This is a genomic window from Algibacter sp. (genome assembly GCF_029245835.1).
In the GTDB taxonomy this organism is placed as follows: Bacteria; Bacteroidota; Bacteroidia; order Flavobacteriales; family Flavobacteriaceae; genus Algibacter_B.
In genome coordinates, this window is record NZ_JAQWOO010000009.1 from 1 (window position 1) to 57,671 (window position 57,671).

A 57,671-nucleotide genomic window follows, 5' to 3' on the forward strand; every position below is an offset into this window, starting at 1 on the left:
TTAACCCTATTACAATCAAAAAACATGGCAGAAAAGCTAAAAGTATTTTTAAACATGGGCTCTCTTTCTTAGCTAGTGTATTGTTAAACACTGAAAATCAAATGAATACTAATATATTCCATTTTTTGTCATGTACTTAGGGGATATTTATAAAAACTAACTAGTTCTAAATCATTTGTGTTTGTTATGAAGTTCCCAACTTCATTTTCAGCTTGAGCTAAGTATGAAATTTCAGAGCTGTTTCCTGGGTGCTCAGAAAGGGTAAATACAATATTATTTTGATTTAGATTAATATTTGTTATTGTAGAAGTTCCCGCATTGGTCAATTCAAAATTTTCTGCAACGGTATCCATTTCAAGATTAATAGCGTCTGTCTCAACAATTAAGGTGGTGTTATTTTGAAGATAAGCATCAGTAATCATTGGAGGGGTTACTTCGTCTGAAGTTGTTGTACCATATAGGTCTCTGTTAATTAAAGCAAATATACGATCAGCAAATGATTCATATCCACCTGCGAATAGAAAATGACAGTAATCGCTCCTGTATAATAATGAGGCAGTAGACATAATTGAAATATCTGAATTTTCATATGCCAATTGCCTTTGAGCTTCTTTTACTTGCATTAAATTCACAAAGGGGTCAGAACCAGAGAAATTTATAAGGCTGTAGCAACCATTCTTAGTTTGAAAAATATAAAAATGCTCAATATTTGGATAATCTGTTAGCCATGAATTTTTCAAATCAATAAATTCATTTTTGTATTCAGCAGTTGAAGTAGCAACTTTGGCGTTATGTTCACCCTGGGACCAAAGGACAGATCTAACATAATTTTTAAGACCTGTTTTAGTAAGGCGGTAGTACATTTTACCATAATTAGAGCTTTGTGAAGTTTGGTAGTCACTAGGGGCTTTAAAAAAGTCAATTTCCTTTCCGCCAACTGCTCCATTAAATATTGCAACAGGTATATTTGTTGTGTTTACTATGGAGTTAGCAAGTTTTAATCCCCATTGTCCGGTATTGCCATCCGAATCTCTCGATCCATCACCTTGCCCAATATACCATTCGTCATTACTTAATAAGTTTGATGTAGTATTTGTACCATTTGCATATACACGTATAAAAGGATCAATAAAACCATTTGCACTTGCTACTCCAGATAATTTTCTTGCTTCTGCATTAGATTGGCCTTGTATAATGTAAACGTCACCAGCCACTATATCATCAATTTCTTTTTCAAGGATTAAAGAACTGTTGATTTCACTAAATATTTTTACAGAATAATTTACAAGTTCTGCATCAATTTTAATATCAAAATTGAAAGAGGCAATATTTGAAGTAAAATTTAATGTATGAGAAGAGGTATTATATAAGATATTATCTCTATAAACTTCTACTTGAATGGAATTGTAATTTGATGCTGATTTATTTACCTCGCCTTCAATAATAATACTACCCTTGTTTGTAATTAAGTCCCTACCTAAAAGTTGCTTGTCAAGCGGAATAGTATTAAATGTAACTTGGCCATAAGATAAACTAAATAGCAATAATAATAATAAGAGTGTTATAATATGTTTCATGGTTGGTAATGATTAACTAATAGCAATAATACTTAAAACATTATACCACAATACTTGAGGGAAGTTTGTAGATTTTGGGTGTGCTATAAGTTCTCGGAAGTCCTTAATCTAAAAAATAGAATTATATCTGAAACTTAGATAACAACATCAAATACAGATATCTGAGTATATTTAGATTAAATTAATACTTTTTTTTAACAAATATTTATTCTAGTTATAAATACTAGAAAACAAATAAAAATTATAATTAGAAATATCAATTAATAGCAGCGGAAAATTACAATTTTTCACATAGTATGCGTCTAAAAAAATTAAAAAACGTCCATCTTTTCGTTCAAAAACAAATTTTTAGGGTGTAAGTAATAACGGAATCACGACATGCTATAAATTCATGTATAATTAATGATTTAAAAAGTAGTTAATAAATTGTGAGTTCAAGTAATAAGTGCAACCCGAATATTTAAAACTACTGGATTTTACACCAGTATTTTTGAGATCAATATTTATATTCGTTCCGTTTTAACTTTTAAAATATTAAAAAGTTAAGATAGGCTTTTGTTGATATTTTTTTAGTTAACAATGATATCATATTCCATAAATGCTTTGCTTAAAACAATTATGTGTAGGTAAAAACTGTTTGTAGCGTCTTTAATCATAAAATAAATCGATAAAACGATTGTTTTTAACGTTTAATTACATAGATTTGTTTTTTAAACCCTTAAATCTACAACATGAAAGTTAAGATTATTTTATTTAGTTTAGGCCTTTTCTTTTTTACTAGTATTGGTTTTGCTCAAAAAAACAAAGGACCAAAAAGTTTTATTAGCGAAAAAGTTACTATAAATAAATACCATAATAAAGGTGAGTTGGAGCGTATGCAAAAAGGTCAATTAATAACTCTTTATTCTGAAAGAATTCAAGTACTTGCTAGGACGTTGCCTTATGTTGCTTTTGCAACAAAACCAGGTATAACAATGGCTACTTTGGGGATTCCAACTAATAATGATAATAAAAAAGCACTAGATAATCAATTTGAATCTACTGATGATTATTTGGAAAAGGCTAATGAATTCCATAGGGAGTACTTACCATATTCTGATACTGGAAATTTAATTGCTGGAATATTGTTTTATGAGGAAATAATGAAATCGCTTCATCAGTACGATGATTTTCGTTAAACAATATTTTTTAATAGTATTTACCTTTTTTGTAGTAAGTATAGATTGATTTTTGTTTTTTGAATTTTCCTCTTTTATAATATAGAGAAATTTAAAAAGTTAGTGTCAATTTTTGGTTTAAAGTCTTTCGCTTCGACATCATATTTTTTTAAAAATCAAACACTTTTCTTTATATTCGATTGCATTTAATCGATTGTTTTTCTGATAATAATTACATAAAATATGTATTTTGACGAAAAAATTGGTATTTCATGGATTTTTTTTTATTTTTGAATATTAATTATTAAAAAATTATTTTTAGTTTTAAACTAAAATATTTAACTATGAAAAACTATACCCAAATCATTTTCATATTTCTTTTTTTAGTTGCAAATAGTTTTGCGCAACAAGAAAAAGGAATAATAGGCAGTAACAATTGGTTGGATAATTGGACAGATTTTAAACCTCAATTAAAAGATTACGACGAACCAACTAAAATATTAGCAGGTAATATTACTGAAAATACAACCCTTTATAAAAAGGAAGTGTACTTATTGCTAGGAAGTGTTTTTGTTACCAATAATGCAACACTTACTATTGAACCGGGAACATTGATACTTGGTGATTTTCAAACTAATGGATCACTAACCATATCAAGAGGTTCAACTATTTTTGCTGAAGGTACAGAAACCGACCCAATAGTTTTTACTTCAAACCGAAGTGTAAAAAGACCAGGTGACTGGGGAGGTATCGTTATATTAGGAAATGCTCCAATAAATAGGTTTGGTTCTGGATCTGCAGCCATGTTTTATCCAGATTTAAAAGCATATGATTACGTTAACGCTAATTATGGAGGTAATGATGCTATGTCTAGCTCAGGAGTAATAAGGCATACCAGAATTGAGTTTGCTGGTAAAAGAATTTCTGAGGATGTTTACTTTAATGGTTTGTTTTTAGCAAGTGTAGGAAAGAAAACAAAAATAGGCAGTATTATGGTAAGTCATTCAGCTGGTAATGGTTTTGAAGTTTGGGGCGGTAAATTGGCAATGTATAGATTGGTATCCTTTAATTGTCATGGTAGCGATTTTAAATTTAATTATGGTTCAAGATCAATATTGCAAAATTCTTTAGCAGTAAGATCGCCTTATGCTTCAAATGGTGGACGGTCGAGATGTTTGGAAGTTAGATCTTACAATAAAAAAGAAGAATGTGATTTTTCTAAAAAACTAACATTGTTAACAACCAAAAATTTAACGTTTTTAAATTCTAGTGAAGATTTAGAAACAGATATAAAAATGAATCTAGTAAAGGAAGCTGTTTTTATAGGACAAAACACTTCTATTGATATGAGTAAAAGTGTCATATCAGGATTCAATCCCGCCGTAATTTTAGATGAAAAGATTATAGTAAATCAGGAAAATTTAGAGAAAATAAATTTTAATGCGATGTTGTTTAACAACTGCAATGGAAATATTTTTTTAGAATATAACTCAAATAATGAGGATTTAGAGAACTGGTATGGCAATAGTGCATTTTTCAATGTGTATTCAAAAAGCGATAATTATGAAACTTTTATAGATACGAAGAGTATCAAAAGACCAGATTTTAGATTGCGAATTAATAAAATAATTGCATCAAACGAAGTAGATCCAGATTTACGAATGGATTAATAATTTATGGTAATAAAACCTTAGGCTTCTGTACTTCCCAGTTTATACTCTTATAATTTTTTTAAATTCCTTAAAAATCTAAATAAATACATTGGATGGCATAAGTTTTTAGATGTTTTATTTACTAAAGCAAATAAGATTATATGAGGACCTTTACTCTATTTAATTATATTGGTATTTTCATTTTCTTTTTAAGTGGAATTGGAACTATTAATGCTCAAATAGTTATAAGTAAGCCTAATTTAGGTTTTACACAGGCCTGCGCAAGTCCTTCATTTAATACTTATAATGTAACGTTTTCTTTCTCTCCAGAATCTGCTTTAGAGACTTCAAATCAATTTATTGTTGAACTCTCTGATGGAACTGGTAGTTTCTCAAATCCAACAGCAATTTATACTTCTGCAGCAGGAACGGTAACTACCTCGCCAGTTACATTTAGCTTTTCAATACCAACATCAACTGCTGGTGAAGCCTTTAGGATACGATTAAGAAGTACAGCACCAGCCTCAATAAGCTCAAGTTCTAATGCTTTTTCTGCGTACTATAAAGCACAAGACACCCCTTTTTCTATAAATAATTTAATTGCTTCAGGTGCTTACTGCTCAGGAGGAAGTTATTTATTAACTATCGATAACCCCGGTGTTTTTTCAAATGACTCACCTTTAAAATATCCTTCACTAACATTCAAATGGTATAAAGAAACTAGTCCAACAACCTCGGTTTTTGTGGCCGATGGAGAAACATTATCTGTTAACGAACCGGGAACCTATTTTGTAGAAACCAACTATGGGTCTTGTACTTCAAATTCATTTTCAAATCGTGTTACAGTAAGCGAAGTCTCTTCAGGCTCTACAAGTAATATTAGCTCAAGTTTAGGTAATCCGTATTGTTCTTCAAACGGACCTACGGTCTTAAATGCAATTAATGGAAATAGTTACCAGTGGTTTAAAGATGGTAAAGCAATTTCTGGTGCTACAAGTCAGATGTATGAAACCAATGATTCTGGTGAATATTCGGTGAATATAGATTTAGGAAATTGTATGACAAACGCATCCATAAACATAGAAACAACAGGATTTACAAGCAGTATTAATGTAAATGACATAAATAATATAGATGAAGACGAAACGCTAATGGTAACTGTTACTACTTCGGCTAATAACCCTGAGTATAATTGGTATTTAAATGATGTGATGATTAATGGTGCATCTGCCAATAGTTATGAAGTAACTCAAACCGGTTCTTATAAAGTTGTAATTACTCAAACTACAAGTTGTAATGCTTCAACAGAATTTCCTTTTATAGTAAGAGAAGCATTTCCAAATGTTGAAAAAATCCCGAATTTGATTAGTCCTAATGGAGATGGTGAAAATGATACATGGGTAATTCCACAAACTTATGTTAGTGGAACAGATACAGAAGTGATTTTGATAAGTTATCAAGGTAGAATAGAACTTAAAACAAATAGCTATCAGAATAATTGGCCAGAAAATCAATTAGATTTTAAAGCGATTAACCCCATTTATTATTACATCATAACCACATCTGATGGTAAAATAAAAAAGGGTACAATAACAGTCGTCAAGTAGCATGAAAATATATATACTACATATAGTTTTATTTTTCTGTATTACTCAGCAACTCTATTCTCAAGACGATGGAGTTGTTGCGTTTAATATACCTTCTAGAAATTCTTTAAAATTTAACAGACATTTTATTAATCCGACATTTAGTTTTGTTAGAGAACAAAATAAATATATCAGCTTTAATAATAAGCGTGAATGGGCTCAATTTGATAATGCTCCTCAAACTTATTTGTTTAGTTATTCAGGAAGGTTTAGAGAAAATATTGGTGCTGGAGTTACATTATTTCAGCAAGATTATGGGGTTTTAACGACTTTTGGAGGAGTTTTAAATTTCGCTTACAATGCTGTCCTAGACAGGGAAAGCAATTTAACTTTTGGGCTGAATCTTGGTTTTTACAAAAGTGGAATAAACGAGGGTAATGTTATTACAAATTCTCCAGAGCCGTCTCTTGAAAATTTTCCTTCAAATTCAATAATTACAATAAATCCAGGGATAAATTACGGTACTGAGTTTTTAGATTTTGGTGTTTCTATTAATAATTTGGTATCCTACAATTTAGCATCTTCAAAAATGATAGAAGATGATCCGGAGCAAGGTTTTCAAGCATATATTATGTACACTGGCTATTTAAATAGTCGTGGTTTTTTTGATGAAAGTAGATTTTCAAGTTTAATACGTTCTGAGTTTCAAAAAGATCAAACGGTTATATCAGGAATGGTAATGTTAATGGTGCCTAAAGGGTTTTGGGCTCAAGCTGGATATAATAGTTTATATACATTGTCTGCCGGTATTGGTTTAAATATTACAACTCAAATAGCTATTGAATATAATTATGGGAAAGGTGTTGGTGGCTTTTCTGCTTTTGGAAACGCTCATGATATTACTTTGGCTTATAAATTTGAGAATAGAAACCGGTATGCTTATAGTGGTGATGATGATGAAGAAGGATTATTAATGTCTACAACCAAAAAAAGAAAATCTAATGTAAATAGAAGAAGGTCCTCTAAATCGACTTCAAGTAAAAAGAAAAAACCAGTAGTTACTAAAAATAATAATGTTAACTCGGATAAAGTAGCTGAAGAAAAACAAGTAAAATTAGCAGAAGCAACACGAGTAAAAGCAGAACAAGAGGAGCAGGCTAGAATAGCAGAATCAGCACGTATTAAAGCTGAGGCAGAAGCTCAAGCAAAATTAGAAGCTGCAGCACGAGTAAAAGTAGAACAAGAAGAGCAGGCTAGAATAGCAGAATCAGCACGTATTAAAGCTGAGGCAGAAGCACAAACAAAATTAGCAGAAGCAGCAAGAGTAAAAGTAGAACAAGAGGAGCAGGCTAGAATAGCTGAATCAGCACGTATTAAAGCTGAGGCAGAAGCTCAAGTAAAATTAGAGGTTGCAGCACGAGTAAAAGCAGAACAAGAGGAGCAGGCTAGAATAGCAGAATCAGCACGTATTAAAGCTGAAGCCGAAGCACAAACAAAATTAGAAGCTGCTACACGACTAAAAGCAGAACAAGAGGAGCAGGCTAGAATAGCAGAAGTAGCTCGTATTAAAGCTGAAGCCGAAGCACAAACAAAATCAGCAGAAGCAGCACGAGTAAAAGTAGAACAAGAGGAGCAGGCTAGAATAGCAGAAGTAGCACGTATTAAAGCTGAAGCCGAAGCTCAAGCAAAATTAGAAGCTGCTGTACGAGTAAAAGCAGAACAAGAGGAGCAGGCTAGAATAGTAGAATCAGCGAACGCTAAGGCTGAGGAAGAAGCGAAAATTAATGAGATCCTTTTAGATGAGGTTTTGATTAAATTTAAAAAATCTACTGAATCATCTAAAAATACTCAACAAAAATTATTAAACAAATTAAGTGAAAAAGTTGCAGCTAAACAACAAGATTTAAATGACTTAATAAAAGAAAATGATTTAAGTGAAAAAGGAATTTTTAGTGCTCCAAAAGCCTTCAAAAGTGTATCTGCAGAAAATAATGCTATAGAAGCTTTAAAACTTGAAATTGATAATTCTATTGAATTACGAAATACTAAAATTACAGAGATTGAATCGCTTTATAAAGAGCGACTTAAAAAAGTTAAAAGTAAAGATGACTTAGTAAATATTGAATATTTAAATGTTATTAAAGCTTTAAAAATAGAACAGTTGCAAGCTAAAAATATTAAGAAAAATTTAGTGTCAACATTAGAAGATATTAAAGTTGCTACAGATTTTGAAAGAAGAAGGCGAATTAAACGTGCGGCTTATGATAATGAAAATGATAGATATAACAAAGATAGAGCTACTTTGGAGCGTATTAAGAAATTTACAGACCTAAGTACTGAGCCATTAACAAAACAAGATTTTAATCATGGAGAGGAACTTAGTAATATCCAAATTGTGAAAGATGTAAACAATGTTGAGGAAGGGTATTATTTAGTTGTAGCAGTGCATATTGATGTAAGTAAAAGAGATGAGTTTTTAAAGAAAGCTGTTGCTGCTGGAGAAAATAATATCAACTTCTTTTTTGATGTAAATACTAGCAAGTACTATATCTATTATGAGAAGTTTGATAATATAGGTCAAGCTAAATCATCATTAGATACTAACAAAGGAAGTAAGCCATATAATAGTAAAATGTCCATGGTGAAAATTGAAAATTAGACTAGTTTTATCGATGGTGAAGAAGTGTTTATAGTTATTATTATCTATAGATTCTTACTCTTCATAACATAATACGTAAAATGAAATATATTCTATTGTTTTGAAATAAAATTATATTTTGAATGAAAATTTCTACATAAAACATATTTTTTATCGATAAAATAACTAATAAAACGATAAACCGCTTAATATATTCAAACTCTCTTTATTTTTACAAAAATATTCCTGATATTTATACCGTTAAATAGCATAAATTATAGGTAAATGAATTTATTTATAGGAAATAAACTATAATTAAATATATTTAACAAAGCAAGCTTCTTTTTAACTATCCCCAGTTATAAAGAAGGAATATATAAAATCAGCCATGTACAAAACTACTTATTTGAAAATTGGGTTTGTTATTTTATTCCTTTTAGTGAGTGTACAAATGTTTGGGCAACTTCCAGTCCCTTTTACACCAAGATTACCTAATGGTAGCATAAAAGTTAAAGGAGATATTTTATTAATAGGTAATAATATCATTACCGCTAAAGATTTACCTCTTCCGTATAATGGTTCAGAAATAAATAATAATAATGAAGGTGTTTACGTAAATGTTGCTGATGGAGGGGACTCTTCAATTTTCAGTTCAAGTAGTGCAGACTTAGCAATAAATAATTCTTGTAAAAGTATTTTATATGCAGGTTTATATTGGGCTTCTGTTTATCCATTGGAAATTGCTAATAATAGAAGTGTCCAATTTGAAGGCACCCCTAGAATTGAAGATTGGAACCAAATAAAATTTAAATTACCTACTGGAGGATTTATTGATTTAGTAGCGGATGATGACTCTGATCCTGTTGGAGAGGAAGATGATATTATTTTTGATGGCTATGAATATTATGGTTTAGGTGTAACTAATTCATTTAAAGACTCACCAATAATTTGTTATAAGAATGTTACAAGTTTATTACAAGGCTTACCAGATGCTGATGGACAATATACTGTAGCTAATTTAAGAGCAACAAGAGGAATAAGAAGAGGAGGGTGTTCTGCTGGTTGGACACTCGTGGTTATTTACGAAAGCCCTATTTTACCTAGTAAATTTATTTCAGTTTTTGATGGATATGCAGGTGTTCAAAATACGACAGAGTTAGATATTCCTGTTTCTGGATTCCAAACATTACCATCCCCTTTACCCGTAAATTCTAATATTGCGGTTGCTGCATTAGAGGGAGATATTGGTCTCACTGGCGATTCTTTTCAATTTAAAGCAAGCACATCAGGTGCTTATACCGTTTTAAGTGATGCCATAAATCAGGCCAATAATTTTTTTAATTCTACTATAACCATAAATGGAATTCACGCTACTAATAGAAATCCAGCTAGTTTAAATACCCTAGGATTAGACATTAATAATTTTAGGCTACCAAATCCTCTTAACTCAGTTTTGCCAAATAATGCTACTGCTGGGGATTTAAAGTTGACAACAAATGGAGACGGATATGGGGTATTTTTAACATCGTTTGCTGTTGAAATAATTGAGCCAAAGATAACACTAACAAAAGTAGTTGAGGATGCATTAGGTAATGATATTGGTAATCAATTAGTTAATCTCGGAGATGAGTTAAACTATGTTATTGGTTTTCAGAATACTGGAAATGATGATGCTACAAATCTTATAATACGTGATGTTCTTCCAACAAATATAGTATTTAATTATCCCACAGATATGGGCTTGCTACCACCTGGGGTTACAGTACAAAGTTATAATCCTACAATCAGAGAACTTATTTTTAGTGTTGATAATTCTGTGGTTGAAGAAAATGATCCAGCACAAGAAATTCGTTTTAAAGTAGCGGTTGTTTCATCTTGTAGTTTGTTAAGTGATGCTTGTTCTAACATAATAAGTAATCAGGCTTATGTTACATACAATGGTACAATAAATTCAACATTTATAATTTCAGATGATCCCAGTTTCAGTTCTAATACCGGCTGTTTAATAACTCCAGCGGCAACTAATTTTTTAGCTGATCTAAACTGTATATTTAGTGAAGAAGTTATTCTTTGCGGTGACAGTACCGTTTTAACTGCTGCTAATGGATATGATTCTTATTCATGGTCAACTAGCCCAACAGGAACTCCTGTAATAGGAACAACACAATCCATTACAGTAACAGCAACAGGCACTTATTATGTGCGTAATACTGCTATAGCACCTTGTCAATCTATAGAGCAAGAATTTGATGTAATTACCTTTGGAGCTGGTGTTACCAACCCTGTAATTCCATTTGCAGATCAGGTTGTTATTTGTCCTAATGATGGTAAAGAATTACCAAATATATTTTTATGTGGTGGAAATGGTCCTAGGCTCATTGAAACCAATATTACAGATACAACTTCCATTATTTGGGAACAACTTGATGAAACAAGTTGTACCGCTATTACTAATCTAGACTGCGCAAACGAAGATGCTGCTTGTACTTGGAATCAAGTAACTACAGGTCCTAATTTTATGGCAGATACTGCTGGACAATTCAGGTTAACTTTAAACTATGATGGTGGATGTTTCAACCAATTTTATTTTAATGTTTATACCAATTTATTAGCTCCTACTGTGACCTCAAGAGATATTTATTGTACAACTCCAGGTGAAATTGTAGTAGGGGGTGTACCAAGTGGATATGAGTATAGTATAGATGGCGTTAACTATCAAACAAGTAACGTGTTTTCAGTTAATACACCTAATATTTACACGATATACATTAAACAAATAGGAGTAGATCCAAACCCATGTATATTTACTGTACCCGATGTTCAAATAAGACAAACAGATTTTACAGTTTCTACGATTATTACACAACCACTTTGTTATGGAGATCTTGGTAGTGTTTCGATAGCAGCAAATGATGTGCGTCCGCAATATTTCTTTTCAATTTCTCAAGGAGGAACCCTAGTAAATAGTATTGGACCTATAACTCCAAATAATTATACATTTTCAAACTTAAATCCTGGAACATACACTATTGATGTTTCTACAGAAGATGGTTGTGTGTATTCTGGTGATATTGATATTATTGAACCTCTATTGTTAGAAGCCACCTCTGCATTAACAAAACCATTAACGTGTACAGATGGTGAAATTACAGTGTATCCAACGGGAGGAACACCGCCTTATTTCTATTTTGTAAATAGTACAACAGTTTTTCAAACAACTCCAGTAATTCCTGTGGCAAACGCTGGTATATATAATATTATAGTTGTTGATGCGAATAACTGTTCTGCAGAAACATCCATAACTGTTGATGCTATTCCTGCTCCAGATTTTACTGTAAATTGGACAGACATTGCTTGTTCTGATGCAGGTGATGTTGGTACTATAACTATTAATGTTACTAACCCAAATGGTAACACTTTAGAGTATAGTATAGATAATGGCGTCACATTTTCAAATTCAAATATTTTTATAGCATTAGCAGATGGAAACTATGATGTAGTTGTTCAGTATAGTTCTGGTCCAGATTCATGTTTAACACTTCCTCAATCTGTAAGCATCACAACGCAATCAATAGTAACTGGTTCTGCTACTTTAACAACACCATATAGTTGTAATTCTAACGGCATTATTACCGTTTCAGGAGCAAATGGAGGTACTGCTCCGTATACTTACAGTTTAGATGGTTTGAACTTCCTACCAGGAACAACATTTACAGGATTAACTGATGGAACATATACAGTTACTATTAGAGATTCTGGTGGCTGTACATTTATTGCAGCTCCAATTACAATTACTGCGCTTAACCCACCAACAGATTTAGATTTTAGTAATACAGCATTAAGTTGTCCAGCTATTACTTCAGAGGTAACTATTACGGGAACAACAGGAGGAACACTTCCTTTAGAATATCAAATTATAACACCAGTTGGTTCAGCAACAGCATATCAAACCTCTAATATATTTCCTGGGTTAAGTCCAGATACGTATACATTTCAAGTTAGAGATGCTTATGGATGTACATATAGTGAAACATTTACCATTGCACCATTACCGCCAATAACTGTTAGTACAGTCATCACTAAAGATTTAGATTGTACAGCCTCTCCTGATGGCATTATTACAGGAAATATTTCTGGAGGAACTGCTCCATTTACATATGCCGTTTCTTTTAATGGAGGCGCATATAGTGGTTCTAATTCAGTAACAGGAACATCATTTGCGCATACGGCAACTTCAGATGGAACATATCAATTTCAAATTACTGATGCTAATAGTTGTATTGCAGATTCTGGAGTACAAACGATTAATGCTATTTCGTTGCCTGAAATCATTTCAGTGACACAAACACAGCCTATTTTATGTCATGGCGATAATAATGCTGCAATAGATATAACCATTAATAATGCAGTTGGGACGCCACCTTTTATAATTAATGTAAATAACGATACAACAGCTACAGATTATGGTACGCAAACATCAGGATTACCAGCAGGAGATTATACGATTACCTTAACTGATGCTAATTTATGTGTTGATACAGACACTATTACTATTACAGAACCAAATGCTATTGATTTTACCTTAGCTAAAGTAGATATTACTTGTAATACTCCTGGAGGTTCAAGTTTAGGGGCAATTACCATACAAAATGTAACGGGCGGAACGGCTCCGTTTACTTATTACATAACAAATAATTTTGGTGATGTCATTGCTGGAAATCCATATTCAGCAGTATCTAATGAAGATCATACATTTAATATTATCAATTTTGGTACGTATACGATTAATATTGTTGATGCTAATGGATGTAGTTTTTCAAGACAAGAAATTATTGCATCTCCACCGTCAGATTTATTAATTGATGTAACAACGGTAGTACCTAATTGTACAACAGGAGGAACTGCGGTAGTTGAAGCTATTTCAATTGTAGGAAGTGGAAATTATGAATTTGGTATTTTAGAATTCAATTCCGCACCTTATACATCTACCTTTTTACCATCAGATGTTGGATTTCCTAACCAAAGAACATTTACCAATCTAACACCAGGAGTGATTTACACGTTTGTGGTTCATGATTTAACAACGGGTTGTTATTTTGTAAAATCTGCAGACGCTTCTATAGCACCAGCTTCAACCTTAACATCTTCAGTTATTCCTAACAATGTTATCTGTCAAGGTGAAAATAATGGCAGTGTAACCTTCACTATTGATAATTTTGATAGTACAACAACATCTGTTGATTATGAAATATTTACCGCTTTCACTAACGTTTTAGTAGACGGACCATCAAATGTAGCAGTAACTTTCGGAACACCAGAAACAGTAACAACGCCAGCACCAGGGACATTATCTCCTGGACAATATTATATTCGTTTTACTGAAAATGGAACAGGATCTTTCAATGGTTGTGAATCTGCTTCAGTTATTTTCGAAATTAGAGAATCAGCAGTAGCTTTAAGTGTTACAGCGACTGTTGATAAAGATGCTAATTGTAATCCAAATTCAGGAATTATAAGTGCTATTGCAACAAATGGAACGCCACCATATTTATATCAATTAACAACATCAGCAACACCGCCATTAGCAACAGACCCATTATGGGCTTCAGCGAATACGTTTAATGCAGATGCTAATAGCTATTATGTGCATATTTTAGATGCTTATGGATGTATTCAATCTACACCAATAATTGTTTTACCATCAGATCCAGAACCAATAATTACAGCGACACTAAGTAATCAATGTACAGTTACAGAAGGGAATTTTGCAATAGATGTTGTATTAACATCGGCTAGTATAGCACCATATAGTTATAGTGTTGATGGTGGCGCTTTTCAAACAAGAATAGTACCTTTTACAATATCTAATTTATCATCTGGGACACATACCGTTGAGGTACAAGATGCTAACGGTTGTGGCAATTTAGTTTCAGTAGATATAGAATCCCCTTTAGAAATAATTCCTGCAATAACAGCATTACCAACTTGTAATGATAATGATGGGCAAATAACCATAACCGGATCTGGTGGGTCAGGTACTTATGCATATTCTATAAGCCCTAACCCAGCATCAATTACTTTAGCTGGAAATGTGTTTTCTGGTGTGCCATTTGGAACTTTTGTAGTTACCATTACGGATACTGTAACAAGTTGTTCTGAAAACGTTACCGTAGTGCTTCCAGGAGCAGTACCTCCAACGTTTACAACAACATCAACTCCAGTAACATGTTTTAGTGATAACGATGGTACTTTCGAGCTAAATGTTAATGGCTACTCAGGAGCATATACTTATGAGGTTTTTGATAGTTCGTCTGTTTCAGTTTTTGGAATGGTACCAGCCAACACATCAACAAATCCGGAATTAGTTACTGGGCTTTTAGCGGGAACGTACTCAGTAGTGATTACAGAAACCGCAAGTCCGTTTTGTTCAGCAACATCAAGTGTTATTATTTCTTCACCATCAGATCCTTTGAATTTGATTGCTTTAGAAACATCTAACGTTACCTGTGATGATGATAAAGGAACAATTATAGCTACTGCTTCAGGAGGTTGGGGAAGTTATGAGTATGAATTAACAGGAACAGCAACAGTAGCATATTCTTCTAACGGCACATTTACCAATTTATCAGCGGGTGCATATACCATTAATGTTAGAGATGCTGGTGGATGTATTGTTTCAGAAAATGTTCCACTTAATTTACCAACACCAATAGACGCAACAATTTCAGCTACACCAAGCTTATTGTCTTGTTTTGGAGATTCCAATGCAAATATTACAGTTAGTGCAGTAACAGGAGGACAAGGCACAAATTACACCTATACACTTAATAGGGTTGCTCCAACGGTGAGTGCTTCAGGACCACAAACGTCTCCTATATTTAACGGATTAGGAATAGGAACTTATAATGTAGTTGTTACTGATGGTTATAATTGTGAATTTACTACAGCCAATGTTGTTATTACACAACCTACAGAAGTTGAAGCAAATTTAGTAAAAGCAACATCACAAACCTGTACAACGCAAACCACATTAACTTTAAGCGCTTCTGGAGGAACAGATCCTTATGAATATAGCGATACAGCTTCTTTTACAACGGTATTAGGAACCTTCGTTACTTCAGTAACCTTTCCAGTGACTACTGGTACATATAGGTATTATGTTCGAGATGCTAATAGTTGTTCAGCCAATGTATCTAATGATATTACGATTGACCCATTACCAACTTTAACGGTAAGTTTAGATACTACTAATGCTGTGATAAATTGTGCTGGTGATGATAATGGCGTTATTATCGCTTCCGCGGAAGGCGGCCTAGGTAGTTATGTTTATACACTACAAGATGCTTCAGGGAATCCTATTGCGCCAGTAACTCAAACAAGTCCGGGCGTATTTACAAATCTTCCAGTAGGAAATTATCAGGTACAAGTAGATAGTGGCGATTGTTTAGAAATTTCTGCGGTAGCTCCAATTACAAATGCAGCAGTTCCTCTGGATGTCACGTTCAACCCAATTGATGTAACCTGTAATGGAGAGAATGATGGGATGTTAGAAATTACAACTTCTGGAGGTTCAGGAACTGTAAAGTACGCCATTTCTCCACAATTAGATCAATTCTTTGATGTTGAAACTGTTGAAAATTTAGCTCTAGGAAATTATGATATTGTTGTTCAAGATGAATTAGGGTGTTATGTAACTTATAATTTTGATATCGATCAGCCATTACCTTTAGGATTTACTTATACCATTACTAGTGAAGCTCCTTGTGATGGTGATTCAACAGGGGAATTTACTATAGAAATTCTAGGAGGCGAACCTCCATATAGCGTGAGTTTAGACGATGTGACTTACACACAATTACCGTTAGGTACAACAACATATACATTTTCTGGATTAGAGGGTGGCGAAAAAATGGTTTATGTTTTAGATAGTGGGAACTGTGGTGGAGATAGTCCATTTTCTATCCCTTTAGCAGAACCAGTAATTCTTGACCCATTAGCCAATATTGATTTTGAATGTATTAACGACTTCACAAATAACACCAATACAGTTACTAATCGAGTTACCGTTACAGTAGATTCTAGCATAACAGATACTTCTGTTCTAGAATACTCGTTAGATGGCGCTCCTTTTGCAACAGGAACTGGGATTTATGAAAATTTAACTGCAGGACCTCACAGTATTGCAGTGCGTCATCCAAATGGTTGTGTTCAAATTACAGATAACGGTATTCCTTTTGTTATTGATACCTTTCAACCTTTAGCTTTAGTTTTAGATGATGGCGGGTTAAATGAGATAGTAGCTACATCCTCAGGTGGAGCAGCACCTTATGAGTTTAGACTTAATGACGGGTCTTATGGCGACGAAAATACTTTTCTGATTTTTGAATCAGGTGATTATAGAGTTACTGTAATTGATGCCAATGGTTGTGAAGTTTCTGCAACACGATTCTTTGAATATGTTGATGTATGTATACCAAACTATTTCACACCTAATGATGATAATGTTTTAGATGAGTGGGGACCCGGTTGTGCCGATCAGTATCAAAATTTAACCTTCGATATTTTTGATAGATATGGAAGAAAAATAGCCACCTTAAGAATAGGAGATAAGTGGGATGGTAAGTATAAAGGCGTAGAATTGCCTTCTGGAGATTATTGGTATGTGGTAAAACTGAATGAACCGCAAGACAAACGAGAGTTTGTTGGACATTTTACACTATACAGGTAATAAGAGCTCTGAATGAAAAGAATTATGCAACTAAGAAAATTATATATAGGTCTGCTGCTCATGGTTATCACTAACGGTTACAGCCAAGAGTTGAATTTACCAGTATTTACACAATATTTGGCTGATAACAATTTTGTAGTATCACCAACGTATGCAGGTATAGGCGATAATTTAAAAATTAGAGCAAACGGACTTACACAGTGGGTAGGAATAAAAAATGCGCCTGATAATCAATCGATTTATGGCGATGTTAGAATAGCTGACCGTTCTGGAATTGGAGTTTCCTTTTATAATGATAGAAACGGTAATACTATCCAATCGGGCGGAAAAATATCTTTTGCGCATCATTTAGTTTTAGATTATTATTCAAAATTGTATCTGTCTTTTGGTATATCATACAACATCAATAATTTTAGAATTGATATTAATAATTTTAATACCACACAACAAAACCCAATTATAGACCCCTTTGTTACCGATGATAGAAGAACAACTAATAATAATTTTGATGTTGGTGCTTTGTTGAGGTATAAAGGCGGATTCTTTAGTTTTAATGCAAATAATATTTTAGATAAAAAATTAGATAAAACCATACGCGTTTCAGAACCTAATTTGCTTTTAAATTACCAGATATATTCTGGCTATACCTTTAAAGGTCCAAAAAAGAGTGGTTTAGAATTTGAACCTTCAATTTACTATCAGATGTTTAGTAGTGATAAACGTTCTAGTACAGATGTGAATTTTAAATTCAGAAAATATAATAGAGATTACGATTATTTTTGGGCAGGAATATCCTACCGATTCTTAAACGATCAATTTTTTAAACCTTTAAATGTAGGACCAATGGTAGGCTTTCAAAAGTCTATTTTTTACTTTGGATATGCTTATCAGATTACAACAAACGAGCTTTCAGCCTATAACTCTGGAACACATGTTGTAACTATTGGTTTAAACTTTTTACAAGGAATTAGTAATTGTCCTTGTACGCAGAGTGCCGTACGTAAATAGTAGTTTTTACAACTATTATTAAACATATTTCTTTCCTTTTTTTGAAAATTTTAGAGCATAAATACATTGTATCGTTTTTAAAATTTTAATAGGTTTAAATTTGAAAGTGTACTATTATGGTGCACTTTTTTCTTAAATCAATTCAACTTTAACACTTTATTAGTAAGGGCTCTTCTGTTTTATTGTCTCTTTAACTAAAACACAGAATCTTTCTTTATACATTTGTTTAAACATTTTTATGAAAGCTTTAGTAAATTAAATATGAAAAAAAATATTTTCCTTTTATTAGCGTTAATTGTTTTTAGTATTGGTAATTCTCAAATTTTAGAACCTGTAAAATGGAAAACATCTGTTGAGAAAATTACAGATACTGAATATAATTTGCTTACTCAAGCAACTATTGAATCTGGATGGCATTTGTATTCTCAAGATGTTCCTGAAGATGGTCCTATACCTACAACATTTACTTTTGATGATGCCAATGGCGCTTTTAAATTTATTGGTAATACAAGTGAAGAAGACGGGCATATTGTAGATGACCCAGTTTTTCAAATGAAAATTAAATTCTTCGATAAATCTGCAGTATTTCTTCAAAGAGTGGAGTTGTTAGGAGATGTTAAATCTGTTGAAGGTACTGTCGAGTTTATGGTGTGTGATGATACTAGATGTTTACCTCCAACTGAAGTTGCTTTGGTTTTTAATATCAATGGAAATATTGATTCAGAAAACACAAATTCAACAGAAGAGCAATCCATAGATAACGAGGCGGTAAACAACATGCTTTACGGAATGACGCCTAAAGATATTACATTGGTATCCGGTAAAATTCAAGAAAAAAAATCGCTTTGGACTATTTTTGGATTAGGTTTTTTAGGAGGTTTGTTAGCCCTTTTAACACCCTGTGTGTTTCCAATGATTCCCTTAACAGTTAGCTTTTTTACTAAAAAAAGCGGTCAAACTAAAACCTCTGGTATTGGAAAAGCACTATTATATGGCTTTTTTATTCTATTAGTTTATTTAATATTGAGCATCCCTTTTCATCTTCTGGATTCAGTAAATCCAGATATTTTAAATGAGATATCAACCAATGTCTGGTTGAATGTCATTTTCTTTATTGTTTTTGTGTTTTTTGCTTTCTCATTCTTTGGGTATTATGAATTAACATTACCTGCAAGTTGGACAAACAGAACAACTCAAGGTGAAAATGCCGGAGGTTTAATTGGAATTTTCTTTATGGCCTTAACCTTAGCCATCGTTTCGTTTTCATGTACAGGACCCATTTTAGGCTCGCTATTAGCAGGCTCTTTAACCGCTGATGGTGGTGCGTGGCAACTTACTGCTGGTATGGCAGGTTTTGGGGTGTCTTTAGGCTTACCATTCGCCTTATTTGCCATGTTCCCAAATATGATGAATGCCTTACCTAAATCAGGAGGGTGGCTAAACACAACTAAAGTTATTTTAGGATTTTTAGAATTAGCTTTGGCTTTTAAATTTCTATCTAATGCCGATTTAGTAAAACATTGGGGACTCTTAAAGATTGAACCTTTCTTAATACTTTGGATTATTATTTTTGCAGGTTTAGCATTATACCTATTCGGAAAAATTAAATTCCCACATGATTCTCCAATTAAAAAATTGTCATTTTCAAGAATTGCTGGAGGTATACTAGTAGCTGCGTTTGCAATATACTTAGTATCAGGTTTCAGAGTAAATAAAGAAACAAACACATTTACGCCTTTAACTTTACTAAGTGGTTTAGCACCTCCTGTTGGATATAGTTGGTTTTACCCAAGTACTACAACAAATAACCTGAAAACGTTTAAAGATTTAAAAGAAGGTATTGCTTTCGCAAAAGAAGTAAATAAGCCAATTATGATTGATTTTACAGGTTACGCTTGTGTAAACTGTAGAAAGATGGAAGAACATATCTGGCCATTAGATAAAATTGATAATTATTTACGAAATGAATATGTGTTAATTTCCCTGTATGTTGATGATAAAAAAGATTTACCTGAAGCAGAAAAAGTTGAGGTAAATAGAGTGAATGGAGGTAAACGATTACTAAAAAATTACGGTCATAAATGGGCTAATTTTCAAACGCAATTTTTCAAATCAAATTCGCAACCTTATTATGTGTTACTAAATTCTGAAGGGAATCGAGTGTTAACTGAACCTGTAGGATATACTCCTGATGAAAATGAATATGCTCAGTTTTTAGAAAGCGGTTTAGAAGTGTTTAATAAAAGTAAATAATGATGTTGTAAATATTCATAAATCTCGATTAGTGTTATTATGGATTCAATACTAAAAAAGCCAAAAAACCTTGAAAACTATTTCGAACAGTTTCGAAAGAATATAATTGGTATTGATGCGCATTTTTATTCTCCTTACGGAAGAAAAAAGATTATTTATGCAGATTGGACAGCTAGTGGAAGACTATATCGTCCAATTGAAGAAAAGATATTAAATGAGATAGGACCTTTTGTAGCAAATACCCATACCGAAACTTCTATTACGGGTTCGGTTATGACTTTGGCTTATCACGATGCTAGAGCTATTATTAAAAACCATGTAAATGCCTCAAAAGATGACGTGCTAATAACGGTTGGTACAGGAATGACAGGTGCAATAAATAAGTTTCAACGTATTTTAGGGCTTAAACTAAATGAGAATTTAAAAGATAACACAAAAGTTCCTGAAGAAAAAAGACCAATTATTTTTGTATCGCATATGGAGCATCATTCTAATCAAACCTCATGGTTAGAAACCATTGCTAGGGTAGAAGTTATTCCTTCAAATGAAAACGGTTTACCATGTGTAATTAAGCTAGAAGCACTCATAGAAAAATATAAAGATTGTCCTATTAAAATAGCAGCCATTACAGGTTGCTCCAATGTTACAGGCATTAGAACAAATTACCATGAAGTAGCTAAGATTATGCATCAAAACAATGGACTTTGTTTTGTTGATTTTGCATGTTCTGCACCTTATATTAATATCGATATGCATCCAGAACATGAACATGAATATTTGGATGCTATTACCTTTTCACCTCATAAATTTCTAGGAGGACCAGGTTCTTCAGGAGTACTGATTTTTAATAAAAAATTGTATAAGAATTTAGTTCCTGATAATCCAGGAGGAGGAACCGTAAGCTATACAAACCCTTGGGGTAACCATGATTATATTGACGATATTGAAACTAGAGAAGATGGCGGAACACCAGGATTTCTTCAAGCTATTCGTATTGCGCTTTCAATTCAGCTTAAAGAAGAAATGGGAGTCCAGAATATTTTAGATAGAGAACATGAATTAAATATGTTAGTTTTTGATAGACTTTCTACTATTGAAAACCTTAAAATTTTAGCACCAGAACATCAAGATAGGCTAGGTGTTTTTTCTTTTTATATAGAAGATGTTCATTATAATTTAATTGTAAAACTTTTGAATGATAGATTTGGAGTACAATCTCGTGGCGGTTGTTCTTGTGCTGGAACTTACGGGCATTATTTATTGCATCTAGACCAATTAACCTCTAAAGCTATTGAAGAAAAAATACTTGAAGGCTGTTTGATGAAACGACCAGGATGGATTAGAATGTCTATTCATCCAACCATGACTAATGCCGAAATTGAATTTATTTGTATGGCTATTGATGAGGTTTCAAAGCATTTTAAAACTTGGGGTAAAGATTATGAATATAATGCTATAAAGAATGAGTTTATCTACAAGGGAAACCATGGTATTGAAAAGGCCATAACTAAAAACTGGTTTAAACTTTAAAGATTAAACCAGTTTGAAAATATTTTTTAAAGATGCTTATTTTTCAAGTATCTCTACTTCAAACAATTTATCCCAACGTTTTCCGGTTACAAAAATAGTTTTCGTGTTTGGGTTATAAGCAATACCGTTTAAAACATCTAAACCTTCATGTTGAGTCACCAATTTCTTTAAAGGTTTAAAATCTACAACACCAACTACAGCGCCATTTTTGGGATTAATTATTGCAACGCCATCTTTTTGGTAGCGATTAGCATATATTTTCCCATCAATCCATTCCATTTCATTTATACCAACTATTTTCCCTTTGTTAGTATATACTTGGATGAATTCTTCCTCCACTAGGGACTCAGAATTTAGTAACCATATTTTTTCAGTTCCATCACTCTTGTAAATGGTGTTGTTATAGTTACATAAACCCCAACCTTCTTTACTATTGCCGTATCTAAAGCTATTTATTTTTTCAAACGTATTCACATCATAAACAAAACCAGTTCCTTTTTGCCAGGTTAGTTGGTATACTTTATCATTTAAAATTGTGAGACCTTCACCAAAATATTCATCAGCTAAATTTATGTTTTTAAGCACTTTACCTGTTTTATAATCTAACTTTCTAAGCTTCGATTCTTTAAGCTGCCCGGTACTTTCGTAAAGGGTATCATTATGAAATTCTAATCCTTGCGTGTAAGATGTAATATCGTGTGGATACTCATTAATTATATTATAAGTATATACTTTAGGTAATTCACTGTTTAAAATAGTAACGGTAGATGTTGTGGTTTGTTTTTCACCATTGAAATATACGGTTGCTTCAATAGTTTGCTTTCCTAATTTGAAGTTTTTTAAAATTGAATTTTTATTAATTTTATTGCCACTTAACCGATATGAAACAGAATCAATAGTATAATTTTTCTTGTTTTCTAAAGATAGTTGTAAAGTTTCGCTATTTGAGATATTACCTTTATTGGCATTTGTTTTAATGGCGAAATCCTTTTTTTTCTGACCAGAATTTGAGCCACAGGAAACTAATACTATACCTAAAAATATGATTGTGAGATATTTGAATATATTCATCTTAAATTTATAATTTACAGCAAGATATTTATTTAAAATCAGTTTAAAAAATCATTGTGAAAATTTTAAAAGGTTGTATCTTTGCAATCGGCAAGTCCTACACAACCAGCTCCTGTTGAATCCTCCAGGTCGGGAACGAAGCAAAGGTAAATGGTCGTAGCGGTGTGATGTAGGTAGCTTGCCTTTTTTTGTACCCAAAATTTAGATTTTGAAAGCTGAGTGCATCAAAATATTTGATTTTGGACATCCCAACGAAGCTTGGGGTCTCTGTTAGAAACTTAAATCTTGAAAGCTTTGGCGCATCAAGATTTTTTAGTTTATTGTATAGTCCCACTTAGGTGGGAATCTCTTGATTATTATTGTATTTTTAAAGAATTAAATTTCTAATTTTTATGTCTAAAGTTGTTTTAATAACCGGTGGTTCCTCAGGAATTGGAAAGTCTATTGGTGAGTTTTTATCAGAAAAAGGACTCATAGTTTATGGTACGAGTAGAACTCCTGAAAAGTATAAAGCAAGTAAGTTTCCCATTTTATCTTTGGATGTAAAAGATGAAGCTACAATTTATGAAACCGTAAAAACGATTATTGATAATGAGGGCAAGTTAGATGTTGTTATAAATAATGCAGGAGCTGGAATTACAGGGCCTATTGAGGAAATTCCAAACGAAGAAATAAAAAACAATTTTGAAACTAATTTTTTCGGACCAATACATGTTATTAAAGCGGTATTGCCTCAAATGCGAAAACAACATTCTGGATTAATTATAAATGTAACTTCAATTGCTGGTTATATGGGATTGCCTTATCGAGGGGTTTATAGTGCAAGTAAAGGCGCTTTAGAGCTATTAACAGAGGCTTTTAGAATGGAAATTAAAGACTTTAACATAAAAATGACAAACGTTGCACCTGGGGATTTTGCAACCAATATTGCAGCGGGTAGATATCATGCGCCATTACTTGATAACTCACCATATAAAAAACCTTATGGAGATACTTTGGATTTAATGAATACGCATGTTGATAATGGTAGTAATCCTAACATGATGGCTACAGCGGTTTTTAAAATTATAAATACACCAAATCCGAAAGCGCACTATAAAGTAGGGGAGTTTATGCAGAAATTTTCTATTGTTTTAAAACGAATTTTGCCAGATAAAGTTTACGAGAAAATATTGATGAAGCATTATAAGTTATAATGCCAATTATTATTATCAAATGGTAATTGGTAGAATTATCTATTTATTAATCCAAGTAGTTGTTCTTCTAAATGAATTGAAAAAATATTAGTATTACTGTTTGTAATCTTTTTATTCTTATCAATTAGTAGCGTTTTTGTCATGGGATAAACGGCCAATATCTCTAAAGCTTCATTAGGGTTGTTAAGTTTAAATTCGCTAGTATTAATAAAACCATGACTTTCTAGAAGTTTTTTAGATTGCTCTAAACTATATTCATCTATATTAATAGCAATAAATTTTACTTCAGGATATTTAACTTTTAGTTCTTTTAGTTTATAATGACTTTCCTTAAAATGTTCAAAATATTTATGGGACCAGAAGCTTAAAACAGTTGGAGAGTCTATTAGCGTATTAATTTTAATAACGTCTTCATTATAATTTACAACCTTAATCTCTGGAAACTTCAAGCCTTCTTTTAAGTGATTAATAGAATTTGTGTAATGCGACATCATCTTCTTACCTTTCTCGTTACTACTTTTACTTAGGTAAGATTTTAAAAGTGTATTATTATGTTCTTCATTTTTACTTTTAGATAAATAACCCATTGCAAAATGATATAATAAATCATCTTTTATTGATGTATTTCCAATCAAGCTGTCTACAATTTTTAGTCTGTCTAAATTATAGCACAATGATTTTCTATCAAAACACGCATTATTCTCGTGTATGTCATGTCTCTTAAGTGATAAATTACTTAGGTTATACCTCAAAAACTTATTGTATATGTGATGTCCATTCAAAAACTCATCATCATAATTAATATCTTTTCTGTAATCATAAAAGTCATTAGGTAATGCATTTAAAATGGCCGCTTTATTTTTTCCATAATGCACAAAAGGGTAGACCTCTTTACTTGAATAATATGAGTAATCAATATTAGCTTTTGCTATTTTTAAGAATAATGGAGACGGGTTGTATTTGTTAGTAAAATGCTCTAATGCTTTTAATTTATAAGCTTTTAATGAGTCTACTCGTTTTTGAAAGGTAATACCATCAAGTTGACAGAGCTCAATAATATATTTTTCTTCTTGCTCGTTTTTTAAAAACTCATTGATAAAATAATTATTTTTTTTATTGCCTTTACCACTGTAAACTAAAGATTCATCAAAATCTAAAGTGTTTAGCCTAAATAGTAAACTATCTTCAGGTTCTAATAGGATTAATTGAAATTCACCACCGTGCCTTATGGTGTATAGACCTTTGTTTAATTTATCAACTTTATATAAAAACCTATTTCTACCATCTAGCTTAACCGTGTCAATAATGGTCTTGTTTTTTGATAAAACAATGTGCTTTGTATTTGGGTTTATTATCTCACCACCTAAATAGGCATAGTCAAGAGCAGTCTCGTTACCGTCTTTTTTACAACTAATTAAAGTTAAAAGAATACATGTAATTGTAAAGTATAACTTCATAAATTCTTCCTGAGTGATTTGTACTAACAAAAATATAGCTTGTAACTATAAAGTGCTGTTAATGCGTTGTTAAATATTTTACTAAACACATAGGTCATTAAAAGCTTTAAAAACTTAAATATAGCCTTAGTTTAAACTCATATTTTTACCGTAGAAATATTATTTGCCATTAATACCCGAATAATACTGCAAATAGCTAAAAATATAGTCAGCACGAATAAAATGTATATTGTTTTTTTTTAAATAATAGTCTACTTTTTCTTGACGCATGACGTTACTTTAAAATTAGAGCAACTAAGTTTTCGTCTAACCAAAGGAATTTTTTACTTTTGCAAAAAATTAAACAAACCCTTATGTTATCAGTATCAAATCTTTCTGTTCAGTTTGGTAAACGTGTGCTTTTTGATGAAGTAAATACCAGTTTTAATAATGGTAATTGTTATGGCATCATTGGAGCTAATGGATCTGGAAAATCTACATTTTTAAAGATTATTTCAGGGAAACAAGAACCAACGTCTGGTCATGTGTCTTTAGAGTCTGGTAAACGTATGTCTGTTCTAGAACAAGATCATAATTTATACGATGCACACACCGTTTTAGAAACGATTTTGATGGGTAATAAACCACTATTTAAGATTAAGTCTGAAATTGATGCACTATATGCCGATTATTCAGATGAAAATGCAGAGAAAATTGGGGAGCTTCAAGTTAAATTTGAAGAGATGGATGGTTGGAATGCAGATAGTAATGCGGCTTCCATGTTATCAAATTTAGGTATTAAGGAAGAGTTTCATTATACATTGATGGCAGATTTGGATGGAAAACAAAAAGTGCGTGTGTTATTGGCGCAGGCTTTATTTGGTAGCCCAGATGTATTGATTATGGATGAGCCTACCAATGATTTAGATTATGAAACTATCTCATGGTTGGAAAACTTTTTAGCAAACTATGATAACTGCGTGATTGTAGTATCTCACGATAGACACTTTTTAGACGCCGTTTGCACACACATTTCTGATATTGATTTTGGAAAAATAAATCACTTTTCTGGTAACTATACGTTTTGGTACGAGTCCTCGCAATTGGCAGCAAGACAACATGCGCAACAGAACAAAAAGGCAGAAGACAAGAAAAAGGAATTAGAAGAATTTATTCGTCGTTTTTCTGCTAACGTTGCAAAAAGTAAGCAAGCAACCAGTAGAAAGAAAATGATTGAAAAACTTAATATTGGTGATATTAGGCGGACAAGTCGTCGTTATCCAGCTATTATTTTTGAACGCGAAAGAGAAGCAGGAGATCAAATTTTAAATATTGAAGGCTTATCAGCTTCAACAGAAGGAGAAACCTTATTTAAAAACATTGATTTAAACCTAGCAAAAGGAGATAAAGTTGTTGTGTTTTCTAGAGATTCTAGAGCTACAACAGCATTCTATCAAATATTGAATAATAAAGAAAAAGCTGATTCTGGTAAATTTATGTGGGGTGTAACAACAACACAATCGTATTTGCCTCTTGATAATAGTGAGTTTTTTGATAATGAGTTAACGCTGATTGATTGGTTACGCCAATGGGCAACTACAGAAGAAGAACGTGAGGAAGTTAATATTCGTGGTTTTTTAGGTAAAATGATTTTTAGTGGTGAAGAGGCTTTTAAAAAATCTTCAGTATTATCAGGAGGTGAAAAAGTGAGGTGTATGTTATCAAGAATGATGATGATGAGAGCCAACGTACTTCAATTAGATGAACCAACCAATCATTTAGATTTGGAGAGTATTACAGCATTTAATAACTCCCTAAAAAACTTTAAGGGTACCATTTTATTTACAACACATGATCATGAATTTGCACAAACTGTAGCTAATAGAGTTGTAGAATTAACTCCAAACGGCGTTATAGATCGTTACACAACGTTCGATGAATATATGCAGGATAAAAAGATTAAGGATTTACGCGATAAAATGTACGCAGTAAATGTTTAATTAATTTTGTGAATTAGATGTGATAGCTTCTATGGCAATGCGTGCTTTATCAAGTTCGTCTTTATGGACAGAGACTTGTTTGAGTGGTGCATTAGAAGCTCCAAAAATAGGGGATAGTCCCGAATCTGTTTCATCCTTTATAACCGGAATGATATCATGTTTTTCTAATTCAGAAATAATTTTTTGTACTACCAATAAATCACCTGTAAAAATTTCTATATAGTTAGAATCAGACATAGCTTTTATATTTAGTTATAGAATAATATATATTAAAAAAGAACAAGTTTTAAAATCACAAATCACTTCATTAAACACAAGTTATTAAGCCTTAAAAATTAACTCCCACCTTAAATTAAAATCCTTGTTTTCTATCCCTTTATTAAAGGAAGTATGGATTAAGTTTGTAATTTAGATGTTAATTTTTCAACTGTTTTAAAGGCGCTCTTGAGTTCATCCTTATGAACATGAATTTCTTGTAAGCCCTGAACAGGAGATCCAAAACCAGCTAATCGTGCTGATTCAGATTCGTCTTTAATTATTGCACATATGTTTAAATTTTGAAGCTCGTTAAAAATACGTTGAACTTCGATAAAATTTCCTGAAAATACTCTGATGTAATTAGACATATCTTAAATTTTTAAAGCTCCTTTATTAAAGATACGAAATTTTTGAATACAAAATAAGCTACAAAAGAGAAAAACCTTTCAAATTTTAAAATCTGAAAGGTTTAGCATGTAATATGATAATTAGAAATTTACCTTAATTCAGCTCCAAGCTGTTTTTCAAAATTACTTTGAAGCTTATTCATAATTTTATCAATCTGCTTATCAGTAAGCGTTTTGTTTTCATCTTGTAAAGTAAAACTAACGGCATAACTTTTTTTGCCTTTTGGTAAGTTTTTTCCTTGGTAAACATCAAATAGATTAACACCTCTTAATAATTGCTTTTCGCTTTGTTTAGCAATTTTATATATGGATTCAAATGTTATATGGTCATCTAAAAGTAAAGCAAAATCACGACGAACTTCAGGATATTTAGGAATGGCTTTAAACTTAATTTTATTGTGTTTAACAAGGTCTAAAATGGTGTCCCACTTAAAATCTGCATATATAATCTCTTGTGCTATATCAAAATGCTTAAGGATAGGCTTCTTAACTAAACCAAAATCAACCAGTTTGTTTTTTCCTAATCCAAAACTTATACCTTCTGCAAATAAATCACTTTTAATTGGTGATTCATTAAATCTAGAGATTCCTAAACGGTTAAGTATAGAAATTATTAAACCCTTCATCAAGAAAAAACCTGTTTGCTTATTGGTACCGTACCAATTTTCTGATGTTTCTTTACCGGTTATAAATAGGGATAAATGTTTAAATTCTTCGCGCTTATCGTCAAAACCATGATAGGTTTTTCCAAATTCAAATAATTTTAAATCAGAGCGTTTTCTGTTGATATTAAAGGATGCAGCTTCTAAACCAGAAAATAATAAGGACTGCCTTAATACGGATAGATCTCTACTTAAAGGGTTAAGCATTGTTATATTATGCGCTTCTTTTAACTGCTCACTTAATGCTACATAATTTGGTGTTGTAAGTGAGTTCGATAGAATTTCAAAAAAACCCTGTGAAACTAATTGATTTCCAATAATATTTTGAATTTTATAATCTTCAAAGCGTGTTGTAGAAGAAATAGATGCGTTAAGTTTTTCCGTAGTTTTAATATTGTTATATCCGTAAACACGCAGTATTTCTTCAATAACATCAGCCTCTCGCTGAACATCATTTCTGTAAGCAGGTACCGTTAATCCTAAACCTGTTTCAGTAACATTATTTACTTTGATATCTAACGAAGTTAAAATACGTTTTATAGTTTCTTTTGGAATTTCTTCACCAATTAATTTTTCGGCATTTTGAAAACTTAAACGTACCTCAAAATCTTTAATTTTTTTTGGGTATGCATCAATAATATCGCTCGTTATTTCGCCACCAGCAATCTCTTGAATTAATAAAGCAGCTCGTTTTAAAGCGTATTCACAAATATTTGGATCGACACCACGCTCAAACCTAAAGGAAGCATCGGTATTTAATCCGTGACGTTTAGCAGATTTTCTAACACTTACAGGATTGAAGTAAGCGCTTTCTAAGAAAATACTAGTGGTGCTTTCTGTAACTCCAGAATCAATACCTCCAAAAACACCAGCAATACACATGGGTTTTTCATTATCGCAAATCATTAAATCATCTTCGTGTAATTCCCGTTCTATGCCATCTAAAGTGATGAATTTTGAGCCAGCTTTTAAAGTCTTAACTTCAATTTTGTTACCTGAAATTTTTGTAGCGTCAAATGCATGTAGTGGTTGTCCTAAATCGTGTAACACATAATTAGTTGCATCTACAATATTGTTTATTGGGCTTAAACCAATGGCTTTTAAACGGTGTTGTAACCAAGCGGGTGACTCAGCAACTTTTAAACCAGAAATGGTAACACCACAATAACGCGGTGCCAAATCTTTATTTATAACATCAACATCTATTTTTAAGGTGCGGTTTTCAACATTAAAGGCACTTACAGATGGTGTAATTAATTCTAAATTAATATCTTTTTGTACTAAACCTGATTTTAAATCGCGAGCAGTTCCTAGGTGGCTCATAGCATCTGCTCGGTTTGGTGTTAAACCAATTTCAAAAACCTGATCGTTTTCAATATCAAAAATATCAGCAGCCAATGTACCTACTGTAATTTTATCATCTAAAACTAAAATACCATCGTGAGATTTTCCTAAACCCAATTCATCTTCGGCACAAATCATACCATGACTTTCCTCACCTCTAATTTTACCTTTCTTGATAGTCCAAGACTCACCTTCATCAGTATATAAAGTTGTTCCTATAGTAGCTACAGGTACTTTCTGTCCAGCAGCAACATTAGGTGCACCACAAACAATTTGTAATGATGCATCTCCACCAATATCAACTGTTGTTATTTTTAATTTATCTGCATTGGGGTGCTTAATGCAAGTTAAAACCTCGCCAACTACGACACCTTCTAGTCCTCCTTTAATCGATTGGTATGTATTTAAACCCTCAACTTCAAGTCCTAAATCTGTAAGTAATTCGCTGGTTTGTTCTGGTGTCCAATCTGTTTTTAAAAACTGTTTTAACCAGTTATATGAAATTTGCATAAATCAATATCCTATTTGAAGTGACAAATATAAAATATTGCTGCAAGCATTCAAATAAAGCCTTGCGTTTTGTTGGTATATTGTTATGATTTTGATTAATAAATTTTAAACTGATTTTAAGAAGTAAATAATTTTAGTGGTACTAGCGGTTTTAATGTTTTCCTATAAAGAAAAAAATAAATTTAAGATACTTGAAAAGCTTTAGTATAGAATAAAGTTGAGGGTTAATAATTGTTTGAATTTCCATTTTAATTTTGAAATTATTTCTGAAAACGAATTACAAGATTTTAATGCTGAAGAAGATACTAAAGTTAAAATAATAGAATATGGAAACGATGCAGTTATATGCAAATTTAAGGTTTTGAAGGTTTTATAATTTAAAGGTCTTCCAACATCATATTAAAATCGTATTGTAAATCTTCATGCAGTTTATCAATTGTTTTTTTAGCTAATAAAATTTGACGATTGTACATGTTTTGAAGTTGTGTACTTCTTTTTATTGTTGGTTTAAAATCTTTTAGTTTTTTGCAAAAATAGAGAAGGAGCTCTACTTCAGTTTCTTTTTTCTGTGAGTAACGGATAAACTTTTTAACGTTTCTGAGTATTTTCCGAACGCTTTTTCTAATATAAAAATAGCTATCACGATTTATAATTTCAAACTCATCGTCCATATAACTTTTTACTGTTTCTATATAACCACTTTCGTTATGTGATTCAAATAGTAAGTAGGTAAGAAGCTCTTTGTTTTCTTTTTTAAACCTTGCTAAACGTAAACATAGTTCTTGGGTTTCTTTATGTGAAAGCGTATTTAGCTCTTTTTTGATTTCGGGAAGTGGTATGGCTTTCATAAATTTTTTTATACCCCTAAAGTCCCCTCAAGGGGACAATTATTCTGGCATATCTGTGTGTTTATATTTTGTTTAAATTATAGTATCTTAAATATCTGGATTATTTTATTCCGAAAATTTTTAGCGTCTAGATTGTCCCCTTGAGGGGACTTTAGAGGGGCTTTTTTTGATTTTTATTTCTTTTCAATTTATAACTAATTTATTTATTAGTTAATATTTATCAAACAAAGGTGATAAATATAAAAAAATCATAACAAGTGATAAGGATTTACAGATATTAAAAATGAACTTATTTTTTGATAGGAGACTTAAATTGGCGGATATTTGCGTTAGTGCTGCCTGTCTCATGCAAACACCCAAATGATTTAAAATTAAGTTTTATCTCAATTTAGGAAAATCGCTAGGATTTAATTCATGCATCACATCATAAATAGCCTCATAAATATCTTCTGCTGAAGGTTTTGAGAAGTAGTCGCCATCATTACCATATGCGGGTCTGTGTGTTTTAGCTGTTACCGTTTTAGGAGCACTATCTAAATATTGAAAAGCATTTTGCTCATTTAAAATTTTATCTAAAATATATGCTGAGGCTCCACCAGGTACATCTTCATCAATAATAATGACTCTATTTGTTTTTGCAATACTTTTTATTATATCATGATTTAAATCAAAAGGCATTAATGATTGTATGTCAATAACTTCGGCATCTATTCCAACTGCTAAAAGGTCTTTTGCCGTTTGTTCCACAATACGTAATGTAGAGCCATACGATACTACTGTAATATCAGAGCCTTCTTTTATAATTTCTACTACGCCTATAGGTGTTTTAAGCACACCTAGATTATTTGGCATTTTCTCTTTTAGTCTATAGCCATTCAAGCATTCAACAACTATTGCCGGGTCGTCACCAAGTAAAAGGGTGTTATAAAAACCAGCAGCTTTAGTCATGTTTCTTGGTACTAATAAATTAACACCTTTTGCTAAATTTAAAATGCCTCCCATTTGAGATCCAGAATGCCATATGCCTTCTAATCTATGTCCACGAGTCCTGATTATTAAAGGGGCTTTCTGTTTGCCTTTTGTTCTGTAATGTAATGTGGCTAAATCGTCGCTAATTATTTGAATACAGTAAAGAATATAGTCTAAATATTGAATTTCAGCTATAGGTCTTAAGCCACGTAAAGCCATACCAATACCTTGACCAATTATTGTAGCTTCTCTTATTCCTGTATCAGCAACACGTAATTCGCCATGTTTCTCTTGAAGGCCTTCTAGTCCTTGATTAACATCTCCTATATTACCTGTATCTTCTCCAAATATTAGGGCTTCAGGGTAGGTGCTAAAAATAGCGTCAAAATTATCACGAAGTATAATTCTTCCATCTACTTGTATAGCATCATCGTTATAAGCAGGCTTAATTTCTTTTATTCTTGTGTTAGAGCGTTGCGTTTCAGAATATAAATGCGAACTAAATTTAGGCTGAATAGTTTCAAAATAATTATTAATCCATTTGCTTAAAACTTTCTTTTCTGTAAAAGACTCTTCAACAGTATACCTTAGTACTTTTCTAGCGTGGGATAAAATATCTTTTCTTGTTGGCTCACCAATCTTTACTAAACTGTCTTTTAATTTTGAAATAAAAACACGGTTAACACTATGTGATTCAACTTGATTTAAAACAGAAATGAGTTCTTGTTGTTCTTTTTTTACGGGCCTTAAAAAAGTGCTCCATGCATTCTGTCTAGCTTCTCTTACGGTTCTTTTAACAGACCTCTCAATTTCAATAAGTGCTTCATTTGTGGCAATACCACTCTCAATAATCCAATTACGGAATTTAGTGTTGCAATCATTTTTTGTCTCCCAATCTAAGCGTTCAACGGATTTATAACGCTCATGAGATCCTGAGGTAGAATGTCCTTGTGGTTGTGTTAATTCTTGAACATGAATTAAAACAGGAACATGCTCTTCTCTTGCAATAGCTGAAGCTTCTTGATAGGTTTGAATAAGGTTTGCATAATCCCAACCTTTTACTCGTAAAATTTCAAATCCTTTTTGGTCTTTATCCCTTTGAAAACCTTTCAGGATTTCTGAAATATTCTCTTTAGTGGTTTGATGTTTCGCATGCACTGAAATACCATATTCATCATCCCAAATACTAATCACCATTGGGACTTGTAATACGCCTGCAGCATTGATAGTTTCAAAAAATAGCCCTTCGCTTGTACTTGCATTTCCAATAGTGCCCCAAGCCACTTCATTTCCTTCAATAGAAAAATGTGTTGTGTTAATCCCTTTAATTTCTCTATATATTTTTGAGGCTTGTGCTAAACCTAATAAACGTGGCATTTGTCCTGCAGTAGGAGAGATGTCTGCACTAGAATTATATTGCTTGGTTAAATCTTTCCAGCTTCCATTGTCATTTAAACTATGTGTAACAAAATGGCCTCCCATTTGTCGACCAGCAGACATGGGTTCTAAATCTATATTTGTATTTGCGTATAGACCAGCAAAAAACTGTTCTGGGGTTAGTTCTCCAATAGCCATCATAAAGGTTTGATCTCTGTAATATCCAGATCTCCAATCCCCTTTCAAAAAAGCTTTTGCCATGGCTAATTGCGGGATTTCTTTGCCATCACCAAAAATACCAAACTTAGCTTTTCCGGTTAGTACTTCCCGACGCCCTATTAAACTGCATTCTCGACTGATCAGAGCTATGCGATAGTCTGCAATAACTTCAGTTTTAAAGTCTTCGAATGATAAGTTGTTTTTTACGTTGGTTAAGGATTGCATAGGTTCATGCTTTTAGCGTTGCAAAAGTAGTTAAAATCTGCCTTTTTTGCAATTTAATTTTGAGCTAAAAAACTATGAAATCCGTAATAATTAAAATTTTAGTGTTGTTATTATGAATTATATGAAATTTATGTAGGTAAAAACTAATAATAATGTAATACCATTGTTTTAATACCAACGTCTTCTAAATAGACCTAAAAGTGCTTGTGGGTCTGCGGTGAATTTAAAACGAATTTTTTGATCGTAATTAGGTTGACCAATTTCCCAACCTAAGTTAGAATATATCGGAAAATAAACTTCAAAATAATCTGTAACTAAATTTATTCGTATGCCTGAATCATAAACAAATTTTGGAGAAATAAATTTGTTTTTTACTAAGCCTAAATCTCCATAAGCAAGAATGTACTGCCAGATAGTTGTACTGGCATTTATAGTAGTTATCCATTGATTTGCAAATGGTGTTTCTAATTTAGATTTAAAACCACCTTCAGCTTCAATATATTGTTGACTAAAAATACCTGTTGCTTCAGAGCGTCCTAAATAGTTGTAATCGAATAAATAATCTGTTGGTCTATCTAAAGCAAAACTAAAATAATTCGAATTACTATCTGTGTTGTTCTTTAAAAAAGCACCTGCAAATGCGCGGATATTTATTTGTCTGTTACTTTCAAAAAGGCGTCTGAATTCATAATTAAAAGATATTTTACTGAACTTATCACCAATTTGAAAATCGCCATACCATTTGTTATAGTTAATTAAATTGTCATTAGAATTCACATATCTAAGATTCAAAATACTATAATTTGGTTCATTTGAGGTTAAAACATTTGTTAAGTCTTTATCTCTATTAATATTTACATGTCTTAAGCTTAACCATTGCCTTTTATTAGATCTAAAGTCGTTATTTTCTCTAAATGAAAATAGAATTGAAGGTGTGATTTGTCGAACAAATAAATCTTCGGCATAAGAACTATAGCCACCAGCTATACCGTAGGTTATAGAATATAAATCTTTGTTTTTTACATAATGTGTTTTAAAAATTGAAGCAGAACCCGTTAGTGATTTTGATTTAAATGAATAACGTGGAGCAATCTTGTAGTCAAAAAGTTTTCTTAGAACTGTTTTGTTATAAATTTTAGCGCCTGCAGTAAAACCATCATAAATATTATTAAACTCAACTATTGGCATAAAAAATACCTGATTGAAATATGGGTCTTCAATATCTTGAAAAAGTCTAAATTGAAATGGTTTATTGTTGAAGAAAAAACCTTTTAACGATTTCCAATTATCTCGTAAATTAAATTCTGGAATACTATTACTATAATTTAATACAAGTTTATTGGCATCTAAACGCGGAATGGTTAAGGTCTTGTTTTTATTAATGTTCTCTACCCAAATTTTTGAAACAATACTATCGTTATTAAGGCTATATAGCGAAACAGGAGCTTTATTGTTATTTCTATTTAAAATGGTAAGTGTAATAGAATCTTCAGTTTTTTTAACCTTTTTAATTTTAAAATCTATGGTCTTCCTAGTTGTTAAATAATCTTCAAAAAACCAATCAATATCTTTTTCTGTTTTAGATTTGATAAGTTTTTTGAAGTCGTTAACGTTAGTTTCTTTTAGTTTATTTTCTCTTAAAAAGGATTCAATACTATTTTCAACAATATTCTGATTTACAAAATCATCTAAATATTTAAGTCCAACACCGGCCTTGTATTTATTAGCAATATTTTTATTGAATTTTAATAACGAATCTTTAGCCATTGTTAGTGGTTGGTCTCTATTCGTTCTTGCCATTAACATATATGCTAAAACATATTTATCATTAAATTTCATATCAGCAGCATGAAATGAACGGACACCCCAAAAATCGGAGATTTCACCTAAAAATTTCATGTTAGGGTAGTGCTCATCAACATATTTCATTAAATAATAAATCTGTATGCCGTCAATTAACCATTGCTCTTTTCTTGGATTAATTAAAAGGGTATTTGATAAGTAATTATATAAAGCAATTTTTAAAATTTTCAATTCGTATTGAAAATGGTTGGGATAAGGTTTTATAAAACTTGGTAAAAAATTAAGCCCGTAAATAGGGTCTTTTTCATAATCAATTTGAGTTATGAGCAATTTATTATGTGGGTATTTTCCAAATTTTTTAGTGATGAATTTGGTGACTTTTTCTGTAATCAATATTTTGTCAATAACTTCTAAGCCTTCATCACCTATATTTGAGATTAAAGTGAAATTATCATCTTGTACACTCTTAAAATCTGAAATTTTACTCAAAAATAATTTGTTATTAAGTCTATTATTTCCTTTAAGATTAACTATTTGTTTGTCAGGGAGTTGTTTTGTTTTTTCTACATCTAATTCTGAGATTAAATCATATCCGTTTGGGTGTTCAATCTCTAATGTGACATCTGATTTAGGAATAAATAAATCGTCTAAATTTTTATTACTAAAATAATGCCATTTGCCATTATAAATAGCAGGAGTTATATACCAGTATCTTAAGTTTATATCGCCTTGATCTGTAATACCATATTTAGTAAATTTCGCACTTGGAATTTTTACTAAATATTGAAGGTTAATAGAGTAAGAATCATTAGGTTTTACGGGTTTGTTTAAAATAACTTTTAGAATATCAATTTGATTTTTTACTTGTTGAAATATTAAATTTTCACCATTTTGCTGCATAGAAGTAACTACAGAATAGCCTCTATCTTTGTTTTTAGCAAGATGAAAATCGTTATTATATTCATCAGCAATACGAATGGCTAAAGGTGTTTTTTTTGTAGCGTAACTATTGTTCCAATCGTTTAAATAGATGGTGTCTAAAACATCATTTGTCGTATTTTGATACTGTATATTTTGAGTGATTTTTATTTGTCTATTATCAATATCAAAAATAGCTTTGACATCAATTTTATTTTGACCAAAACTTGTAAGACAAATTAAAAAAAACAGAAAACAGTTAAAAAAAATTTTCAATTTTCAATAGCATTAACGGTTAATAAATTCATGAAAGGCGTTGCAATATAGTAAAATATGATGGGTTATAACTTAGCACTACAGTTATGATGGGTATATGATAATTGTGGTGTTTAATAGATATAGAAGTTTGCGTTTTAAAAATTAGGACTTAGACCTGAATTTTTATAAAAATTATCTAATATGGTGATTACTTCATCTTCGGTATCTACCAAATGAATAAGATCTAAATCTTTTTCGCTTATATTACCAAAAGTTTCAAGTAGTGTACTTTTAATCCAATCCATCAAACCTTTCCAGAAATCAGTGCCGACTAAAATAATTGGGAACTTTTCAATTTTATAAGTTTGTATGAGTGTCATAGCCTCAAAAAGTTCGTCTAGTGTACCAAAACCACCAGGCATAACTACAAAGCCCTGAGAGTATTTAACAAACATTACTTTTCTAACAAAAAAGTAATCAAAATCTAAACTTTTATCATGGTCTATATAAGGATTATCATGCTGCTCAAATGGTAAATCTATATTTAAACCAACAGAAGTTCCTCCACCTAAATGAGCACCTTTGTTACCGGCTTCCATAATACCAGGTCCACCACCTGTAATAACGCCATAACCAGCTTCAACAATTTTTTTAGCTACGTTTTCTGCGAGTTTGTAATATTTATGATCTGGCTTTGTTCTTGCTGAACCAAAAATAGACACACAAGGTCCAATTTTACTCATTTTCTCAAAACCATTTACAAATTCGCCCATGATTTTAAAAATGGCCCAAGAGTCGTTAGTTTTTATTTCATTCCAGCCTTTATGGTGCTTTTCTTTTCTCATAGTTCAAAATATTTATGCTTAAGCTTTAATCAATTTAGGTATAAAGCTAATTTAATTCTTTTTTAAGAAACTTTGCTGTGTAGCTTTTCTTGTGTTTTATAATAACTTCTGGCGTGCCTTCTACAATTATTTGTCCACCGCCTTTACCCCCTTCATAGCCAATATCGATAATGTGATCTACCGTTTTAATAACATCAAGATTGTGTTCAATTATTAGCACAGTATTGCCTTTATCTGCTAATTTATTAAGTACAATCATTAATACTCTTATGTCCTCAAAGTGTAGTCCTGTTGTAGGTTCATCTAAAATATAAAAAGTATTTCCTGTATCTCTTTTTGAAAGTTCTGTAGCCAATTTGATTCGTTGTGCTTCTCCACCAGAAAGCGTTGTGCTTTGTTGTCCTAGAGTTATGTAGCCCAAACCAACATCTTTTATGGTTTTTAGTTTTTTATAAATTTTTGGAATATGTTCGAAGAATTCTACAGCTTCATTCATGGTCATATTCAAAACATCACTAATGTTTTTACTTTTATATCGAATTTCTAGAGTTTCACGGTTAAAACGTTTCCCTTGGCAAGTTTCACATTCTACGTAAACATCAGGAAGAAAATTCATTTCAATAACGCGCAAACCACCACCTTTACAGGTTTCGCAGCGTCCGCCTTGTACATTAAAACTAAAGCGACCTGCTTTATAACCCCGAATCATCGCTTCGGGTATTTTAGCAAACAAAGCCCTGATTTCGCTAAATGTCCCTGTGTAGGTTGCAGGATTACTTCGTGGTGTTCTACCTATTGGAGACTGATTAATATCTATAACTTTATCAATATGCTCTAAGCCTTTTATGCTTTTGTATGGCATTGGTTTTTTAACACCATTAAAATAGTAGGCATTTAAAATAGGGTAGAGTGTTTCGTTAATTAGTGTAGATTTTCCGCTTCCAGAAACACCAGTTACACCAATCATTTTTCCTAAGGGAAATTTTACCGAAACATTTTTTAAATTGTTTCCAGTACAGCCTTTAAGTTCTAAAGTTTTGCCATTTCCTTTTCTACGTTTTTTTGGTACTTCAATTTCTTTTTTTCCGTTTAGGTAATCTGCGGTAAGTGTATCGTGTGTTTTTAGTTCGTCTGGATTACCAATACTAATGATTTCTCCTCCAAATTTTCCAGCTTTTGGACCAATATCAATAACGTAATCTGCACGCTCAATCATGTCTTTATCATGCTCAACTACAATAACTGAATTGCCAATATCCCTTAGTGAAACTAGAGAATTGATTAGTTTTTCGTTATCGCGCTGATGCAAGCCTATACTTGGTTCGTCTAGAATATAAAGTACACCAACGAGTTGCGAACCAATTTGTGTAGCTAACCGTATGCGTTGTGCTTCACCGCCAGACAAAGATTTAGAACTTCTATTTAATGATAAATAATCTAAGCCAACATCCAATAAAAACTGAAGTCTAGATTTAATTTCTTTAACAACTTCTTCAGCAATTTTTAATTGTTTTTCTGAAAGGTGTTCGTTTAAATTATTAAACCATTCTGAAAGTTCAACAATATCTGTATTAGCAAGTTCTGCTATGTTTTTTTCGTTTATTTTGAAGTAAAGTGATTCTTTTTTTAAGCGAGAGCCTTTGCAAACAGGACATTCAACTTTATCCATATAATCTTTTGCCCATCGTTTTAAAGATCTTGATTCTGCGGTTTTATATTGGTTTTCGATAAAATTGGCAATACCTTCAAAATCGATTTTATAGTCACGAGTAACGCCTAAAGTTTTACTTTCTACTGAAAATTTATCATTTCCACCATACAGAATAATTTGTTTTGCCTCTTCTGGAATGTCTTTATAAGCATCAGTCAATTTAAAATTGAACCGTTGTGCTATGGTTTCTAATTGCTTGAAAATCCAGCTGTTTTTCTGTGGACCATGAGGCGCTAATGCTCCAGATTTAATGGATAAAGAATCGTCTGGAATAATTTTATTTTCGTTGATTTGATATAAGGTTCCGATTCCGTTACAATTAGAACAGGCGCCTTTAGGAGAATTGAATGAGAAATTATTGGGTTCTGGATTTGGATAAGAAATCCCAGAACTAGGGCACATTAAGCTTCTGCTGAAATAGCGTGCTTCATGAGTATCTTGGTCTATAATTAAAAGTACATCTTCACCATGATACATGGCGGTGTTAATGGTTTCTGTAAGGCGTTTATCAATGTCAACGTTTTCATCAATAACGAGTCTATCAATTACAATTTCGATATCATGAGTTTTGTAACGGTCTAATTTCATCCCTTTTACAATGTCGCGAATCTCGCCATCGGTTCTCACTTTTACAAAACCTTGTTTTGCTATTTGCTCGAATAACTCGCGATAATGTCCTTTTCTTGAACGAATTACAGGCGATAATACATTAATGCGTTTACCACTAAAATCTTTAATAATAAGTGCTTTAATTTGGGCATCGCTATAGCTAACCATTTTGTTACCCGTATTATAACTGTAAGCATCACTAGCACGAGCAAAGAGTAAACGTAAAAAATCGTAAATTTCGGTGATAGTACCCACTGTTGAGCGTGGTGATTTACTGGTAGTTTTTTGCTCTATAGCAATAACAGGAGAAAGTCCATCAATTTTATCAACATCAGGACGCTCTAAACCACCTAGAAATTGTCTGGCATAGGCTGAAAATGTTTCGATGTATCGACGTTGCCCTTCGGCATAAATAGTGTCGAAAGCCAATGAGGATTTCCCGCTGCCAGATAAACCTGTAATAACTACAAGTTTTTCCCGTGGAATGGACACATCAATATTTTTTAGATTGTGTACTCGGGCTCCTTTTACTTCGATAAAATCTGTGAATTGGCTCATAAATAGGCAAAGTTGCAAAGTTACGGGTTTTGAGTTTAAAAATGAAGTGGGTTTAACTTGTTGTTTGTTAAATTCTTGCTAAGTTTTGTTTCGCGCAAAGACGCTAAGACGTCAAGATAAAAAGGCAAAAAAAGATATGATTATGATTAGAATTGAATTTGGCGGATGGCTGCGCAAGGGATAGTAGTGGAAAGCCCACAGCGCAGCGAGGACTTGTAATGGATAGCCCGACCTAGGTCCTGAACTAAATTCAGGATATAGGTTGCGCCAAAATAAAAAATGATGACTTACTTTGTTCCTTTAACGTCGTCAATCTCTAAGCCTAAAATTAAAAGTTTATGAAAGCTTGGTAATTGTGCGCCACTTTCTGTAATTGTCCAGTCACTCCATGAGGCTTCTAAACCTTGTATTGGCAAAATAGAAGTCCACATTTTAAAGGCTGTTGGCTTGCCATTATCATCTAGTAACCAAAGGTAAGAATCGCCAGGAGTTGAGCCACCAGTAGTGTAAGTTACAAGCAATGCATCTTTATTGTTTTGAGTTTTTACGAGCCTACGCTCCACGCCAGCATCGAATACTTTGTAGGGCGCCACAAGCCAAAAGGAATCGTTATTAAAGTATGTTATGGCTTTCTCGATAAGCGCTTTAGCCATATCGCTTTCGTTTTTAAAACTGTGGACATAAACTATACTTTTTGAATTGTCGTTTAAATCTAGAATGACTTTGTTTTGTTTCCAGTAGACATTACAGATGTTGTTTGCCTTATCCCACTCGTAGTGGTGTCTTTTTTTAAACGTCCACTCAATATAATTGGTGTTTTTATAAGCTTCGTAGTCTAAAGCATTTAGCATTTTATACGCTAAAGCATCAGCTTCCTCGCCTTGGATACCAGTTGGTAAATCTTCATTATATTTAAAGTATAAGAAGCCAAAAAACAACAGACTTGGTAGCGTCAAAAAAATGATGATGCCAGTAATTATTTTGAATATTTTTTTAGGCTTAGCTGCCATAAAATGTTATTTAGTTTCAGTTTGGTAATAGCTAAATTATTAAAGAAGAATGATTTAGTGAAGAAATTAGATTAAAAACCGACAGCAGTATCATCTCCTCGATAATCTGCACCACCTTCGTACGAGTTGTCATCTAATACAAGTATTCCATCGACTTTGCCAATTACCGGAGCGTCTTTTTGGTTAATAGAGTAGCCTAATGCTTCGAGTTGTTTAATTAATTTTCTATCAAATGAATTGGGTTCCATTCTAATTTCGTCTGGCAGCCATTGATGATGAAATCGTGGTGCATTTACCGCTTCTTGCATAGTCATTTTGAACTCATGAACGTTTAAAATGGTTTGTAAAACCGATGTTATAATTGTTGCTCCACCTGGTGTTCCAAGAGTCATATATAATTTTTCGTTTTTTTCAACAATGGTAGGTGTCATTGAACTTAACATACGTTTTTCTGGTTCTATTTTGTTAGCCTCTGCGCCAATAAGTCCAAACATATTTGGTTCTCCGGGTTTGCTGCTAAAATCGTCCATTTCATTATTTAAAAAGAAACCAAGTTCTGAACAATATAATTTAGAACCATATGCACCGTTTAATGTGGTTGTTACAGCAATGGCATTACCAAATTGATCTACGATAGAGAAGTGCGTAGTTTCGTCACTTTCAATAATCTGAATATTGCCATGAGACACAGCGGAGGATAAGGTGGCTTTTTCAAATGAGAAGTCACTCATTCGTCCACTTAAATAATTTTCTTGAATTAAAGTTTTAATAGGGATGTTAACAAAATCAGGATCTCCTAAATAAAAACTTCTGTCGGCATAAGCGCGTCTTTCAGCTTCTGTAATGGCTTGTATGGTTTTTAGTGAGTTATGTCCGTATTCATCTAAATGGAATGGTTCAAGCATTTTCAATATTTGTGCTAAGCAAATCCCACCGCTAGCAGGAGGTCCCATAGAAATTATTTCTAAATCATCATAACTAAAAGTTATCGGATCACGCCATTTAGCTTCGTATTTTGCTAAATCTTCTTCGGTTATTATACCTCCATTATCTTGAATAAACTTTGCAAGAATTTTTGCAGTTTCACCTTTATAGAATTCATCTTTGCCATGTTTTAAAATACGTTCGAAAGTTTTTGCTAATGCTGGCTGTTTAATGACATCGTTTTCTTTCCAATGCTTATCAAAAATAATAGAGTCTTTATTAGCTTTAAGGAAAAGCGGCTGATATTTTTTTATTGTTTTTGCTTGCTTTTTCGTTACCTTAGTGCCTTTATAAGCTAAAGCAATAACGGGTTTTAGAATATCTTCAAGAGGGAGTGATCCTAATTTTTCGTGCACTTCAAAAAGACCTGCAACCGTACCTGGAATTCCAACGGCCATAGCGCCTAAGGTGCTTTTTCCGGGAATCACATCGCCGTTTTCATCTAAATACATGTCTTTAGTTGCAGCCATTGGCGCTTTTTCTCTAAAGTCAATAGAGCCAATATCTCCATTTGCTTTTCTATAAACCATAAAACCGCCACCGCCAATATTACCTGCAAAAGGGTAAGTAACAGCCAAAGCTAATTGAGTAGCACACATCGCGTCAAAGGCATTTCCGCCTTTTTTAAGAATATCGCTTCCTATTTCAGACGCTTCAGCACGTGCTGAAACAACCATAGCGTTTTTTGTAATAAGCCCTTTAATAGGTGTTGGGGTTTGCTCCGTTTTTTTGCATGAAAGAAAAAAGCAAAGTAATATAATACTATATAAAAAGTGTTTACTCATATAATTCTTGTTTTAAAGCCTCTAATTTTTGTTTGGAGGAAGCAATTAGTTCATCAAAAAAATCGGAAAATTCAGTTTCAAATTCTGAATAAAAAGCTTCAAGTTCAACCACGGCTTCATTCATACTAGAACGGTTTTTGGTACGTCTGTTCATGCCCGCTAAAACTCTAGAGATACCGTCGATAGAAGCATAATTTAATAGCCAATTATCGGCTAACATGTAAGGCATCATTTTTTGAATGCGTAGCGGTAGCATGTCATAATTGGCTTCCAATGAGGCATAAAAATTTTCTGTATATTCCTCCAAAGGCGTGTCGCTATAATTTGACCAATTTTTAGCTAGAAAATGATCGTAAAGAATATCTACAATAACTCCAGAGTAATGACTGTATTTTTCATGAAGCCTTTTGGTGCTTAGTCTTACCGTTTTGTGAGCATCTGTAAAAGTGTCAATATGACGATGCAATAATATACCAATCTGTATGTCTTTAGGGTATTTTTTATATTTTTTTCCTTTAATGCCGTCTGCAATAAAATTTCCAATGGTAATTGAATCGTTATCACCAGAAAGATAAATATGGGCTAAGTAGTTCATAAAATAAATATATGTATTTTTGAAACCTAAACAATACATTTTTGAAAAAGCTTCCAAACTTAGATGCATTACGTTTTTTTCTTGCATCTTTAGTTATTATTTATCATATTCCTAGTTTATCTAAAAATCAAGGGTTACCATATTTTGATGCTTCACCTATATTAAACAAAGGGGTAGATGCGGTTTATATGTTTTTTGTGCTCAGTGGGTTCTTAATTATGAGATTAATCTATATTGAAAAGAAAAATAATAAGTTTTCTATTAAAAATTTTTATATCAGAAGAATATTAAGAATATTACCATTGTATTACCTAATAGTTATTTTTGGTTTTTTATTTTATCATTACCTTTTACCTCTTTTTAACATCCCTTATGAGAATAATTACAATTTTGTAAGTAGTGTTTTGCTAACTGTTTTTTTTCTGCCTAACATATCTACATTTCTCTATATGCCCGGTGGTATACTTGATGTCTTGTGGTCTATCGGAATTGAAGAGCAATTTTATTTAATGGTAGCCCCTTTGTTTTATTTTGTAAAAACCAATAAGATTTTTAAAGTTATTGTCACTATAACTTTCGGGTATTTTTTAATTTATCATTTACAAGGTTTTGAGTTTTTACGAAGGTTTCAATTTGTTTATTTTTTCTTATTTTTTGGCGGAATAGTCTCTATTTTAGAAGAAAATAAAAAGTTAGAATTTTTGAAAACGAAACTATTATTTTCATTAATGATTTGTTTTTTAATTATTTTATATTTTTTTACAAATATTTTTGAATTTGAAAACTACATCTTAAAAAAAACACTAACAGTCGTTTTATTTGGTTTTTTTGTACATACTATGAGTTGTAATAACTTTAATTTTAAAATTAAAAATAGATTATTAAACTATTTTGGCAGGATATCATATGGTATATATATGTATCATGTAATAGCTCTTAATGCAGTTGTTTTTTTATTTTTAAAACTAGAACAATTTGAATTATTTAATGATACTATTACAATTATATTAATAAATATTTTAACATTTGCACTTACGATAATATTCGCTCATTTTTCGTACAAATATTATGAATTGCCATTTTTAAAATTAAAAAATAAATTCAGATCATGACACTTATAAAATCAATTTCAGGAATTAGAGGAACTATTGGCGGGCAAGTAGGTGATAACTTAACACCTATAGATGCTGTAAAATTCGCATCAGCTTATGGCGTTTGGTTAAAGCAACAACGCCATAAAAAAAACTACAAAGTTGTGGTTGGTAGAGACGCTCGTATTTCTGGAAAAATGATTCAAAATTTAGTCATGAATACCTTAATTGGTTTAGGTATAGACGTGGTTGATGTTGGTCTTTCTACAACACCTACAGTTGAAATAGCGGTACCTATGGAACATGCTGATGGTGGAATAATTTTAACAGCAAGCCATAACCCAAAACAATGGAATGCGTTAAAATTACTTAACGAAAAAGGTGAGTTTTTAGATGCTGTTGAAGGCGCAAAAATTCTAGACATTGCAGAAAGTGATAACATGACTTTTGCTGATGTTGATAGCCTAGGAAAAATAACAAAAAATAAAGCCTATATAGATTTACATATTATAGAAGTTCTAGATTTAGATTTGGTAAATGTAAAAGCCATAGAAGAAGCACGTTTTAAAGTGGTTGTAGATGGTGTAAACTCCACAGGCGGTATCGCTATTCCGTTACTTCTAGAGCGTTTAGGGGTAGATGTAATTAAGTTATACTGTGAACCAAACGGACATTTCCCGCACAATCCAGAACCTTTAAAAGAGCACTTAACAGATTTATCTGCGGAAGTTAAAAAGCATAATGCCGATTTTGGAATTGTGGTAGACCCAGATGTAGATCGTTTAGCCTTTATGGACGAAAACGGAGAGATGTTTGGTGAAGAATACACGCTTGTAGCTTGTGCAGATTACGTTTTAGGAATAACCCCAGGAAACACTGTGAGCAATATGAGTTCTACCAGAGCACTGCGAGATGTTACCGAAAAACATGGCGGTATGTATGAAGCCAGTGCGGTAGGCGAGGTAAATGTTGTAAATCTGATGAAAAAAAATAAGGTCGTAATAGGTGGTGAAGGTAATGGCGGAATTATTTATCCAGAGGCGCATTACGGTCGGGATGCGTTGGTTGGTGTAGCCTTATTTTTAAGTCTATTGGCAGATAGAAAAGTTAGCGTAAGTGCGCTCAGAAAAACCTACCCAAGTTATTTTATGGGAAAAAAGAAAATTGAATTAACCCCAGGTTTGGATTTTGATGGTATTCTTAAAACCATGGAAAACCGTTACCAAAACGAGGAATTAACGACTATTGACGGGGTTAAAATCGATTTTTCAGAAAGTTGGGTACACCTCCGTAAAAGTAATACAGAACCCATTATTAGAATTTATACCGAAGCAAAATCGCAAGAAGAAGCCGATGCTTTAGGCGATAAATTTATTGCCGAAATTGGTGAGATTGCTAATAGTTAAAAAAGTCACGGCGAGGAAGTATGACGAAGCAATCTCTTGAAGTTTAGTAAACCTATTTTTTAGAAGCTATTTCCCGCTTTCCGTTATATCTTTCTGCGAAGCAGTCCCGAACTTGTTTCGGGATCTTGCACTAATACAACTTTTGTAAATTAGTAAAGAGCAGAACTATTATTTTCGCAAAAAGGATGCCACTTCAATCGGGGCTAACTTATCCGCTATGGCAATTTATTCCTGCGAAGGCAGGAATCTCATCATCAAATACCTTTGCTTTTAGAGTCAAGTATATTCTTCGTGTTTATCGCTAAAAAGACCGTTTGTTAGTTTAGGCTTAAAATAGCTATATTGTACAAAATAAAACAGGTATTTAAAAACTTTTAAACATAACTAATTCCTCTCCTTTGGAGAGGCTAGGAGAGGCTTTATGAAAAAACTAGCATTACATTGGAAGATTATAATAGGAATGGTTCTCGGAATCATTTTTGGTTTTATTATGAATACCCTTGATGGTGGAAAAGGGTTTGTAACCGATTGGATTGCACCTTTTGGAACCATATTTATAAACCTTCTTAAGCTAATCGCAGTGCCATTAATTTTAGCATCTTTGATTAAGGGCATCTCAGATTTAAAAGATATTTCTAAAATTAGAGATATGGGATTACGAACCATAGGCATTTATATCGTAACTACTTTAGTGGCTATAATTATTGGTTTAAGTATTGTAAACATTGTTAAACCTGGGGATGGTATGCCCGAAGAAACGATAGCAAAAATTAAACTTAAATATGAAAACGATGCCGGTGTAACCGATAAGTTGATGAAAGCTTCTGCCCAAAAGGAAGCAGGTCCATTACAGTCTTTAGTTGATATATTCCCAAGTAATATTTTTCAATCGTTTGCTGAAGCATCTATGCTTCAAGTTATATTTTTCGCATTATTTGTTGGTATTTCTTTACTGCTAATTGGAGAGAAAAAGGCAAAACCATTGGTTGATTTTTTTAATTCCCTTAATGAGGTGGTTATGAAAATGGTAGATTTAATCATGCTATTTGCGCCTTATGCAGTTTTTGCGCTTTTGGCTAACGTAATTATTGCTTTTGATGATGTTGAAATTTTAATCAAATTGCTCTATTATGCATTTTGCGTTCTTGGTGGTCTTATATTAATGATTGGTTTCTATCTAATCTTAGTGAGTGTATACACAAAAAAATCACCAATGTGGTTTTTACAACAAATAAGTCCTGCGCAACTTTTAGCATTTTCTACAAGTAGTAGTGCAGCAACGCTACCTGTAACTATGGAACGTGTGGAAGAACATTTAGGAGTTGATAAGGAAGTATCTGGTTTTGTGCTTCCTGTTGGGGCTACCGTAAATATGGATGGAACCAGTTTGTATCAGGGTATTGCAGCCGTATTTATCATGCAAGTTATTTGGCCTGAGGGTTTAACATTTACTAATCAATTGGTTATTGTGCTTACTGCATTATTAGCTTCCATTGGGAGTGCAGCGGTGCCTAGTGCGGGTATGGTGATGCTGGTTATTGTATTAGAATCTATTGGGTTTCCGGCAGAATTATTGCCTATTGGTTTGGCGCTTATTTTTGCGGTTGATAGACCTTTGGATATGTGTAGAACGGTTGTAAACGTAACTGGTGATGCAACAGTATCTATGATTGTTGCGAAGTCTTTAGGGAAATTACACGATCCAAAACCTAAAGAATGGGATGATCATTATGAAGAAGTGAAGTAAGGCTGTATATGTCAATAAAAACAATTTCAAAATGAGTACGAGTATATTATTAACATCACCTATAGTTTCAGTGGAATGGCTTCATGAGCATATGAACGCCGATAATCTTATTATTTTAGACGGCACGATTAATAAAGTTTTTGATAAGTCATCAGAACAAATACCAAATGCTAGACTTTTTGATATAAAAATGAAGTTTAGCGATGTATCCAATCCATTTCCTAGTGCGTTTCCATCGTCAAAACAATTTCAGAAAGAAGCTAGAAATTTAGGAATAAATAATGACAGCGCTATTGTCGTTTATGATGATAAAGGTATTTATTCTAGTGCTCGTGTTTGGTGGTTATTTAAAGCATTTGGTTATAAGAATGTGGCGGTGTTAAATGGAGGTTTTCCTGAGTGGAAGAAGGCTAATTATGGTTCGGAATTAATGCAGAATTATAATGGTAATAAAGGCAATTTTGTTGCTAATCTTCAGCCCAATTATATGCAGTTTTTTGATGATATTGAGAATGCATCAAAAAATCAAACCCATAAAATTATTGATGCGCGTTCTTCAGGACGGTTTAATTGTACCGAGCCAGAACCCAGAGCAGGATTGCGCATGGGAACCATACCAAACTCTGTGAATTTACCATATACAGAGTTGTTAGAAGATGGGGTTTTGAAATCTAAAAAGGATTTAGCCAAAGCTTTTTATATGGTTGCAGAACAAGATGATCCTATAATATTTTCATGTGGTTCTGGGTTAACGGCATGTGTTTTAGCTTTGGGTGCAGAACTTTCTGGATATAAAAATATATCGGTTTATGATGGATCTTGGACCGAATATGGAAGCTTAACAACAGGAGATATGGGAGAACCAAGTACATGGACAAAAGATAATCTGTTAGCTTATATTTTAATGTATGTTTCAAATTCTGATTTAGTGGAATCTAGAAAGGAAAAAAAATATATTTTAAGTCGGGTAGATAAAGCTGTTTATAATCGTGTGAGTGAACAATTTGAAACCGATAACGATTATCAAAGTATTCAAAATATCATTGAAGCTGTAAGAGCTCATGATTATTATCGAAATGATTTAGCCGATTTATTTGCTGATATAAAACTGATGGCTTTTGCTGATGGTGATTATGCTCCTATGGAACAAATGATTTATAGCCATTTGAAAAAGATTTTGAAGGAAGGTTAATGTAATAGAGTAACTTGATTGAAGAGCATCTTACAGTGTTTGCAAAACATACTACTGACGCTTTTGTTGAAAATAAAAAAACAAATAAAAAGGTGGATTTTATTTTGAAGAGTTTAAAGTAGCTAAGACGTGTATAAGTTATTATCCTCTTTTTTTATTAATAAGGTTAAGACTTATCTAAAATGAGTTTCTATTTAAAATTAATACTTCAATTGAATTATAAATAAATAGTAACTGTATTATCATCCACTTCAAAGGTTTTATCGTTTACTTCTACATCAATAAGATTCCCAAAATCACAACATTCATCAGTTTGTGGTGCAGTTGTTTTGTATGATACCATAGCGACTATTTCAGAATTTATTTGAATTTCTAAAGTATCTGTTGGATTTTGTTTTTCAACATAAAGAAAGCCGTTGGAATTAATGATACTAAATTCAACTTGATTTTCAGAGGTGTTATTTATTAAAATGTTTTCTTTAGTTATGTTATCTTGGAGTATAAGGTTTTCGTCAGTGGAGTTATCAACTAGGTTTATGTTAAGATATGGAGCTACGCATAAAACGGTAGAACAATCTGGAACGCCGTCATCTGATTTACAAGCAATAAACAGTATAACAAGTAAAAGGTAGGTTGATTTTTTTATCATGGGGTAAATGTTTTTTAATAGATGCATGAAACTTTAAAAGGTTGCGTACGTGCTAAAGAAAACTAGTATTTTTTTAAAGACATGAATTACTCTAAAAACTTGTTTTTCAATTCGGGAGTAGGAATCATGCAAGCATCTTTTTTACCATACCACTTGTATCGGTTTTTAGCAATAAAATCATAAACCCAATTGCGTATAACCTTTGGAACAATAAGAAATATAACCAATATATTTATTGGAAACCCCAATTTTGAAGCTACTTTTAAAGCGGCAGTACTTTTATAATGAATTCCTTTTTTAGGGGTGTATAGTAAAATAGAATCTAATTTTATAGTATCTATGTTGTAGTGCTCAATAATCTTTTTCCCAATATCACTTTGCAATGCTGTAAACATAAATAGATTGCTTTTGTCATGTTTTATTACATAATTTACAGCACCATTACAAAGGTTACAAACACCATCAAAGAGTATTAATTTTTTATTATCGGGAACTCCAAAATTCATATTCAAAGATAGTACTTTGTAAATCACTTAAAAAGTGGTTTAAATGGGTGTTTAAAATTAATTAACGAGCAATAATTAGAGCATTTTTAATAAAGAATACTTAAACAAATACTTACTTTTTTACCGCTTCAACCAATTCCAACTGCTCCAAGCTCACATTAGTTGTAAATATACCGTAATTAACAACCGCTTTGTTTTTTTCAATTTTATCAATAGTGCCTATAGCTCTGCCATCAAACATTCTAACACGATCACCTAATCTTAAAGTTGCTTTTGGTTTAGGCGCTTCAATAGCTTTTTGTTTTGCTATTTTTTTCTTTTTTCGGATAACTTCTACTTTCTTTTCGGCTTCTTGTTTTACTTGGGTTTCTTTAGCTTTTATTGCTTTTTTCGCTTTCGCGGAAACTTTTTTACGCTTAGAATTTTCAATCTGAACCACTTTAAAAAGTTCTCCCATTAATGCTTTCTTCTGCTTATTATCAAAGTATTTTTCGGCGATATCATTAACTTTTTGCCCTAAATAAATCAAGCGCTGATTGCTATCATACAACTCTTGATAGCTTTCTAGTTTCTTCTGAATTTTAGCATTTATTTCTTCTAGCTTATCTGCTTCCTCAAGTTTTTTCTTTTCGTTTTGTTTTAATGATTGTCCTGTTTTTTCTAATCGAGAACGTTCCTTTTGTAGTTTTGCAATAGTGGCATCAAAACGCACTTTGCTGCGTTCTATCTTCTTTTTAGCACGATTAATTAAGCTATAGGGAATACCGTTTTTTTGTGCGACTTCAAACGTAAAACTACTTCCGGCTTGACCGATAACCAACTTAAAAAGAGGTTCTAAACTGCGTTCATCAAATAGCATGTTAGCATTTAGCATAAAGGGCAATTCGTTTGCTAATATCTTTAAGTTTGAGTAATGTGTTGTAATAATACCGTAAGCTTCACGGTGGTAAAACTCTTCCAAAAAGGTTTCAGCTAAAGCACCTCCCAATTCAGGGTCACTTCCTGTTCCAAATTCATCAATTAAAAAGAGGGTATTTTTATTACACTTTTTTAAGAAATAATTCATTTGTTTTAAACGGTAGCTATAGGTACTTAAATGATTTTCAATAGATTGATTGTCACCAATATCACTTAAAATTCTATCAAATAAACACACTTTACTGCGTTCGTGCACAGGGATAAGCATCCCACTTTGCAACATAACTTGAAGTAAGCCAACCGTTTTTAGGGTAATACTTTTTCCACCAGCATTAGGACCAGAAATTACAATAATTCGGCTATCCTGTTTTAATTCTATAGTTTGCGGAAAGGTTTTTTCTTTCTTCTCTAAATTATTCAAATAGAGCAGTGGATGATAGGCATCTCGCAAAGACATGCTTCTGTCTTCTGAGAATTCTGGAAGAATCCCATTCATAGATTTTGCATATTTCGCTTTCGCGGAAATCACATCTATATCAATTAAAAAACTTTGATAATCTTTTAATAATGGTAAAAACGGACGCATAAAATCCGTAACGTCTTTTAAAATCCTAATAACTTCTTCGCCTTCCTCGTATTCTAAATTATTGAGTTCTCTGCTGTATTGTAATGTGGTTTCTGGCTCAATATAAACAATGCTTCCAGTTTTACTACCGCCCATAATAGCTCCTTTAACTTTACGTCTGTACATGGCCTTTACAGCCAATACACGTTTGTTGTCTACTACAGATTCTCGAATATCATCTAGATATTCAAGATTATGATACATGTTTAAAGCACTGCTAAAACTAGAATTTATTTTTCCTTTTATCTTATTTATCGATTGTCGTAAATCGAAAAGTAAATTAGAGGCGTTGTCTTTTATATCGCCAAAGCGGTCCACAATACCATCCACTTTTTCAATAAGAATTTTAGTAACCTCAATATGTGATGCAAACTGGTTTAAATTTGGGTAATACTCTTCAAATTTGTTTAAAAAAGTTACAATAGCATTCACAGAAATCGACATCGCTACAATTTTTTTTAAGCCATGTACTTCTAAAAACGTATTTTCAATATTAAGAAGTTTTATTTCTTTAGTTATGCTATCGAAACCATGATTTGGTATGCGATTATCATTGTAAAATGACGATACATATTCATTAGTTAAATTTAAAGCAACCTCTAAGGCTTCACGCGTTTTATATGGCGAAATTTGCAAAGTCTTTTCATGTCCAAGAGGTGTTACACAGAGTTCGCTAATCTGTTGTAAAACCGTTTGAAATTCTAAATCTTGTAATGTTTTTTCGTGGATGTGTATCATTCCTAAGTATAGCCTCTAAAAATAAAGAAATGCAAAGTTAAACAATCTTAAGCTGATTTTTAATATGTAAAGTGGATGTGTTAAAATGTTAATTAACAAAACACTAACACCTGTGTGTCTTTATTCTTTATAATTTGTAGGGTATCAACAAACATCAATCAAACTATCATCAGTTGTGAAAGCTCAATCGGAAATTTTGGTTGAGCTTTTGATTTTAATTTCATTCTACGAAAAACTTATAAGCACCAGTATCCTCCGATTTTTTTATTTTGGAGAATATGGTTATTTGGTCGTAATCGCGAGAGATACCGTTTATATATAAGTACTCTGAGTAGTCAAAATTAGGAGGTGCTAAATAGTAAGTTCCAGATTCCAAAAGTTTAATACCGAACTTGCTTGTGAAATTTACGCTATCATACTCGTTTTTAACTTCAATTATTTCGTCGTAACTATTTTTTGCTAAACCATTTAAAACAACAATATTGCTATTTGTAACGGCTATTTTTGAAAGTGTACCAAATCTAGTCTTTTTATACAAAGTCAAATTAAAATACAAGTATGGGTCTGTATCTAGGTTTAAAAAGTCTGATAATATGATGTTTTTATTATCTACCGTAATTTGGTTATTGTCAATTATTGTATTAACATAAATCGTGTCGTTTAATTGAAACGTCGTTTTATCATTTTCAATTTGAACCAAGTTATTGTTTTTTATTTCTATAGATTGGTAGTCATATTCTTCTTCAGGAGGGCAACATAAACCAGCACATAGAGAAATAGTAATTAAAATTAACGTATTAAAAATTTTCATAAACAAATTAATTAATGTAATAACGCCAGAATAGTTGCGTCTTAGCCGTGTATAGTTTCAGATTTTCCATAATTCTGTATCACTTCAGCTTCAAAATCTATAAGTTCTTGCCAGCGTTTGTCAACATCAATATCTTTCCCGTATTTACGAGCAAAACCAATAAAAGTCGAATAATGTCCAGCTTCGCTAATCATTAAATCGTGATAAAATTTTGAAAGTTCTGGGTCTTTTATTTCTTTTGAAAGTAGTTTAAAACGTTCGCAACTTCTAGCTTCAATCATGGCAGAGAACAACAACCTATCTACCATAGATTGCAATCTGTTTCCGCCTTTATTCATAAATTTGTATAGTTCGTTCACATAACTGTCTTTGCGTTCTCTACCTAGTTTGTAACCCCGCTTTTTAATGATGTCATGCACCATTTGGAAGTGTTCTAATTCTTCTTGAGCTAAAAGGAGTAAATCTGTAACTAAATCGGTGTGTTCAGAATTAAGCGTTATTATTGTAATGGCATTGGTAGCCGCTTTTTGTTCGCACCACGCATGGTCGGTTAATATTTCTTCAATATTAGATTCTACAATGTTTACCCAACGAGGGTCTGTAGCTAATTTTAATCCAAGCATATTTAATCGTTTTTGTAAATGTAGTTATTTTAATTTTTTTGGCATTACCACAAGGGTCGGGCTTTTATTCATGCATTTCTATTTTAAATTTCTGAATTCATGAACATAAATATTTCGTTACAAGCCCTCGCACCTCCTACGTCGGGCTGTGGGCTTTCCACTGCAATCCCTAATGCGGGTTAGGTGTTCCAATTAAAATTAACAATTCATTATTCTGTCTTCGGTCTAAGAGATATAATTCCAGATATTTTTATACTTACTAAGTTGTTTGTAGGTATGTAAAAAGACTTGATTTTCAGAAAGCGCCAATGAAGGGTCTATTTTCAAAATAGATTTGGCATGATGTCTAGCGAGTTGTAAAATATCAGTGTCTCTAACAATATCAGCAATTTTTAAGTTCAATACGCCACTTTGTTGGGTGCCCATAATATCCCCAGGACCACGTAAAAGCAAATCGACTTCAGCAATTTCAAAACCATCATTAGTTCTAACCATAGTTTCTAAACGGGTTTTACTGTTTGCACTTAATTTATGGCTGGTCATTAAAATACAGTAACTCTGTTCTGCACCACGTCCAACGCGACCACGTAATTGGTGTAATTGCGATAAGCCAAAGCGTTCTGCGCTTTCAATAATCATTACCGAAGCATTAGGCACATTCACACCAACCTCAATAACGGTTGTTGCCACCATAATCTGAGTTTCTCCTTTAATAAAACGTTGCATTTCATAATCTTTATCGGCAGGTTTCATTTTACCGTGAACTATCGATGTCTGATACTTTGGCATAGGGAAATCTCTAGAAATACTTTCGTAACCATCCATCAAATCCTTATAATCCATTTTTTCGTTTTCTTGAATTAAAGGGTAAACAATATAAATTTGACGTCCTTTATCAATTTCATCACGAATAAACCGAAAGACATTCAAACGATTTTTATCATAGCGATGTACCGTTTTTATCGACTTTCTCCCTGGTGGTAATTCATCAATAATGGAGATATCTAAATCGCCATAAACAGACATCGCCAATGTTCTTGGAATTGGTGTTGCAGTCATGACTAAAACGTGTGGCGGAATAGGAGCTGAAGCCCCACCAACCTCCCCAGAGGGGAGGCTTTTCAAAGTATTCGTAATATAACGCAAAACGTTATCAATGTCTCCAAGTACTTGTTCGTTAGTAAACCGTATAACTTTAAATCCAATTTCAGTTAAAATTGTAGTGCGTAAATCGTCTGCTTCTTTTTGTTCAATGGTATTGTGATAACCGCCATCAACTTCAATAATTAAGTTTTTTTCTAAATTAACAAAGTCGACTATAAACTCGTCGATTATATGTTGTCTTCTAAATTTATATTCAAGATTTTTATTTCTCAAACATTCCCACAAAATAGATTCAGTATGAGTGCTGTGTTTTTTGTTTTCAGCTTGAAGTTCTTTTAATAATTTGTATGTCGATGGGCGAGCAGTCATATACTTTTTAAGTATGGCTTTTGCTTCCTCCCCATGGGAGGATTGAGGAGGGCCTTTTTGCCACAATTTTGAACGTTGTTTTACTCCAAAACGGTGTTGCTCATCTATAATGGCGAGTCCCAAATTCTTAAATTTCACTTTATCTTCAAGTAGGGCATGCGTACCAATTAAGATGTTTAATTCCCCATTTTCTAAAGCTTCATGAATAATTCGTCTTTCTGAAGTTTTAGTTGAACCCGTTAATATTTTTATATTGATATTCAGTTTATTACACCATTCAAGTAATCCGTTATAGTGCTGTACTGACAAAATTTCAGTCGGCGCCATTAAACAGGCTTGAAAACCGTTGTCAAGCGCCATGAGTATTGACATGAACGCCACTATGGTCTTGCCCGAACCCACATCACCTTGTAAAAGTCGATTCATTTGCGCATTACTTCCTAAATCGGCACGAATTTCCTTTAAAACTCGTTTTTGGGCATTGGTTAATTCGAAGGGTAAGTGGTCTTTAAAAAAGGAATTAAAATGGGTGCCAACTTGATTAAAAGGAAAGCCTTTAATTTTCGATTTATGAATTAAATTTTTGATGATTAATTGCAGTTGAATATAAAATAATTCTTCAAATTTTAATCGGAATTGAGCCCTTGAAAGTAGCTCTTGACTCTTCGGAAAATGGACATTGAAAAGGGCAGCATCTTTATTGATTAATTTTAATTCGGAACGTAAATTGTCAGATAGTGTTTCCGTAAATTTTCCGTTAGTTTCAATAAACAATTGCTGCATGATTTTACTAATCACACGATTGGTAATGCCTTTATTCGATAGTTTTTCAGTAGAAGGATAAACGGGTTGCATGGCAGAACGTAGATTTTTCTCATGTTCCTCTTGCAATTCTAATTCCGGATGTGCCATATTGAATTTGCCACTAAACCAATTGGTTTTTCCAAAGGCCACATAGGTTTTATTCAACTTTAAATTTTCTCGAATCCATTTTTGTCCTCGAAACCAAACTAATTCCATGGTGCCGGTGTCGTCTTGAAAGGTCCCAACCAAGCGTTTTCCGCGTTTTTGAGCCACTTCTTTAAAACCTGTTATTTTTCCAATAACTTGCACATCAGCATTATTACGCTGTAATTGATTGATTTTGTAATATTGAGTTCTGTCT

At 32.4% G+C, this 57,671-nt stretch carries 34 protein-coding genes and 1 other RNA gene (1 of these 35 running past the window's edge); 15 read left to right on the forward strand and 20 right to left on the reverse strand.

The window, feature by feature from the left end; genetic code table 11:
• Nucleotides 1-128 precede the first annotated feature (128 nt).
• Nucleotides 129-1,577 carry a sialate O-acetylesterase gene (locus P8K68_RS01090; protein ID WP_300247345.1) on the reverse strand — a complete coding sequence of 483 codons (1,449 nt, stop codon included), beginning with the start codon at nt 1,575-1,577 and terminating at the stop codon, nt 129-131.
• A gap of 731 nt (nt 1,578-2,308) precedes the next feature.
• On the opposite strand from P8K68_RS01090, the gene P8K68_RS01095 reads away from it, so the two are divergent.
• From P8K68_RS01095 to P8K68_RS01130, 8 genes are all read left to right on the forward strand, one after another.
• Nucleotides 2,309-2,755: a hypothetical protein gene (locus P8K68_RS01095; protein WP_300247347.1), complete on the forward strand. Its 447-nt coding sequence runs from the start codon at nt 2,309-2,311 to the stop codon at nt 2,753-2,755.
• A 323-nt stretch (nt 2,756-3,078) separates the two neighbouring features.
• Nucleotides 3,079-4,404 (forward strand): hypothetical protein, encoded by a 1,326-nt coding sequence (locus P8K68_RS01100; RefSeq protein ID WP_300247349.1) that lies wholly within the window; start codon nt 3,079-3,081, stop codon nt 4,402-4,404.
• A 143-nt stretch (nt 4,405-4,547) separates the two neighbouring features.
• Nucleotides 4,548-5,993, forward strand: coding sequence for a gliding motility-associated C-terminal domain-containing protein (locus P8K68_RS01105; RefSeq protein ID WP_300247351.1), 1,446 nt, complete (start codon nt 4,548-4,550; stop codon nt 5,991-5,993).
• Between the two features lies 1 nt (nt 5,994).
• Nucleotides 5,995-8,631 (forward strand): PorP/SprF family type IX secretion system membrane protein, encoded by a 2,637-nt coding sequence (locus tag P8K68_RS01110; protein ID WP_300247353.1) that lies wholly within the window; start codon nt 5,995-5,997, stop codon nt 8,629-8,631.
• 367 nt (nt 8,632-8,998) lie between these two features.
• A complete protein-coding gene (locus P8K68_RS01115) occupies nt 8,999-17,338 on the forward strand; it encodes a T9SS type B sorting domain-containing protein (protein WP_300247355.1) in 8,340 nt (2,779 codons plus the stop codon).
• A 24-nt stretch (nt 17,339-17,362) separates the two neighbouring features.
• A complete protein-coding gene (locus tag P8K68_RS01120) occupies nt 17,363-18,346 on the forward strand; it encodes a type IX secretion system membrane protein PorP/SprF (RefSeq protein WP_300247357.1) in 984 nt (327 codons plus the stop codon).
• Between the two features lie 261 nt (nt 18,347-18,607).
• Entirely contained in the window at nt 18,608-20,599 is a 1,992-nt protein-coding gene (locus tag P8K68_RS01125) for a thioredoxin family protein (protein ID WP_300247359.1), read from the forward strand.
• A gap of 39 nt (nt 20,600-20,638) precedes the next feature.
• The gene (locus P8K68_RS01130) at nt 20,639-22,129 is read left to right on the forward strand and encodes an aminotransferase class V-fold PLP-dependent enzyme (protein WP_300247361.1); all 1,491 of its coding nucleotides are present in this window, start codon (nt 20,639-20,641) and stop codon (nt 22,127-22,129) included.
• 36 nt (nt 22,130-22,165) lie between these two features.
• Here the strand turns inward: P8K68_RS01130 and P8K68_RS01135 are convergent, their stop codons facing one another.
• Nucleotides 22,166-23,200, reverse strand: coding sequence for a glutaminyl-peptide cyclotransferase (locus P8K68_RS01135; RefSeq protein WP_300247363.1), 1,035 nt, complete (start codon nt 23,198-23,200; stop codon nt 22,166-22,168).
• 88 nt (nt 23,201-23,288) lie between these two features.
• On the opposite strand from P8K68_RS01135, the gene ffs reads away from it, so the two are divergent.
• Nucleotides 23,289-23,387, forward strand: an RNA gene (gene ffs / locus P8K68_RS01140) — signal recognition particle sRNA small type.
• A gap of 205 nt (nt 23,388-23,592) precedes the next feature.
• Nucleotides 23,593-24,396 (forward strand): SDR family oxidoreductase, encoded by an 804-nt coding sequence (locus tag P8K68_RS01145; RefSeq protein ID WP_300247365.1) that lies wholly within the window; start codon nt 23,593-23,595, stop codon nt 24,394-24,396.
• A 35-nt stretch (nt 24,397-24,431) separates the two neighbouring features.
• Here the strand turns inward: P8K68_RS01145 and P8K68_RS01150 are convergent, their stop codons facing one another.
• Complete coding sequence (locus P8K68_RS01150) at nt 24,432-25,883, reverse strand: hypothetical protein (RefSeq protein ID WP_300247367.1); 1,452 nt, start codon at nt 25,881-25,883, stop codon at nt 24,432-24,434.
• Between the two features lie 323 nt (nt 25,884-26,206).
• Here P8K68_RS01150 and P8K68_RS01155 point away from each other — a divergent pair, with 323 nt between their 5' ends.
• Nucleotides 26,207-27,832: an ATP-binding cassette domain-containing protein gene (locus tag P8K68_RS01155; protein WP_300247369.1), complete on the forward strand. Its 1,626-nt coding sequence runs from the start codon at nt 26,207-26,209 to the stop codon at nt 27,830-27,832.
• Here the strand turns inward: P8K68_RS01155 and P8K68_RS01160 are convergent, their stop codons facing one another.
• The 11 genes from P8K68_RS01160 to P8K68_RS01210 form a co-directional block, all read right to left on the reverse strand.
• Nucleotides 27,833-28,069, reverse strand: coding sequence for a DUF2007 domain-containing protein (locus tag P8K68_RS01160; RefSeq protein ID WP_300247371.1), 237 nt, complete (start codon nt 28,067-28,069; stop codon nt 27,833-27,835). It abuts the gene before it with no gap.
• A gap of 158 nt (nt 28,070-28,227) precedes the next feature.
• Nucleotides 28,228-28,458 carry a DUF2007 domain-containing protein gene (locus P8K68_RS01165; protein WP_300247373.1) on the reverse strand — a complete coding sequence of 77 codons (231 nt, stop codon included), beginning with the start codon at nt 28,456-28,458 and terminating at the stop codon, nt 28,228-28,230.
• Between the two features lie 128 nt (nt 28,459-28,586).
• A complete protein-coding gene (pheT, locus tag P8K68_RS01170; RefSeq protein ID WP_300247375.1) occupies nt 28,587-31,013 on the reverse strand; it encodes a phenylalanine--tRNA ligase subunit beta in 2,427 nt (808 codons plus the stop codon).
• A gap of 377 nt (nt 31,014-31,390) precedes the next feature.
• Entirely contained in the window at nt 31,391-31,861 is a 471-nt protein-coding gene (locus P8K68_RS01175) for a hypothetical protein (RefSeq protein ID WP_300247377.1), read from the reverse strand.
• A gap of 378 nt (nt 31,862-32,239) precedes the next feature.
• Nucleotides 32,240-34,651: an alpha-ketoacid dehydrogenase subunit alpha/beta gene (locus tag P8K68_RS01180; RefSeq protein ID WP_300247379.1), complete on the reverse strand. Its 2,412-nt coding sequence runs from the start codon at nt 34,649-34,651 to the stop codon at nt 32,240-32,242.
• Between the two features lie 168 nt (nt 34,652-34,819).
• Nucleotides 34,820-37,648: a metalloprotease gene (locus P8K68_RS01185; protein ID WP_300247381.1), complete on the reverse strand. Its 2,829-nt coding sequence runs from the start codon at nt 37,646-37,648 to the stop codon at nt 34,820-34,822.
• Between the two features lie 137 nt (nt 37,649-37,785).
• Entirely contained in the window at nt 37,786-38,475 is a 690-nt protein-coding gene (locus P8K68_RS01190; protein ID WP_300247383.1) for a TIGR00730 family Rossman fold protein, read from the reverse strand.
• A 46-nt stretch (nt 38,476-38,521) separates the two neighbouring features.
• Nucleotides 38,522-41,353 (reverse strand): excinuclease ABC subunit UvrA, encoded by a 2,832-nt coding sequence (gene uvrA / locus P8K68_RS01195; RefSeq protein ID WP_300247385.1) that lies wholly within the window; start codon nt 41,351-41,353, stop codon nt 38,522-38,524.
• Nucleotides 41,354-41,640: 287 nt separating this feature from the next.
• Nucleotides 41,641-42,363 carry a hypothetical protein gene (locus P8K68_RS01200; protein ID WP_300247387.1) on the reverse strand — a complete coding sequence of 241 codons (723 nt, stop codon included), beginning with the start codon at nt 42,361-42,363 and terminating at the stop codon, nt 41,641-41,643.
• A 71-nt stretch (nt 42,364-42,434) separates the two neighbouring features.
• Nucleotides 42,435-44,132 (reverse strand): gamma-glutamyltransferase, encoded by a 1,698-nt coding sequence (gene ggt, locus P8K68_RS01205; RefSeq protein WP_300247389.1) that lies wholly within the window; start codon nt 44,130-44,132, stop codon nt 42,435-42,437.
• Nucleotides 44,125-44,727, reverse strand: a complete 603-nt coding sequence (locus P8K68_RS01210) for an acyl carrier protein phosphodiesterase (protein WP_300247409.1) — start codon at nt 44,725-44,727, stop codon at nt 44,125-44,127. Before P8K68_RS01210 ends, ggt begins: the two co-directional genes overlap by 8 nt.
• A gap of 41 nt (nt 44,728-44,768) precedes the next feature.
• Here P8K68_RS01210 and P8K68_RS14885 point away from each other — a divergent pair, with 41 nt between their 5' ends.
• The 4 genes from P8K68_RS14885 (at nt 44,769) to P8K68_RS01225 (ending at nt 50,163) form a co-directional block, all read left to right on the forward strand.
• Nucleotides 44,769-45,839, forward strand: coding sequence for an acyltransferase (locus tag P8K68_RS14885; RefSeq protein WP_366143719.1), 1,071 nt, complete (start codon nt 44,769-44,771; stop codon nt 45,837-45,839).
• Nucleotides 45,836-47,224: a phosphoglucosamine mutase gene (glmM, locus tag P8K68_RS01215; protein WP_300247391.1), complete on the forward strand. Its 1,389-nt coding sequence runs from the start codon at nt 45,836-45,838 to the stop codon at nt 47,222-47,224. The genes P8K68_RS14885 and glmM overlap by 4 nt, the downstream gene beginning before the upstream one ends.
• A 421-nt stretch (nt 47,225-47,645) precedes the next feature.
• Nucleotides 47,646-48,971, forward strand: coding sequence for a dicarboxylate/amino acid:cation symporter (locus P8K68_RS01220; RefSeq protein ID WP_300247393.1), 1,326 nt, complete (start codon nt 47,646-47,648; stop codon nt 48,969-48,971).
• Between the two features lie 31 nt (nt 48,972-49,002).
• Nucleotides 49,003-50,163, forward strand: a complete 1,161-nt coding sequence (locus P8K68_RS01225; protein ID WP_300247395.1) for a sulfurtransferase — start codon at nt 49,003-49,005, stop codon at nt 50,161-50,163.
• A gap of 217 nt (nt 50,164-50,380) precedes the next feature.
• Here the strand turns inward: P8K68_RS01225 and P8K68_RS01230 are convergent, their stop codons facing one another.
• The 6 genes from P8K68_RS01230 to P8K68_RS01255 all read right to left on the reverse strand — a co-directional run.
• A complete protein-coding gene (locus P8K68_RS01230; protein WP_300247397.1) occupies nt 50,381-50,812 on the reverse strand; it encodes a hypothetical protein in 432 nt (143 codons plus the stop codon).
• Nucleotides 50,813-50,898: 86 nt separating this feature from the next.
• A complete protein-coding gene (locus P8K68_RS01235) occupies nt 50,899-51,318 on the reverse strand; it encodes a DCC1-like thiol-disulfide oxidoreductase family protein (RefSeq protein WP_300247411.1) in 420 nt (139 codons plus the stop codon).
• 112 nt (nt 51,319-51,430) lie between these two features.
• Complete coding sequence (locus P8K68_RS01240) at nt 51,431-53,599, reverse strand: DNA mismatch repair protein MutS (protein WP_300247399.1); 2,169 nt, start codon at nt 53,597-53,599, stop codon at nt 51,431-51,433.
• Nucleotides 53,600-53,819: 220 nt separating this feature from the next.
• Nucleotides 53,820-54,410, reverse strand: coding sequence for a hypothetical protein (locus tag P8K68_RS01245; protein ID WP_300247401.1), 591 nt, complete (start codon nt 54,408-54,410; stop codon nt 53,820-53,822).
• A gap of 41 nt (nt 54,411-54,451) precedes the next feature.
• Nucleotides 54,452-55,033 (reverse strand): tRNA-(ms[2]io[6]A)-hydroxylase, encoded by a 582-nt coding sequence (locus P8K68_RS01250; protein ID WP_300247403.1) that lies wholly within the window; start codon nt 55,031-55,033, stop codon nt 54,452-54,454.
• Between the two features lie 225 nt (nt 55,034-55,258).
• Nucleotides 55,259-57,671, reverse strand: partial view of a DUF559 domain-containing protein gene (locus P8K68_RS01255; RefSeq protein WP_300247405.1) — the 3' portion only. It continues 131 nt past the right edge of the window; only the last 2,413 of its 2,544 coding nucleotides appear in the window; its start codon lies beyond the right edge, outside the window — the gene reads right to left on this strand; its stop codon occupies nt 55,259-55,261.

Excerpts from the sequence above, each read along its gene's own strand:
- P8K68_RS01145 (WP_300247365.1), top strand. The coding sequence starts at position 23,593 with ATGTCTAAAGTTGTTTTAATAACCGGTGGTTCCTCAGGAATTGGAAAG.
- P8K68_RS01105 (WP_300247351.1), top strand. The coding sequence starts at position 4,548 with ATGAGGACCTTTACTCTATTTAATTATATTGGTATTTTCATTTTCTTT.
- P8K68_RS01245 (WP_300247401.1), bottom strand. The coding sequence starts at position 54,410 with ATGAAAATTTTTAATACGTTAATTTTAATTACTATTTCTCTATGTGCT.
- P8K68_RS01155 (WP_300247369.1), top strand. The coding sequence starts at position 26,207 with ATGTTATCAGTATCAAATCTTTCTGTTCAGTTTGGTAAACGTGTGCTT.
- P8K68_RS01210 (WP_300247409.1), bottom strand. The coding sequence starts at position 44,727 with ATGAACTACTTAGCCCATATTTATCTTTCTGGTGATAACGATTCAATT.
- P8K68_RS01115 (WP_300247355.1), top strand. The coding sequence starts at position 8,999 with ATGTACAAAACTACTTATTTGAAAATTGGGTTTGTTATTTTATTCCTT.
- P8K68_RS01160 (WP_300247371.1), bottom strand. The coding sequence starts at position 28,069 with ATGTCTGATTCTAACTATATAGAAATTTTTACAGGTGATTTATTGGTA.
- P8K68_RS01100 (WP_300247349.1), top strand. The coding sequence starts at position 3,079 with ATGAAAAACTATACCCAAATCATTTTCATATTTCTTTTTTTAGTTGCA.
- P8K68_RS01135 (WP_300247363.1), bottom strand. The coding sequence starts at position 23,200 with ATGAATATATTCAAATATCTCACAATCATATTTTTAGGTATAGTATTA.
- P8K68_RS01130 (WP_300247361.1), top strand. The coding sequence starts at position 20,639 with ATGGATTCAATACTAAAAAAGCCAAAAAACCTTGAAAACTATTTCGAA.
- P8K68_RS01090 (WP_300247345.1), bottom strand. The coding sequence starts at position 1,577 with ATGAAACATATTATAACACTCTTATTATTATTATTGCTATTTAGTTTA.
- P8K68_RS01220 (WP_300247393.1), top strand. The coding sequence starts at position 47,646 with ATGAAAAAACTAGCATTACATTGGAAGATTATAATAGGAATGGTTCTC.
- P8K68_RS01190 (WP_300247383.1), bottom strand. The coding sequence starts at position 38,475 with ATGAGAAAAGAAAAGCACCATAAAGGCTGGAATGAAATAAAAACTAAC.
- P8K68_RS01110 (WP_300247353.1), top strand. The coding sequence starts at position 5,995 with ATGAAAATATATATACTACATATAGTTTTATTTTTCTGTATTACTCAG.
- ggt (WP_300247389.1), bottom strand. The coding sequence starts at position 44,132 with ATGAGTAAACACTTTTTATATAGTATTATATTACTTTGCTTTTTTCTT.
- P8K68_RS01230 (WP_300247397.1), bottom strand. The coding sequence starts at position 50,812 with ATGATAAAAAAATCAACCTACCTTTTACTTGTTATACTGTTTATTGCT.
- pheT (WP_300247375.1), bottom strand. The coding sequence starts at position 31,013 with ATGCAAATTTCATATAACTGGTTAAAACAGTTTTTAAAAACAGATTGG.
- P8K68_RS01240 (WP_300247399.1), bottom strand. The coding sequence starts at position 53,599 with ATGATACACATCCACGAAAAAACATTACAAGATTTAGAATTTCAAACG.
- glmM (WP_300247391.1), top strand. The coding sequence starts at position 45,836 with ATGACACTTATAAAATCAATTTCAGGAATTAGAGGAACTATTGGCGGG.
- P8K68_RS01200 (WP_300247387.1), bottom strand. The coding sequence starts at position 42,363 with ATGGCAGCTAAGCCTAAAAAAATATTCAAAATAATTACTGGCATCATC.
- P8K68_RS01165 (WP_300247373.1), bottom strand. The coding sequence starts at position 28,458 with ATGTCTAATTACATCAGAGTATTTTCAGGAAATTTTATCGAAGTTCAA.
- uvrA (WP_300247385.1), bottom strand. The coding sequence starts at position 41,353 with ATGAGCCAATTCACAGATTTTATCGAAGTAAAAGGAGCCCGAGTACAC.
- P8K68_RS01225 (WP_300247395.1), top strand. The coding sequence starts at position 49,003 with ATGAGTACGAGTATATTATTAACATCACCTATAGTTTCAGTGGAATGG.
- P8K68_RS01175 (WP_300247377.1), bottom strand. The coding sequence starts at position 31,861 with ATGAAAGCCATACCACTTCCCGAAATCAAAAAAGAGCTAAATACGCTT.
- P8K68_RS01235 (WP_300247411.1), bottom strand. The coding sequence starts at position 51,318 with ATGAATTTTGGAGTTCCCGATAATAAAAAATTAATACTCTTTGATGGT.
- P8K68_RS01125 (WP_300247359.1), top strand. The coding sequence starts at position 18,608 with ATGAAAAAAAATATTTTCCTTTTATTAGCGTTAATTGTTTTTAGTATT.
- P8K68_RS01250 (WP_300247403.1), bottom strand. The coding sequence starts at position 55,033 with ATGCTTGGATTAAAATTAGCTACAGACCCTCGTTGGGTAAACATTGTA.
- P8K68_RS01120 (WP_300247357.1), top strand. The coding sequence starts at position 17,363 with ATGCAACTAAGAAAATTATATATAGGTCTGCTGCTCATGGTTATCACT.
- P8K68_RS01180 (WP_300247379.1), bottom strand. The coding sequence starts at position 34,651 with ATGCAATCCTTAACCAACGTAAAAAACAACTTATCATTCGAAGACTTT.
- P8K68_RS01095 (WP_300247347.1), top strand. The coding sequence starts at position 2,309 with ATGAAAGTTAAGATTATTTTATTTAGTTTAGGCCTTTTCTTTTTTACT.